54 protein-coding genes are annotated in these 55,758 nt (G+C 68.3%); 20 read left to right on the top strand and 34 right to left on the bottom strand.

Going from position 1 to position 55,758, the window contains the following annotated elements:
- Positions 1 to 82: 82 nt before the first annotated feature.
- Entirely contained in the window at positions 83 to 1,252 is a 1,170-nt protein-coding gene (locus FS845_RS24220) for an MFS transporter (RefSeq protein ID WP_186332406.1), read from the top strand.
- Here FS845_RS24220 and FS845_RS24215 read toward each other — a convergent pair.
- Genes FS845_RS24215 through FS845_RS24200 form a run of 4 tightly spaced genes read right to left on the bottom strand, consistent with a single transcriptional unit; the run spans position 1,221 to position 5,018 of the window.
- A complete protein-coding gene (locus tag FS845_RS24215; protein WP_186332405.1) occupies positions 1,221 to 2,069 on the bottom strand; it encodes a PhzF family phenazine biosynthesis protein in 849 nt (282 codons plus the stop codon). The two genes, FS845_RS24220 and FS845_RS24215, sit on opposite strands and share 32 nt — an antisense overlap.
- Positions 2,066 to 3,199 carry a lyase family protein gene (locus FS845_RS24210; protein WP_186332404.1) on the bottom strand — a complete coding sequence of 378 codons (1,134 nt, stop codon included), beginning with the start codon at positions 3,197 to 3,199 and terminating at the stop codon, positions 2,066 to 2,068. The genes FS845_RS24215 and FS845_RS24210 overlap by 4 nt, the downstream gene beginning before the upstream one ends.
- 4 nt (positions 3,200 to 3,203) lie before the next feature.
- Positions 3,204 to 4,178: a Bug family tripartite tricarboxylate transporter substrate binding protein gene (locus FS845_RS24205; RefSeq protein WP_144640405.1), complete on the bottom strand. Its 975-nt coding sequence runs from the start codon at positions 4,176 to 4,178 to the stop codon at positions 3,204 to 3,206.
- Between the two features lie 51 nt (positions 4,179 to 4,229).
- Positions 4,230 to 5,018 (bottom strand): helix-turn-helix domain-containing protein, encoded by a 789-nt coding sequence (locus FS845_RS24200; protein ID WP_186332403.1) that lies wholly within the window; start codon positions 5,016 to 5,018, stop codon positions 4,230 to 4,232.
- A gap of 343 nt (positions 5,019 to 5,361) precedes the next feature.
- On the opposite strand from FS845_RS24200, the gene FS845_RS24195 reads away from it, so the two are divergent.
- Positions 5,362 to 7,014 (top strand): PAS domain-containing methyl-accepting chemotaxis protein, encoded by a 1,653-nt coding sequence (locus FS845_RS24195; RefSeq protein WP_144640399.1) that lies wholly within the window; start codon positions 5,362 to 5,364, stop codon positions 7,012 to 7,014.
- Between the two features lie 104 nt (positions 7,015 to 7,118).
- Here FS845_RS24195 and FS845_RS24190 read toward each other — a convergent pair whose 3' ends face one another.
- The 8 genes from FS845_RS24190 to FS845_RS24155 form a co-directional block, all read right to left on the bottom strand.
- The gene (locus FS845_RS24190; protein WP_144640396.1) at positions 7,119 to 8,276 is read right to left on the bottom strand and encodes a thiolase; all 1,158 of its coding nucleotides are present in this window, start codon (positions 8,274 to 8,276) and stop codon (positions 7,119 to 7,121) included.
- Positions 8,273 to 8,689 carry a Zn-ribbon domain-containing OB-fold protein gene (locus tag FS845_RS24185; RefSeq protein ID WP_260986432.1) on the bottom strand — a complete coding sequence of 139 codons (417 nt, stop codon included), beginning with the start codon at positions 8,687 to 8,689 and terminating at the stop codon, positions 8,273 to 8,275. Before FS845_RS24185 ends, FS845_RS24190 begins: the two co-directional genes overlap by 4 nt.
- The gene (locus tag FS845_RS24180) at positions 8,686 to 9,150 is read right to left on the bottom strand and encodes a MaoC family dehydratase (RefSeq protein WP_144640393.1); all 465 of its coding nucleotides are present in this window, start codon (positions 9,148 to 9,150) and stop codon (positions 8,686 to 8,688) included. Before FS845_RS24180 ends, FS845_RS24185 begins: the two co-directional genes overlap by 4 nt.
- A gap of 44 nt (positions 9,151 to 9,194) precedes the next feature.
- Positions 9,195 to 10,160 carry an NAD(P)H-dependent flavin oxidoreductase gene (locus FS845_RS24175; protein WP_144640391.1) on the bottom strand — a complete coding sequence of 322 codons (966 nt, stop codon included), beginning with the start codon at positions 10,158 to 10,160 and terminating at the stop codon, positions 9,195 to 9,197.
- Positions 10,161 to 10,170: 10 nt separating this feature from the next.
- A complete protein-coding gene (locus tag FS845_RS24170; RefSeq protein ID WP_144640388.1) occupies positions 10,171 to 10,842 on the bottom strand; it encodes a 3-oxoacid CoA-transferase subunit B in 672 nt (223 codons plus the stop codon).
- A complete protein-coding gene (locus FS845_RS24165; protein ID WP_144640385.1) occupies positions 10,826 to 11,506 on the bottom strand; it encodes a 3-oxoacid CoA-transferase subunit A in 681 nt (226 codons plus the stop codon). Before FS845_RS24165 ends, FS845_RS24170 begins: the two co-directional genes overlap by 17 nt.
- Before the next feature lie 12 nt (positions 11,507 to 11,518).
- On the bottom strand, positions 11,519 to 12,418 hold the full coding sequence (locus FS845_RS24160; RefSeq protein ID WP_144640382.1) for an SDR family oxidoreductase: 900 nt from the start codon (positions 12,416 to 12,418) through the stop codon (positions 11,519 to 11,521).
- Between the two features lie 72 nt (positions 12,419 to 12,490).
- Complete coding sequence (locus tag FS845_RS24155; RefSeq protein ID WP_144640379.1) at positions 12,491 to 13,354, bottom strand: enoyl-CoA hydratase-related protein; 864 nt, start codon at positions 13,352 to 13,354, stop codon at positions 12,491 to 12,493.
- A gap of 219 nt (positions 13,355 to 13,573) precedes the next feature.
- Between FS845_RS24155 and FS845_RS24150 the strand changes: the two genes are divergently transcribed.
- Positions 13,574 to 14,413: an IclR family transcriptional regulator gene (locus FS845_RS24150; RefSeq protein WP_260986431.1), complete on the top strand. Its 840-nt coding sequence runs from the start codon at positions 13,574 to 13,576 to the stop codon at positions 14,411 to 14,413.
- A gap of 218 nt (positions 14,414 to 14,631) precedes the next feature.
- Complete coding sequence (locus tag FS845_RS24145; protein ID WP_144640373.1) at positions 14,632 to 15,627, top strand: Bug family tripartite tricarboxylate transporter substrate binding protein; 996 nt, start codon at positions 14,632 to 14,634, stop codon at positions 15,625 to 15,627.
- A gap of 6 nt (positions 15,628 to 15,633) precedes the next feature.
- On the opposite strand, the gene FS845_RS24140 is transcribed toward FS845_RS24145, so the two are convergent.
- The 8 genes from FS845_RS24140 to FS845_RS24105 form a co-directional block, all read right to left on the bottom strand.
- Entirely contained in the window at positions 15,634 to 17,163 is a 1,530-nt protein-coding gene (locus tag FS845_RS24140) for a SpoVR family protein (protein ID WP_144640370.1), read from the bottom strand.
- A gap of 70 nt (positions 17,164 to 17,233) precedes the next feature.
- Positions 17,234 to 18,496 (bottom strand): YeaH/YhbH family protein, encoded by a 1,263-nt coding sequence (locus FS845_RS24135; RefSeq protein WP_144640368.1) that lies wholly within the window; start codon positions 18,494 to 18,496, stop codon positions 17,234 to 17,236.
- 12 nt (positions 18,497 to 18,508) lie between these two features.
- On the bottom strand, positions 18,509 to 20,425 hold the full coding sequence (locus FS845_RS24130) for a PrkA family serine protein kinase (protein WP_409929338.1): 1,917 nt from the start codon (positions 20,423 to 20,425) through the stop codon (positions 18,509 to 18,511).
- Positions 20,426 to 20,836: 411 nt separating this feature from the next.
- Positions 20,837 to 21,532, bottom strand: coding sequence for a molybdate ABC transporter substrate-binding protein (locus tag FS845_RS24125; protein ID WP_144640362.1), 696 nt, complete (start codon positions 21,530 to 21,532; stop codon positions 20,837 to 20,839).
- A 103-nt stretch (positions 21,533 to 21,635) separates the two neighbouring features.
- On the bottom strand, positions 21,636 to 23,780 hold the full coding sequence (locus FS845_RS24120) for a xanthine dehydrogenase family protein molybdopterin-binding subunit (RefSeq protein WP_144640359.1): 2,145 nt from the start codon (positions 23,778 to 23,780) through the stop codon (positions 21,636 to 21,638).
- A gap of 4 nt (positions 23,781 to 23,784) precedes the next feature.
- A complete protein-coding gene (locus FS845_RS24115) occupies positions 23,785 to 24,270 on the bottom strand; it encodes a (2Fe-2S)-binding protein (protein ID WP_144640356.1) in 486 nt (161 codons plus the stop codon).
- A gap of 19 nt (positions 24,271 to 24,289) precedes the next feature.
- The gene (locus tag FS845_RS24110) at positions 24,290 to 25,261 is read right to left on the bottom strand and encodes a tripartite tricarboxylate transporter substrate binding protein (protein ID WP_144640351.1); all 972 of its coding nucleotides are present in this window, start codon (positions 25,259 to 25,261) and stop codon (positions 24,290 to 24,292) included.
- Between the two features lie 82 nt (positions 25,262 to 25,343).
- A complete protein-coding gene (locus FS845_RS24105; protein WP_144640348.1) occupies positions 25,344 to 26,222 on the bottom strand; it encodes a fumarylacetoacetate hydrolase family protein in 879 nt (292 codons plus the stop codon).
- Between the two features lie 223 nt (positions 26,223 to 26,445).
- Between FS845_RS24105 and FS845_RS24100 the strand changes: the two genes are divergently transcribed.
- Positions 26,446 to 27,078, top strand: coding sequence for a FadR/GntR family transcriptional regulator (locus FS845_RS24100; protein ID WP_409929337.1), 633 nt, complete (start codon positions 26,446 to 26,448; stop codon positions 27,076 to 27,078).
- A gap of 57 nt (positions 27,079 to 27,135) precedes the next feature.
- Here FS845_RS24100 and FS845_RS24095 read toward each other — a convergent pair whose 3' ends face one another.
- Both FS845_RS24095 and ribD read right to left on the bottom strand, forming a co-directional pair.
- A complete protein-coding gene (locus tag FS845_RS24095; protein ID WP_144640342.1) occupies positions 27,136 to 27,768 on the bottom strand; it encodes a riboflavin synthase in 633 nt (210 codons plus the stop codon).
- Positions 27,769 to 27,799: 31 nt separating this feature from the next.
- Positions 27,800 to 28,951 (bottom strand): bifunctional diaminohydroxyphosphoribosylaminopyrimidine deaminase/5-amino-6-(5-phosphoribosylamino)uracil reductase RibD, encoded by a 1,152-nt coding sequence (gene ribD, locus FS845_RS24090; RefSeq protein ID WP_409929333.1) that lies wholly within the window; start codon positions 28,949 to 28,951, stop codon positions 27,800 to 27,802.
- Between the two features lie 174 nt (positions 28,952 to 29,125).
- On the opposite strand from ribD, the gene FS845_RS24085 reads away from it, so the two are divergent.
- Entirely contained in the window at positions 29,126 to 29,686 is a 561-nt protein-coding gene (locus tag FS845_RS24085; protein WP_144640339.1) for a cysteine hydrolase family protein, read from the top strand.
- A gap of 7 nt (positions 29,687 to 29,693) precedes the next feature.
- The gene (locus tag FS845_RS24080; RefSeq protein ID WP_144640336.1) at positions 29,694 to 30,653 is read left to right on the top strand and encodes a GlxA family transcriptional regulator; all 960 of its coding nucleotides are present in this window, start codon (positions 29,694 to 29,696) and stop codon (positions 30,651 to 30,653) included.
- A 65-nt stretch (positions 30,654 to 30,718) separates the two neighbouring features.
- Here FS845_RS24080 and FS845_RS24075 read toward each other — a convergent pair whose 3' ends face one another.
- Complete coding sequence (locus FS845_RS24075; RefSeq protein ID WP_260986439.1) at positions 30,719 to 31,825, bottom strand: D-alanyl-D-alanine carboxypeptidase family protein; 1,107 nt, start codon at positions 31,823 to 31,825, stop codon at positions 30,719 to 30,721.
- Positions 31,826 to 31,991: 166 nt separating this feature from the next.
- Entirely contained in the window at positions 31,992 to 33,773 is a 1,782-nt protein-coding gene (locus FS845_RS24070) for a chloride channel protein (RefSeq protein WP_144640330.1), read from the bottom strand.
- A gap of 82 nt (positions 33,774 to 33,855) precedes the next feature.
- Here FS845_RS24070 and FS845_RS24065 point away from each other — a divergent pair, with 82 nt between their 5' ends.
- Positions 33,856 to 34,314: a MarR family winged helix-turn-helix transcriptional regulator gene (locus FS845_RS24065; RefSeq protein ID WP_260986429.1), complete on the top strand. Its 459-nt coding sequence runs from the start codon at positions 33,856 to 33,858 to the stop codon at positions 34,312 to 34,314.
- Between the two features lie 31 nt (positions 34,315 to 34,345).
- On the opposite strand, the gene nrdR is transcribed toward FS845_RS24065, so the two are convergent.
- Together nrdR and glyA are read right to left on the bottom strand one after the other, a co-directional pair.
- Positions 34,346 to 34,825, bottom strand: a complete 480-nt coding sequence (gene nrdR, locus FS845_RS24060) for a transcriptional regulator NrdR (protein WP_144640327.1) — start codon at positions 34,823 to 34,825, stop codon at positions 34,346 to 34,348.
- Positions 34,826 to 34,977: 152 nt separating this feature from the next.
- Positions 34,978 to 36,225 carry a serine hydroxymethyltransferase gene (gene glyA, locus FS845_RS24055; RefSeq protein ID WP_144640324.1) on the bottom strand — a complete coding sequence of 416 codons (1,248 nt, stop codon included), beginning with the start codon at positions 36,223 to 36,225 and terminating at the stop codon, positions 34,978 to 34,980.
- Positions 36,226 to 36,625: 400 nt separating this feature from the next.
- Here glyA and FS845_RS24050 point away from each other — a divergent pair, with 400 nt between their 5' ends.
- From FS845_RS24050 to FS845_RS24015, 8 genes are all read left to right on the top strand, one after another.
- Positions 36,626 to 37,216 (top strand): cysteine dioxygenase family protein, encoded by a 591-nt coding sequence (locus FS845_RS24050; protein ID WP_313960327.1) that lies wholly within the window; start codon positions 36,626 to 36,628, stop codon positions 37,214 to 37,216.
- An 8-nt stretch (positions 37,217 to 37,224) separates the two neighbouring features.
- Entirely contained in the window at positions 37,225 to 38,409 is a 1,185-nt protein-coding gene (locus FS845_RS24045; RefSeq protein WP_144640767.1) for a trans-sulfuration enzyme family protein, read from the top strand.
- 48 nt (positions 38,410 to 38,457) lie between these two features.
- Entirely contained in the window at positions 38,458 to 40,029 is a 1,572-nt protein-coding gene (locus FS845_RS24040) for a rhodanese-like domain-containing protein (protein WP_144640321.1), read from the top strand.
- 60 nt (positions 40,030 to 40,089) lie between these two features.
- Positions 40,090 to 40,908: a transporter substrate-binding domain-containing protein gene (locus FS845_RS24035; RefSeq protein ID WP_144640318.1), complete on the top strand. Its 819-nt coding sequence runs from the start codon at positions 40,090 to 40,092 to the stop codon at positions 40,906 to 40,908.
- A gap of 39 nt (positions 40,909 to 40,947) precedes the next feature.
- Positions 40,948 to 41,643, top strand: a complete 696-nt coding sequence (locus FS845_RS24030) for an amino acid ABC transporter permease (RefSeq protein WP_144640315.1) — start codon at positions 40,948 to 40,950, stop codon at positions 41,641 to 41,643.
- A 3-nt stretch (positions 41,644 to 41,646) separates the two neighbouring features.
- Positions 41,647 to 42,339: an amino acid ABC transporter permease gene (locus FS845_RS24025; protein WP_144640313.1), complete on the top strand. Its 693-nt coding sequence runs from the start codon at positions 41,647 to 41,649 to the stop codon at positions 42,337 to 42,339.
- Between the two features lie 13 nt (positions 42,340 to 42,352).
- Positions 42,353 to 43,081, top strand: coding sequence for an amino acid ABC transporter ATP-binding protein (locus FS845_RS24020; RefSeq protein WP_144640310.1), 729 nt, complete (start codon positions 42,353 to 42,355; stop codon positions 43,079 to 43,081).
- A 145-nt stretch (positions 43,082 to 43,226) separates the two neighbouring features.
- Positions 43,227 to 44,096: a LysR substrate-binding domain-containing protein gene (locus FS845_RS24015; RefSeq protein ID WP_144640307.1), complete on the top strand. Its 870-nt coding sequence runs from the start codon at positions 43,227 to 43,229 to the stop codon at positions 44,094 to 44,096.
- Positions 44,097 to 44,154: 58 nt separating this feature from the next.
- On the opposite strand, the gene FS845_RS24010 is transcribed toward FS845_RS24015, so the two are convergent.
- Both FS845_RS24010 and tyrS read right to left on the bottom strand, forming a co-directional pair.
- The gene (locus tag FS845_RS24010; protein ID WP_144640303.1) at positions 44,155 to 44,811 is read right to left on the bottom strand and encodes a YbhB/YbcL family Raf kinase inhibitor-like protein; all 657 of its coding nucleotides are present in this window, start codon (positions 44,809 to 44,811) and stop codon (positions 44,155 to 44,157) included.
- 33 nt (positions 44,812 to 44,844) lie between these two features.
- The gene (gene tyrS / locus FS845_RS24005) at positions 44,845 to 46,074 is read right to left on the bottom strand and encodes a tyrosine--tRNA ligase (RefSeq protein WP_144640300.1); all 1,230 of its coding nucleotides are present in this window, start codon (positions 46,072 to 46,074) and stop codon (positions 44,845 to 44,847) included.
- A 253-nt stretch (positions 46,075 to 46,327) separates the two neighbouring features.
- Here tyrS and FS845_RS24000 point away from each other — a divergent pair, with 253 nt between their 5' ends.
- Positions 46,328 to 47,743 (top strand): M23 family metallopeptidase, encoded by a 1,416-nt coding sequence (locus tag FS845_RS24000; RefSeq protein WP_144640297.1) that lies wholly within the window; start codon positions 46,328 to 46,330, stop codon positions 47,741 to 47,743.
- A 14-nt stretch (positions 47,744 to 47,757) separates the two neighbouring features.
- A complete protein-coding gene (locus FS845_RS23995; protein ID WP_260986428.1) occupies positions 47,758 to 49,026 on the top strand; it encodes an anhydro-N-acetylmuramic acid kinase in 1,269 nt (422 codons plus the stop codon).
- Between the two features lie 208 nt (positions 49,027 to 49,234).
- On the opposite strand, the gene erpA is transcribed toward FS845_RS23995, so the two are convergent.
- From erpA to pmbA, 6 genes are all read right to left on the bottom strand, one after another.
- Positions 49,235 to 49,606: an iron-sulfur cluster insertion protein ErpA gene (gene erpA / locus FS845_RS23990; protein WP_144640294.1), complete on the bottom strand. Its 372-nt coding sequence runs from the start codon at positions 49,604 to 49,606 to the stop codon at positions 49,235 to 49,237.
- Between the two features lie 64 nt (positions 49,607 to 49,670).
- The gene (locus FS845_RS23985) at positions 49,671 to 50,543 is read right to left on the bottom strand and encodes a DUF6776 family protein (RefSeq protein WP_409929332.1); all 873 of its coding nucleotides are present in this window, start codon (positions 50,541 to 50,543) and stop codon (positions 49,671 to 49,673) included.
- Between the two features lie 38 nt (positions 50,544 to 50,581).
- Positions 50,582 to 51,646 (bottom strand): N-acetyl-gamma-glutamyl-phosphate reductase, encoded by a 1,065-nt coding sequence (gene argC, locus FS845_RS23980; RefSeq protein WP_144640289.1) that lies wholly within the window; start codon positions 51,644 to 51,646, stop codon positions 50,582 to 50,584.
- 182 nt (positions 51,647 to 51,828) lie between these two features.
- Positions 51,829 to 52,221: a 30S ribosomal protein S9 gene (rpsI, locus tag FS845_RS23975; RefSeq protein ID WP_066131685.1), complete on the bottom strand. Its 393-nt coding sequence runs from the start codon at positions 52,219 to 52,221 to the stop codon at positions 51,829 to 51,831.
- Between the two features lie 9 nt (positions 52,222 to 52,230).
- Positions 52,231 to 52,659, bottom strand: coding sequence for a 50S ribosomal protein L13 (gene rplM / locus FS845_RS23970; RefSeq protein ID WP_144640286.1), 429 nt, complete (start codon positions 52,657 to 52,659; stop codon positions 52,231 to 52,233).
- Between the two features lie 258 nt (positions 52,660 to 52,917).
- Positions 52,918 to 54,285, bottom strand: coding sequence for a metalloprotease PmbA (gene pmbA / locus FS845_RS23965; RefSeq protein WP_144640283.1), 1,368 nt, complete (start codon positions 54,283 to 54,285; stop codon positions 52,918 to 52,920).
- 61 nt (positions 54,286 to 54,346) lie between these two features.
- Here pmbA and yjgA point away from each other — a divergent pair, with 61 nt between their 5' ends.
- Positions 54,347 to 54,898, top strand: a complete 552-nt coding sequence (gene yjgA, locus FS845_RS23960; protein WP_144640280.1) for a ribosome biogenesis factor YjgA — start codon at positions 54,347 to 54,349, stop codon at positions 54,896 to 54,898.
- Between the two features lie 16 nt (positions 54,899 to 54,914).
- The gene (locus FS845_RS23955) at positions 54,915 to 55,592 is read left to right on the top strand and encodes an alpha/beta hydrolase (protein WP_144640277.1); all 678 of its coding nucleotides are present in this window, start codon (positions 54,915 to 54,917) and stop codon (positions 55,590 to 55,592) included.
- The last annotated feature ends 166 nt before the right edge of the window (positions 55,593 to 55,758 follow it).

Raw genomic sequence — 55,758 nt, 5'->3', positions numbered from 1 at the left:
CACGGTGTCGCCACGCCCCACGCCGGCCCCCGCGCGGGCCGGCGTGGCGGGAAAAGCCGGTTTCCGCTGGTGGATCCTGGGCATGACGACCACGACGCAGCTGGCCGCGGCCCTGGCCAGCCAGGGCATCGGCGTCTGGGGCCCCCACGCCCGGCACGTGCTGCAGCTATCGCATCGCGAACTGGGCCTGCTGGCCTCGCTGCTGAACGGCGTGCCGGTGGTGGCGCTGCTGTTCATCGGTCCGCTGCTGGACCGGTGCGGCGAGCGGCTGCCGGTGTTCATTGGCATGGCGATCATGAGCGCGGGACTGCTGCTCATGGGCAGCGCGGGGCATTACGGCATCCTCGCCGTCGCCATGCTGCTCATCGGCCTGGGCTATAGCCCGATCCAGCCCGCCGGCGGCAAGGCGATCTATCAATGGTTCCCGCCCCGGCAGCGCGGCCTGGCCATGGGCCTCCGGCAGGCCGCCTTGCCCATGGGCGGCGCCTGCGCGGCGGCGTTCTTCCCCTTCATGATCGGGCATGCGGGATGGCCCGCCACCATGATGGCCGCCTCGGCGATCCTGGCGGCGGTGGGCCTATGCCACCTGGCCTTGTTTCGCAATGCACGGCGCACGCCGCCAGCCGCTCGACAGTCGCGCCTGGCGTTGGCCGACCTGTTCCGCCAGGTCCCGTTTCGCCGCGTGGCGATCGTCGGCATGGCAATGGTCGGCGTGCAGACGGCCATCGCCGTGTTCTGGGCCGTGCTGGTGCATCAGCGGTTCGGCCTGAGCGTACAGTCGGCCGCCTGGCACCTCTTCGCGGTGCAGGCCGGCGGGGCACTGGGACGGATCGCGATGTCCACCCTCAGCGACCACGTGCCCGATGGGAAGCGGCGCATGGTGCTGTTGTGCGCGCTGCTGACTTTCTGCGCCCTGCTGGCGACACTGGCGCTGCCGCGGCAAGGCCATGGCTCCGCCGTTCTTGCCTGTTCGCTGGTGGCAGGCGTGTTCGGCTTCGGCTGGTATGGGCCCTGGGTGGTCTGGCTCTCCGATTGCGCCGCTCCCGACCAGATCGGCCGCGTGCTGGCCATCGCGCTGGCCGCGAACCAGGCCGCCATCGCGGCCGTGCCATTGGCCTTCGGCACGTTGCTGGACGTACTGCCGAGCGCGACGGGCTGGCTGGCCCTGGGCGGCCTGCTCGTCCTTGCCCTGCACGTGGGCAGGACGCCCAAGGCAATCGCTACACCGCCTGCTCCGTCACGTCTCCGCTGAGCCAGTACACAGGCATTCCCTCCGGCTCCGGCTCCTGCATCACGCACATGCGGGACAGCCGTCCCATCGTCCGCCCTTGCAGCACATTGACGGTCTCGCCCACCGGCACGTCGATGCCGTAGTGCCCCAGCGCCCCGAACAAGGCCGTCGCGGCGATGCCCGTGGCGGCGTCTTCGGGATAGCCCGAGGCCTGGGGAAACTGCCGTGCCTCCAGCGTGAACGGCTCTTCGTCGGACAAGGCGAAGGGGTAGATGCCCGTCGAGCCCAGCCGGTCACACAGCGCCTTCATCTGCTCGAAGCGCGGCGCCATCCGGTCGAGCACCTCGCACGATGCGATCTGGACCAGCGTCTTCGGCCGGCTCGTGGCGGCGTTGCAGATCAAGGGCGTGGCGAGGTCCGACGACCGGATGTCCAGCACGCGCAACACCTCGTCGACAAGGCCGGCATCGACCGGTTGCACGGTGGCGGCCGGCTGTGCGATGCGGATACGCTCGCCACGCATGTCCACGACGACCTCGCCCGCCAGCGTCTGGAACGCCATGCACGACGGCTGCGCCAGGCGGCGCTCGCGCAGCAGCCAGGCCGTTCCCAGCGTGGCGTGTCCGCACATGTCCATCTCGCGCGCTGGCACGAAGTAGCGCAGCCGGTACCCTGCCTTGGGCAGCAGGAAGGCCGACTCCAGGCCATGGCGTTGCGCCAGGGCCTGCATGTCGGCCGACGCCATGGAACTGGCGTCCAGCACGATGGGGCAAGGGTTGCCGCCCTGCCCTTGTTCGGTGAAGACGTTCACCACGACAACGTTCGGTTCGGCGTTCATGCCGGTACTCCTCGTGACAAGCCAGCCGCTGTCGCCATCTTCAGCGGGTACAAGTGCGGTACGAATCCGGTGGCAAAGCTGCGTACCTGCTGCGCCAGCACGTGCACCGCGTCGAGCAGCGCATAGGCAAGCAGCGGAAATCCCGTGAACAGGGCCAGCTGGCCTCGCGCCGCCAGGTCCAGCGCCAGGCTGCATTGGGATCGGGCATGGGTGCATGCCATCTGCAGGGTGGTCGCCTGCTTCGGGTTGCTCTTGCCCTGCAGCGTCGTGGAATCCTGCGTGCCCTGGCGAAAGCCCAGGTCCGCGAAGCCATGGTCGGGGCCGGAGCACAGCAGCAGCACGTCGGCGGCCATTTTCTCGAAGCCCGCGGCCAGCGCGCCCAATGCCGACGCGAAGGCCGCCACGCTGCGAATCCCGGCCATCTCGCGGTGGGGCGACGTGCCGGGACGGCACGCGATGCCTTCCGCCGCGCTGAAGCGCTCGGCGTAGGCCGCGGCAAAGCGCGGGTCGGCGCCGTCCCCGTTGCCCAGGGAGTAGCCGCCCACGGGCACCGTGGCCAGCGCGCAGACGGCCATCGCCAGCCAGTCGTGGTGGGCCTGGACGAGGTCGGCCCAACCCTCCACGACCTCGGCCAGCCGCATCCATTTCGCGTCGCGCAGGAAGGTCCGCCCCATGATGCGGCTGTCCTCCATGCGCAGCGCGCCGTCGCGCAGGCTGACCTGCAGAAGCTCGCAGGCGGGATCGAGTTGCGCGCGGCAGGCGCGCAGCAGCGACAGCTGAAGCACCGTCGGAAAGGTGTCGTTGGTGGACTGGTTGCAGTTGACCTGCTCGGTCGTCACCGCGATGCGCGACCGCTGCGTGCAGGCCAGGGCGATGCAGGCATTGGCCCAGCGGTTGAACTCCAGCCCGCAACCCGATTGCCAGATGGAAGGCCCGGCGTCGGCCGCATCGCCTGCCCGCAAGGCTTGCGCCTGGACGACGATGGCCTGCGCGACCGCATCGGGCAGCGCATCCAGCGACCGGTTCGCCTGGGCAGCCGCGGCCTTGTGGGCCAGCAGCGTGTCCAGGAAGACGCGGGGCAGGAACTTGTCGGGCGCATAGCCGGACGTCTCGCCATCCCTGTGGTCCATGGCGCTAGTCTTCCATCTGCAGGTGTTGCGCACGCGACACTTCGCTCCAGCGGGCATAGTCCGCCTGCACCTGCGCGGCGAAGGCCTGCGCCGTGCCGCCCTTGGCGGTGGCGCCCTGGCCCTGCAGTTGCGCTTTGACATCCGGATCCGTGAGGATGGCGTTGGCCTCGCGGTTCAGGCGGTCGACGATGGCGGGCGGCGTGCCGGCGGGCACGGCCAGGCCGTACCAGATCGTCGGGGCGTAATCGGCAACGCCCTGTTCCTCGAAAGTGGGCACGCCGGGCAGGCTGTCCTGCCGGCTGGTGACGGCGATGGGCACAAGCTTGCCCGCCTGGATCTGCGCCAGCGTCGTCGGCACCTGGTCGAACAGCACCTTGATCTGCCCGCCCATCGCGTCGTTCAGCGCGGGGCCCGCGCCCTTGTACGGGATGTGCAGGAACTGCGCCTTCTCCTTCGCGCCCAGCAGTTCTATGGCCAGGTGCGCGAAAGAGCCGGCACCCGGGGTGCCGTAGTCCAGGTCGCCCGGATGCTTCCTGGCGTAGTCCAGCAGTTGCGGCAGGGTCTTGATCTTCAGGCCGGGATGGGCCATCAGCACGTTGGCCACTTCGGCCACGTTGATCACCGGCATCGCGTCCTGTTCGACCTTGTACGGGGTCTTGGGATGCGTGGCGGGATAGGTGGAGAACGTCGTGGTGGTCACCACCAGGATCGTGTTGCCGTCGGGCGGCGACTGCAGGGCATGCCGCGTGCCGATGGCGCCGGACGCGCCGGCGCGGTTCTCGACGACGAAGGGCTGGCCCAGGCGCTGCGAGAGCTTCTGTGCCATCAGCCGCCCGATCACGTCCGTGGTACCGCCCGGCGGGAAGGGAATGACCACGGATACCGGCCGCGTGGGCCAGTCGGCCGCGCGCGCGGCCGGAGAAGTGCCTGCGAATGCCACGCAGGCCAGGAGCAAACCGGAGTAGAAAATGTGTCGCATGTCGGTCCTCGGTGAAGTCCGATGACGATACGGCCGCCCCCGCCTGGGCCGTTATGACATGCCGGCCAGCATTATCGATTTATCACTTTCGTGATTTTTCAGGCGCAACGCGGACGGCGGCGCGCCAAAGCGCTTGCGGACCGCGAAGGAAAAATGGGCGGGCGAGGCGAACCCGACCGCCTCCTGGATGTCGGCGACCGGCAAGGCCGAGGTGCGCAGCAGCCGTGCGGCTTCCTGCAGCCGCGCCTCCAGCACGTACTGGCCGACGGAGGCCCGCTCCCGCGCGCCGAACCACCGGGCAAGCGTGCGCTCTTTCAGGCGGAAGCGGTCGGCCAGGGCCGCGCAGCTCAGGTCCTCGTCCAGGTGCCGGGCGATGTACGCCTTCACCGCAGACAGCATGGCGCCGGCTTCATCGGTTGCCAGATCGGCCGGCCTGCTCGCGACGACCCGGCCGACTTCCGCGATGATCATCCGGTCCAGGGCCTCGCGGCTCAGTTCCAGGGGATTCGTCCGGCCCGGCAGGAAATGGCGGCGCAGCCGCATCAGGTCGTGCAGCAGCGTGCTCATGCTCCAGCAGCGCGGCTCGCAAAAGCCCTGGCGATCCAGGCTGGCCATGTCCGCGTAGTAGCACAGGTGCCGCTGCCGGCCGCTGGCCTGGACGTGATGCGGGCTGCGCCCCGGCACGTACCACATGGCGCCGTCGGCGATGACGGCCGACCGGCCGCCCGCCGCGACCGAGAAGAGGCCGTCCAGCGGCACGAACAGCATGTCGTCGGCGTGGACGTGCGGGCCGTTGCCGTAATGCGGCCGGTCGTTGCATATGACGTCGAAGTCGATCATGGGGGCTCCTTGGACCAGGGCCGGACCGCGTGGCCCAGCCATCGCATCGAACCACGACGCCATCGGCCGCGGGCGGCCGCCGTCGCCGAATCAGACCGAAACCGGCCGGCGCGCGACTTGCCGGCACACTGACAGCAAGCTGTCAAACGCCCAAAGAGGGGGTACTAACCCTTGGTACTCCGCCCGTCCAAGTCATCGAAAACTGATCAATATCAAACTTTGCCGGTCCCCCATTCCTACAATCGTCGCAAAACGAGAACCCGACCTCGCATTCCGCGGACGCGCCGCCTCCCGGCGCCGGCCACGGAACGCATTGCGAGCCACACAAGGTCAACGGAAGACAATGCGCCTGAACCTGCCCGCCACCCAACGGGAATACCCCTTCCCCAAGGGCCACACCCTGGTTTCCACGACCGACACCAAGGGCCGTATCCTGTACTGCAACCCCGCATTCGTGGAAGTCAGCGGCTTCTCGAAGGACGAGCTGCTGGGCCAGCCGCACAACGTGATCCGCCATCCGGACATGCCGGAAGAGGCGTTCCGCGACATGTGGGCCACGATCTCGTCGGGGCGCCCGTGGTCGGCCCCGGTGAAGAACCGCCGCAAGAACGGCGACTACTACTGGGTCATGGCCAACGCCACTGCGCTGGTGGAAGATGGCGAGCCGGTCGGCTACATGTCGGTGCGCACCGAGGCCACGCGCGAAGAGATCGAGGCCGCCGAGGCGCTGTACGCCACGATGCGCGAAGAGCGCGAAGCCGGCCGCCGCCGGCACACCCTGTCGCGTGGCCAGGTGGTCAAGCGCACCCTGTTCGGCCGGCTCGCGCACATGACGCGCATGGGGCTGGCGGGCAAGTTCATGACGGGGCTGGTCGCGCTGGTGCTGGCCTTCACCGCCGTCGACCGATTCGTGCCCACCGACACCACGGCGATGATCGCCGCCGCCTGGGCGCTGCGCCTGGCGCTGCTGGCGCTGGCCTGGCGCCTGCTGGCCACCGGCTTGCGGCAGCCGCTGGAAGACGTCGTGGAGACGGCCAACCGCCTGGCCGCCGGCGACCTCACGCACACGCTGGAACGCACCCGCGACGACGAACTGGGCGAGCTGCAGACCGCGCTGGCGCAGCTCAGCGTGAACGTGCACTCGATCGTGCGCGATGCCCGCGACCAGAGCCAGGACATCGCGGCCGGCACGGCCGAGATCGCCCGCGGCAACCTGGACCTGTCCGGCCGCACCGAGGCGCAGGCCAGCAACGTGCAGCAGACGGCCGCGTCGATGGAGCAGATCACGGGCACGGTCGGCCAGGCGGCCGAGTCGGCCCAGAAGGCCGGCCAGCTTTCCGCGCAGACCAGCCAGGTGGCGCAACGCGGCGCCGAGGCCGTCGAGCAGGTCAGCCTGACGATGCAGGACATCCTGAAGTCGTCGCGCAGCATCAGCGAGATCACGCAGCTGATCGACAGCATCGCCTTCCAGACCAACATCCTGGCGCTGAACGCCGCGGTGGAGGCCGCGCGCGCGGGCGAACAGGGCCGCGGCTTCGCGGTGGTGGCCGCCGAGGTGCGCGCGCTGGCGCAACGCAGCGCGCATGCCGCCAAGGAGATCCGCAACCTGATCGACGAATCCGCCGACAAGGTGGCGCAGGGCAATGAGCGCACGGAGCTGGCCCGCAAGACCATGGGCGACGTACTGGACAGCGTGCAGTCGGTCAACGACCTGATCGCGGAGATCAGCAATGCCACGCGCGAACAGCTGGCGGGCATCTCGCAGGTGAACGCGGCGGTGGCGCAGCTGGACGGCATCACGCAGCAGAACGCCACGCTGGTGGAACAGGTAGCCTCGTCGGCGATGTCGCTGGAACAGCTGGCGCAGAACACCTCGCAGGCCATGCAGGTGTTCCGCCTGGACAGCCTGACCACTATCGTGCGGCCCGAGGCCGTGGCGCTGCGCGTAGCGCATGCGCCGCGCCAGGCCTTGCCCAAGGCGCTGCCGGCGGCCTGATGCCGCCGGGCGTCAGGGTACCCCGCCCGGCATCCGGACCATAAGCCGCGGGGCCGCCTTGCCAGGCGGCCCTTTTTCATGGAAGGCGCACGCCCTCGGCCGCCCTACAGCGTGGCCGCGCCGCCCAGGATCACGGTGTACTGCGACGACAGCACGCCGCCGTTGCCGTGCGCCAACGCTACTTCCGCCCCAGGCACCTGGCGGTCACCGCATTCGCCGCGCAACTGGCGGATGGCCTCGATCAACAGGAAGATGCCATACATGCCCGGATGGCAGTACGACAGCCCGCCGCCGTTGGTGTTCACCGGCAGCTCGCCTCCCGGTGCGATGCGGCCACCGCCGACGAACGCCCCGCCCTCGCCCTTGCCGCAGAAGCCCAGGTCTTCCAGGAACAGGATGGTGTTGATGGTGAAGGCGTCATACAGGCCCACCACGTCCACGTCCGACGGCCGCAGGCCGGCCTGGGCATAGGCCTTGGCGCCCGACACTCGCGCGCCGGTCTCCACCAGGTCCGGCATGCTCGAGATGGTCTGGTGCGTGGTGCAATGCCCCGCCCCCAGCAGGTACACGGGCAGCCTGGCCAGTTGGGCGGCACGCTCGGGCGTGGTCAACACGATGGCCCCGCCGCCGTCAGACACCAGGCAGCAGTCGCGTAGGGTCAGGGGATAACTGACCATGCGCGAGGCCAGCACCTCCTGCACCGTCAGCGGCGTCTTCTCCCACGCGGCGGGATTGCGCAGCGCCCATTGCCGTGCCGCCACAGCCACCTCGGCCAGTTGTTCGCGCGTGGTGCCGAACTGATGCATGTGCCGCGCGGCGGCCAGCGCATAGGCCGTGGGCGGCAGGAAGGGCTTGAACGGCGATTCGTAGGGATTCCATTCCGGCCGGCTGGTCTGCTTGCGACCCAGCGAGCGCTGGGTGCTGCCATAAGCCACCACGGCCACCTGGCACAGCCCCGCGGCGATGGCGGCCTCGGCGCGCACCAGGTGTCCCATGAACGACGACCCGCCGGTGGAGGTCGAATCGATGTAGGCCTCGGGCAGGTTCAGGTACTCGGCCAGCGCCAATCCCGCCAGGCGGCTTTGCGACGTGGCGCAGAACAGGCCGTCCACGTCGCCGACAGCCAGCCCGCAATCGTCCAGCGCGCGGTACACGCCCTGGGCCATCAGGTCGATGGGAGACCACGCCGGGCCCACGGCGCCCAGGTCGGACTCGGCCGCGCCCACGATGGCGGCCCGCCCCGCTTGGAAAGTGCTGCTCATGCCGCTGCCTCCGCTGCAGTGAACTCGGGAACGGGATCCTCGCCCTCGGCATCCTGCGCGGCGCGGAAGGCCACTCTCTGGCCGATCCGCACGGCATGCGGATCGATCCCGACCACGCGGCTCATCAGGCGGAATCCCTCGTCCAGGTCGATCAATGCCACGTTGTAGGGATCGCCGTTGCGCGGATAGACCACGGAGGTGCTGTACACGGTGCCCTGCCCGCCGCTGACGCGCCACTGCAGGCAGTCGCGCCCCGACCACGGACAGCGCACGCGCGGAAAGAACACCGCCCGCTTCGCGACGGTGCTGTACTGGTAGGCCAGCTGCCCGGCCTTCAGGTAGGCCACATAGCGGGCATAGGGCGCTTCGCCCTCGTGCGCCGCATCGCGGCCCTGCGTCGGGTCCGCCATCATTTCCCCTTTTCGTACATCATCGAAAGCGTCTCGGCCACCATCACGGGCTGCTCGTGCCCCTCGCGCTCGATCACGTTGCGATAGGTCAGGCGCACGCCTCCGTCGACGCGGTCCACGGCCAGCAGCGAGCGCTCCAGGCGAATGCGGCAACCTTCCGGCACGGGCGCGGTGAACCGCACCTTGTTCGAGCCGTAGTTGATGCCGCGGCCGCGTTGCCTCACCTTCAGCAGCTCGCCGCCCAGTGCCGTCAGCAGCGAGAACGTCAGCATGCCGTGGGCGATGGTCTTGCCGTCGGGCAGCTCGCGCCGCGCGCGCTCGACGTCGACGTGGATCCAGTTGTCGTCGCCGGATATCCGCGCGAAGTCGTCGATCATCTCCTGCGTGATCTGCTTCCACTCGCTGCGGCCCAGCACCTGGCCCACGTGGGCTTCCAGGTCGTAAGGCGTTTCCAGGGTCAACATGTGTACTCCTCCAGTAGTTCTTTCCCGCCCGTGGCGGCGGCACGTCACAGCAGCGCGGGCAGGCGCCGGCCGACCAGTTCCTGGGCGTCGCGCATGATCCGTTCGACCAGGGTCCGGCATTCCGGAACGTCATCGATGAGGCCTTGCACCATGCCCACGGTCCAGATGCCGCCCTCGACGTCGCCGTTCTCGTAGACGCCGCGTCCCTTCGCGCCGGCCACCAAGGGGCCGATCTCGGCGATGGTGGCGCCTTCCTTCTCCAGTTCGGCGACCTGGCGCGACAGGCCGTTCTTCCACACGCGGCTGGTGTTGCGCAGGCTGCGCAGGATCAATTGCGTATCCGTCTCGGCGCTGCGCACGATGGTCTGCTTGATGGCGTCGTGGATGGGCGATTCCCGCGTGCACATGAAGCGCGTGCCCATGTTGATGCCGGACGCGCCCAGCGCAAGCGCCGCCACCAGGCCCTGCCCGCTGCCGAAGCCGCCCGAGGCGATCACGGGAATGCGCACCTTGGCCACCGTGGCCGGAATCAGGATGAGCGCGGGGATGTCGTGCTCGCCCACGTGGCCAGCGCACTCGAAGCCGTCGATGCTGACGATGTCCACGCCGATCTCCTGTGCCTTCACCGCGTGGCGCGGCGTGGTGCACTTGTGGATGACGGTGATGCCGGCCCGCTTCAGCGCGGGCATGTGCTCGACGGGATTGTTGCCGGCGGTCTCGACGACCTTCACGCCCGACTCGATCACGGCGTCGCGGTACTCCGCATACGGCACGGGCTTGAGCGTGGGCAGGAACGTCAGGTTCACGCCGAAGGGCTTGTCGGTCAGGTCGCGCACGCGGCTGATCTCCTGGCGCAGGGCCTCGGGCGTGGGCTGCGTCAGCGCGGTCAGTACGCCCAGCGCGCCGGCCTCGGAGACGGCCGCGGCCAGTCCGGCGCGGGATACCCATTGCATCCCCCCTTGCACGATAGGGTGCTCGATGCCAAGCAAACGCGTTACAGCAGTCTTCACGTCGTGATCCTCATGGGGCGATTTGATAGGGACGGCAATCGGACGCCAGGCTCAGCGGCGCGTGCGTCAGCGCCTGCAGGCCGGCAAAGTCGAGGCCGGGAGCCAGGCGCACGACCACCAGCCCGCGCGGCGTCACGTCGATCACGGCCAGGTCGGTGTAGATGCGGTTCACGCAGGCCATCGCGGTCAACGGATAGGTGCAGCGCTCGAGGATGCGGGGCTCGCCCTCGCGGGTGGTGTGCTCCATCAGCACCCACACCTGCCGGGCGCCCGCGGCCAGGTCCATGGCGCCGCCCACGCCGGGAATCTGCCCCGGCGCGTCCACGGTCCAGTTGGCCAGGTCGCCGTTGGCGGCCACCTGGAAGGCACCCAGGCAGGCGATGTCGACGTGGCCGCCGCGGATCATGGCGAACGAATCGCTGTGGCTGAACACCGACGCGCCGGGCAGCAGCGTCACGGGGAACTTGCCGGCGTTGATGACGTCGTAGTCCTCCTGGCCGGGCGTGGGCGCCGGGCCCAGCCCCAGCAATCCCTGTTCGCTTTGCAGCATGATTTCGCGGCCGACCGGCACGAAGTCGGCGATCCGGGTGGGCAGGCCGATGCCCAGGTTCACGCATGCCCCTTCCGGAATGTCGTGCGCCGCCACGGCAGCGATGGCGTCGCGCTCAAGCCTTGCGCTCATTGGGCACCTCGACCAGGCGGTCCACGTAGACCCCCGGAGTAATGACGTGTTCGGGATCCAGCTCGCCCAGCGGCACGATCTGGCGCACCTGCGCGATCACCAGGCGGGCTGCGCCCGCCATCACGGGATTGTTGATGCGCGCGCCACGGTGGTAGACCAGGTTGCCCCACCGGTCGCCGCGCAGCCCCTTTATCAGAGCGGCATCGCCCTTGATGGGCTTCTCGAAGACATAGGTCTGCCCATCGATCTCGCGGGTCTCCTTGCCCTCGGCAAGCCGGGTGCCGGCGCCGGTGCGCGTGAAGAAGCCGCCGATGCCGGCCGCGCCCGCCCGGATCCGTTCGGCCAGCGTGCCCTGGGGCACCAGCTCCAGTTCGATCCTGCCGCTGGCATACAGCTCGTCGAAGACCGTCCTGCCCTTCAGGCCGCGCGGGAACGAGCACACCACCTTGCGGATGCGTCCCGCGTGCATCAGGTCGGACATGACGTCGTCGCCCACGGTGGCATTGTTGGCCACGATGGTCAGGTCCTTCACGCCCAGCTCCAGCACGGCCGCCATCAGGTCGGCGGGCCGGCCCGAAGACCCGAAGCCGCCGACCAGCAGCACGTCGCCGTCCTTGAGGCCGCTGACGGCATCCATCGGCGATTTCACGCGTTTGTCTATCAAGCAAGCCTCCGTTCAGTCGAGATCGCGGCCTTTCATGTCGGCATTGCGCCGCGCCTGCTGCGCCAGCCGCAGCATCACCGGGCCGATGGCGTTTGCATCGTCGACCGGTTCGGCCTCGGGACCGCGGTGCCAGCCCTCCATGGCTGACAGGAAGCCGCCTCCGACCTCGAACACGCGGCCCGTCACGTCACCGCTGTCCGCGCTGGCCAGCCACACGACGGCCGGCGCGATCCAGCGTGGATGGCGGGCGGCGATTTCTTCTTCGGTGCGCTCGCGCAGGTTCTCGGTCATGCGCGTCTGCGCATGCGGGTTGATGGCGTTGACGGTGACGCCGTAGCGCTTCAACTCGCGGGCCGCGATGATGGTCAGCGCCGCGATGCCCGCCTTGGCGGCGCCGTAATTGGCCTGGCCGATATTGCCGTACAGGCCCGAACTGGACGAGGTATTGATGATGCGTCCGTCCACGGGCTGTCCCAGCTGCTTGCTGAGGTCGCGCCAATAGGCGGCCGCGTGACGGGCCGGCGCGAAAGTGCCCTTCAGGTGCACCTGGATCACCGCGTCCCACTCTTCTTCGCTCATGTTGGCCAGGGTGCGGTCGCGCAGGATGCCCGCGTTGTTCACCACCGCGTGCAGGCCGCCGAAGGTATCGACCGCCTGGTCGATCATGCGCTTGGCGCCCGCGAAGTCCGCCACGTTCTCGTGATTGGCGACGGCCTTGCCCCCGGCCTCGATGATCTCCCGCGCCACGCTCTGGGCCGCGCTCTCGTCGCCGCCCTCGCCGGAACGCGACACGCCCAGGTCGTTGACGACCACGCTGGCGCCATGGCTGGCCAATTGCAGGGCGTACTCGCGGCCGATGCCGCGCCCCGCGCCCGTCACGATGACGACGCGCCCCTCGCACAACTTTCTCATGATGTCTCCTGAAATGATGGGATGGTGGCGGCGGGCGCGGCTTGCCCGCGCATATCCGCGCTAGCCGCCGCGCTAGCCGCCTCGGCGCTCTCGGGCCGTCTTGCGCCGCTCGGCGTAGGCGCGGACGGCCGCCTTGTGGTCCGCGCTGTCCACGCAGCGCACGTGGCGTTCGGCCTCGGCCTGCAGCACCTGCTGCAGGCCGGCGTGCTCGGCCAGATTCAGATTGGCTTTCATCAGCGCGGTCGCGGGCGCGGCCCCCCGGGCCAGCTTCCCGGCGATCTCGCTTACCCGCTGCTCCAGTTCGGCCGCGGGATACACGGCATGCAGCAGCCCCAGCGACTCGGCGCGTGCCGCATCCAGCATCGGCGAGCACAGGTACAGCTCACGGGCCCGCGCCGGACCGACGATGCGGGGCAGGAAGTAATGGCCGCCAAAATCCCCCGACACGCCCACGTCGATGAAGCCGGTACGCAGCCGCGCGCTGCCGTCGCCGTAGCGCAGGTCGCAGGCCAGGGCCAGCGACAGTCCGGCCCCCACGGCGGGCCCGCGGATCATCGCCACCGTGAGCTTGTCGCCCTCATGCAGCAATTCGACGATGCGCGTGCGATTCCGCAGTGCCGCGGCGCGCGACTGGGGGGACTCGGCCGGCACGGGTGCGCCCGCCGCGGGTCCGCCCGCCGCGGGATCGCCCGCCGCGGGATCGCCCGCCGCGGCATTCATCCGCGCCACGTCGCCGCCCGCGCAGAATGCCTCGCCCGCACCGCTCAATACGATGGCGCCGATGCCGTCATCCGACTGCGCGGCCTGCAGCGAGTCCAGCAACGCGGCATACAGCTCTCGGCTCAAGGCATTGCGCCGCTGCGGACGATTCAGCGTCAGCCACAGCACGCCGTCCTGGCGCGTGCTCAGCAATACGTGTTCGGTGTCTTCTGCCAAGTCGAAAACCTTGCTCGAGATGGAATGGAAGACATACTAGGGCGGACTCGCGGCCCCTGCTCGCGGGTTCGCGCGGTCGGACCCAATAACTGTCCACATTATGAAACCGGTGCGCCATCCCCTCCCGGCTGCGCCATAATTCTCCAGCAACGACGTCCAACATGCAGAACGAACCCCCACCGGCTGCCTTTCGGGGCCGGCAGAACGACAAGGACAACCTTGGCCACAGTTCTCTCATCCGAAGCCGGCGTGCCGGGTACGCAATCGCTGCACCGGGCCGTCGCGCTGCTGCGCATCGTCGCGGCCAATAACCGCCAGGGTTGCCGGCTGGTGGAGCTATGCCGGCGCACGAACCTCGAACGTCCCACCGTGCACCGCCTGCTGCAAGGCATGGTCTCCGAGAAACTGGTGCGGCAGGCCGCCGAGAACAAGCGCTATTTCCTGGGCAGCCTCGCCTACGAACTGGGCCTGGCCGCGGCGCCGAAGGTCGCGCTGCGCGACATCTGCCTGCCCTACCTGGAAGCCATGGCCGAACACACCGGGGACACCGTCTTCATGACGATCCGCTCGGGCTTCGACGGCGTCTGCGTGGCGCGCGCCGACGGCTCCTTTCCCATCAAGATGTTCGTGCACGACGTGGGCCGCCACCGTCCGCTGAACGTAGGCGCCAGCGGCCTGGCCTTGATGAGCGCCCTGGCCGACGATGACATCGACCGCATCTGCCGCGTCAACGTCGAACGCACGCGGCGCAAGAACCCCCGTTATACCGAGGCGCAGTTGCGCGCGGGCATCGAAAGCACGCGTCGCAGGGGCTACTCCACGACCAAGGTGATGGACGAGCCGCCGGTGCTGTCCGTCGGCATCGCGATCCGCCTGCCCGACGGCTCTCCCGCCGCGGGCATCAGCGTCTCGACGCTATCCTCGCGCCTGGCGGACTCGCGCCTGGAAATGGTGGTGCGATGCCTGGGAGACACGGCGCAGGCCATCGAGATGGAGCTGCGTACCTATGTCGACCGCGAGCAGATGCCGAGCGCCATGCCCGCGCTGGGCACGCGTTGATCGTCTCCCTGCGCGAAGTCCATCGGATGGACTTCGCCCACCAGCGCACCTTCGCGACAGGCCGCCATCCGGGCGCCCCATTTATTCCATAACGTGGACCGCTTTTTTCCGCTTCGCGGCGCGGACCGGGCCCAGGCCCGCATGGCGTGGATAGACTTTTCCTGGCTGCCGACACAGGCCGGCTTCCACATAACGACTACATGTTCCAGGAGACATCCATGCCGAAGACGCTTTCCCTGCGCAGGACCCTGCTGGCCGCCGCCGCGGGGCTTGCAGTGGCCTGCGGCGCGCTGCTGCCCCCGGGCGCGGCGCGCGCCGCCTATCCCGACAAGCCCATCCAGTTCGTCTCGCCCTATGCCGCGGGCGGCGCCAACGACTTCCTGACGCGCCTGATGGCGCGTTACATGGGAGAGGCCTTGAAGGCCACCATCGTGGTCGAGAACCGCAGCGGCGCCAACGGCATGATCGGCGCAGGCGCGGTGGCCAAGATGCCGGCCGACGGATACGGGCTGCTGATGGGCAACAGCGCCACGCACGGCACCAATCCCACGCTCTATGCGCAGCAGTTGCAATACGACGCCGACAAGGACTTCACCCCGGTCGCCATGGTCGGCTCGGTTCCGATCGTCGTGGTGGTCAGCAGCGCGCTGGGCGTGAATTCCATTGAAGAGCTGGTGAAGTATGGCAAGACGCACCGCCTGTCATTCGGCAGCAGCGGCACCGGGGGCACTGGCCACCTGGCCGGCGAGGCATTCAAGGCTGCGACGAACCTGAACATGGTTCACGTTCCATACAAGGGCGACAGCCCCGCCGTCACGGACGCCATGGGCGGCCAGGTCGACCTGGCCTTCGTGGGCACGGCATCGGCCACGAGCCAACAAGCGTCCGGCAAGATCAAGATCCTGGCCGTGGCCAACGGCACGCGGTCGCGCTCGCTGCCGGATGTGCCGACGCTGCAGGAGTTCGGCTACAAGGACATGGAGTTCGCGCAGTGGTATGCCCTGTTCGCCCCCGCCGGCACGCCGGCCGACGTGGTGCAGAAACTGAATCAGGCGAACAAGCAGGCGCTGGGCATGCCTGAAGTGCAGAAAAGCCTGATCGCGCAGAGCGCCGAGAGCGAGTACCGCACCCCCGACGAACTGCGCACTTTCTACCGTTCGGAAATCGAGCGGTTCGGCGGCATCATCAAGCGGTTGGGCATCAAACTGCAGTGACGCCCCTCACGGCTCGATCTGCCGGTACGACAGCACCGTTCCATCCGGCGCCGTCTCCTCCAGCCGCACTCGGAAGCCCCACAAGCGCCCCAGGTGTTTCATCACCTGGTCGGCATCCTCCGCCGCCAGCGGCCGGCCGCGCGTCTGCTGGTGCCGCAGCACCAGCGAGCGGTCGGATTCACGCTTGTAGCGCACCACCTGGATGTCCGGCACCTGGTTGTCGCGGTTGTGCTGCGCGGCCAGCAGACGGCGGATGTCGCGGTAGCCCTCGTCGTCGTGGATGGCCGCCACGGCCAGCTTGGGATTCTCCTGGTGGTCCGCGATGGCGAAGAAGCGGAACTCACGGATCAGCTTCGGCGACAGGTACTGCGAGATGAAGGATTCGTCCTTGAAGTTGCGCATGGCGAAGTCCAGGGTCTTCAGCCAGTCGCTGCCGGCGATGTCAGGAAACCACTTGCGGTCTTCGGGCGTCGGCGCCTCGCAGATGCGGCGGATGTCCGTCATCATCGAGTAGCCCAGCGCATACGGGTTGATGCCCCCGTAGCCGCGCTGGTCGAAACCGCGCTGGCTGACCACGCCGGTGTGGCTCTGCAGCACCTCCATCATGAAGCCGTCGTTGACCAGCCCCTTGTGATGCAGGCGGTTCAGCAGGGTGTAGTGCCAGAAGGTGGCCCAGCCCTCGTTCATCACCTTGGTCTGGCTTTGCGGGTAGAAATACTGGGCGACCTTGCGCACGATGCGCACCAATTCCTTCTGCCAGGGCTCCAGCCTGGGCGAGTGCTTCTCGATGAAGTACAGCAGGTTCTCTTCGGGCTCGGGCGGGAAGGTGCCCTCGCGGCGCGCCTCGGCCTGCGTGGCTTCCGCCTTGGGCACGGTGCGCCACAGATCGTTGTACTGCAGGCGCGCGTGCTCTTCGCGCTCGGCCTGGCGCAGGGCCTCTTCGCGGAACGACGGCGGCGTGGGCCGCTTGTAGCGGTCCACCCCGTGCATGCTCAGTGCATGGCACGAATCCAACAGGGCCTCGACGGCCTCGATGCCGTAGCGCTCCTCGCAGTCCATCACGAACTTGCGCGCGAACACCAGGTAGTCCAGCACGCCGTCAGCGTCGGTCCACTGGCGGAACAGGTAGTTGTTCTTGAAGAAGGAATTGTGCCCATAGCAGGCATGCGCGATCACCAGCGCCTGCATGGCCATGGAATTCTCTTCCATCAGGTATGAGATGCAGGGATTGGAGTTGATGACGATCTCGTACGCCAGCCCCTGCATGCCCGTGCGGTAGTACTGCTCGTTGCGGATGAACTCCTTGCCGTACGACCAGTGCGGATAGCCCAGCGGCAGGCCGGCGGACGCGTAGGCATCCAGCATCTGCTCGGAGGTGATGATCTCGATCTGGTTGGGATACGTGTCCAGGCCGTACTCCGCGGCCGTTTCGGAGATGACCTCGTCATAGCGCTGGATCAGGTCGAAGGTCCATTCGGAACCTTCTGAGATCGGTCGGGAGATTCGCTCGCCTGTAGGTCCCGTGAGTGCGTTCATGATGTACCCTCCTGTCGCTTCGCGACCCCCTCCCCGAGGGAGGATTCGCACTTGAGGCGGCTCGGCGTGCTCATGCGGCCTCCTTCTTGAACAGATCATGGAATACCGGATAGATCTCGCTGCGGTCGCAGATGCGGCGCATCGCGAAGTGCGGCGAGGTCTCCTGCTCGTATTCGGCCCACAGGCTGCTCTTGCGGGCCTCGGCCGAGTCGGGCACTTCGATGTAGGCGAAGTACCGCGCGCCCGGCAGCAGGTGTTCGGACAGGAAGCGTGCGCTCTTGCCCGCGTCGGCGCCGAACGAGTCCCCGTCACTGGCCTGGGCCGCGTACACGTTCCAGGCCGACGGTGGATAACGCTCGGTCATGATGTCGCGCATCAGCTCCAGGGCCGACAGCACGATGGTGCCGCCGCTCTTGGGATCGTAGAAGAAGGTCTGCTCGTCGACCTCCTCGGCGTTGTCAGTGTGGCGGATGAAGACCACGTCGACATGCTCGTACTTGCGCGACAGGAACAGGTACAGCAGCGTGTAGAAGCGCTTGGCCAGGTCTTTCTTGCCCTCGTCCATCGAGCCGGACACGTCCATCAGGCAGAACATGACCGCGCGCGCCACGGGCGTGGACACCGCCACGCGATGTCGGTAGCGCAGGTCCATGTCGTCCAGGAACGGCACGCGGGCCACGCGCGCCGTCCACTCGGCCACCTCGGCGCGCAGCAGTTCCAGTTCGTCTTCCGGCGCGCCGCGCGCCTCGGCGTCCAGCAGCTTCTGGTCGGCTTCGTCCAGCCCGCTGCGCGCATTGACGCTCAGCGCCATGCGGCGCGACAGCGATGCACGCAGCGTGCGGTTGATGCTGAGCTGGCTGGGCGAGCCGCTGGTGGTGTAGCCCGCGCGCTGCCACTTCTTCTGCGACACGTCTCCCAACTGCGTGCGCACCAGGTGCGGCAGCTCCAGGTCGTCGAAGAACAGGCTCAGGAACTCGGCGCGCGAGAGGCTGAAGGTGAACTGGTCCACCGACTCGCCTTCGCCGGGCTCGCCTGCGCCCCCGCCGCCGCCGCCCCCGTTGGGCCGATCGAAGGTATCGCCCTTGGTGAACTCACGGTTGCCGGGATGCACGATCTCGCGATCGCCCCCGTTGCCGTGGCGGAAGCTGGGTTCGGAGATGTCCCGCGTGGGCAGGTTGATCTCGCCCCCGCGGTCCATGTCCTCGATGGACCGCTCCTTGACCATATCGCCGACAGCCTTGCGAATCTGGTCCTTGTAGCGGCGCAGGAACCGTTCCCGGTTCACCGCACTCTTGTTGCGGCCATTCAAACGCCTGTCGATGAGCGAATTCATGATTCACTCTCCTCAGGAAGACTTCCTCACACGAAGGTACCACTCGCACAGCAGTCGCACCTGCTTCTCGGTGTAACCCTTCTCGACCATTCTATCGACGAAGCTCTGGTGCTTGTTGCGGTCTTCGGCCGACGCCTTGGCGTTGAACGAGATGACCGGCAGCAAGTCTTCCGTGTTCGAGAACATCTTCTTCTCGATCACTTCACGCAGCTTCTCGTAGCTGGTCCAGTTGGGGTTGCGGCCCGAGTTGTTGGCGCGCGCCCGCAGCACGAAGTTGACGATCTCGTTGCGGAAGTCCTTGGGATTGGCGATACCCGCGGGTTTCTCGATCTTCTCCAGCTCGTCGTTCAACGCGCTGCGGTCGAAGCTCTCGCCGGTCTCGGGATCGCGGAATTCCTCGTCCTGGATCCAGCAGTCGGCGAACGTGACGTAGCGATCGAAGATGTTCTGGCCGTACTCGGAATACGACTCGAGATACGCGGTCTGGATTTCCTTGCCGATGAACTCGGCATAGCGCGGCGCCAGCCAGCCCTTGATGAATTCGAGGTAGCGGCGCCGCGTTTCCTCGGGGAAGTCCTCGCGGGCGATGCGCTGCTCGAGCACGTACATCAGGTGCACGGGGTTGGCAGCCACCTCGGTCTGGTCATGGTTGAAGACGCTGGACAGGATCTTGTACGCGAAGCGCGTGGACACGCCCGTCATGCCCTCGTCGGTGCCGGCGTAGTCCTTGTACTCCTGCAGCGCCTTGGCCTTGGGATCAACGTCCTTCAGCGTTTCGCCGTCGTACACCCGCATCTTGGAATAGATGCTGGAGTTTTCCGGTTCCTTCAGCCGCGTGAGCACCGAGAACTGGGCCATCATCTCCAGCGTTCCAGGGGCGCACGGCGCGGTGGACAGCGAGCTGTGGCGCAGCAGCTTGTCGTAGATGCGCACCTCTTCCGACACCTGCAGGCAGTAAGGCACCTTGACGATGTAGATACGGTCGAGGAACGCCTCGTTGTGCTTGTTGTTGCGGAAGGTCTGCCACTCGGATTCGTTCGAGTGCGCCAGGATGCTGCCGTTGAACGGAATGGCCGAGAAACCCTCGGTGCCCTTGAAGTTGCCTTCCTGCGTCGCGGTCAGCAACGGGTGCAGCATCTTGATCGGCGCCTTGAACATCTCCACGAACTCGAGCAGGCCCTGATTGGCCAGGCACAGGCCGCCGGAATAGCTGTACGCGTCCGGGTCGTCCTGCGAATAACGGTCAAGTTTGCGAATATCGACCTTGCCGACCAGCGACGAGATGTCCTGGTTGTTCTCGTCGCCCGGCTCGGTCTTGGCGATGGCGACCTGACGCAGCACCGACGGGTTCAGGCGCACCACGCGGAACTGCGAGATGTCGCCGTCGTACTCGCGCAGGCGCTTCACGGCCCAGGGCGACATGATGCCGCTGAGATAGCGCCGAGGAATGCCGTACTCGGCCTCCAGGCTGTCGCCGAAGCGTTCGGGATGGAACAGGCCCAGCGGGGACTCGTTGACGGGCGAGCCCTTCAGCGCATAGATGGGATAGGCCTCCATCAGCACCTTGAGCCGCTCGGCGATGGAGGACTTGCCGCCGCCCACCGGTCCCAGCAAGTAGAGGATCTGCTTGCGTTCTTCGAGCCCTTGCGCGGCGTGCTTGAAGAACGCCACGATCTGGTCGATCACGTCTTCCATGCCGTAGAACTCGCGGAACGCGGGATAGCGGCGGATGACGCGGTTGGAGAAGAGGCGCGAGAGCCGCGGGTCGTTACGCGTGTCCACCAGCTCGGGTTCGCCGATGGCCGACAACATGCGTTCGGCGGGACTGGCATACGCCATCGGATCACGTTTTGCCAGGGCGAGATATTCTTCGAGAGAAAGCTCGGTTTCCTGGTCGCGGGCGTACTGCGATTTGAAGCCTTCGAGGATGCTTTGCACGGCCAACCCCTCCTACGGTATCAATCACTGACTTCAGAAGCACTGCAAAAAATCAGGTCGGTTGCCTTCATTGTGTTCCTCAAGCAAGAGCGGTGCCAGTCCTTATTGCCATTGGACACACCACAGGATGTTGACGTGGCTGTTTCACCACACACAATAGAAGGGATAGGAAGACCCTTATTCGCTTAGGCCCCGTTCTTCGTTAACAAGTTCCTGCAGTGCGTAAATTCAGGGCCTGTTTGTATAAACGGATACCTTGTTGGCACACGCGTTCGACGAGTGCCAACCGGTGCATGCATGCACGATTCGATGCATGCATGCACGCAATAAGCTCATGAGAGCAACGCGACGCGCACCGCGCGGGCGCGGTGGCAATGGGCCGCGGAACGCGGCCCGGAAGGATCAGAGACGGAAGCCGCTGCGCGTGCGCAATTCCCGCGATGCGGGCGAGGTCAATGCGCGTACGAATGCGGCCGCCAGTTCGGGCTGTTGCGCACGCGTGGCGACCGCGGCGGTGTAGACGGTGGCCAGGTCGTAGCCGGCCGGCAGATCGCCGACGTAAGACACTCCCGGCGTGTAGAGAATTTCCGTGGCCTGCGTGCAGCCCAGCACGCCCGGCACGTCGGCCGAGACCATCTCGCGCATGGCGGTGGCGCCGTTCGGGTATTCACGGACACGGTCGGCCATGTCGTCGGCGATGCCCAGCTTGCGCAGCACGTTGGCCACGTGGATGCCCGCGCTGGATTGCGTCAGGTTGGGTACGTACAGGCCCCGCGCGGCCAGCAGCGTGGCGCGCAAGGCGTCGCCGGTGGACACGTCGACGGCAGGATCGCCCTGGCGTATCGCCACGCCCGTGGCCACGCTGCCCAGCGGCTGCGCGCTGCCCGTCACGACGTGGCCTTGCCGCTCCAGCTCGCGGATCAACGCTTCCGACAGGATGAGCATGTCGCACGGTTCGCCGGCCAGCAGCCTGTCGCGCATCGTGCCCACCGCGCCGAACGCGGCATCGAAGACGCAGCCGTGTTCGGACTCGAAGGCGGGCTGCAGTCCGGTCGCCACCGCCTGCGCGGCGCCGCCGCTGAAGAATGCGAGTTTCATCGTCGTGATTCCTGGATCGGTAATGGAAATCCCGGCCTGGGGGTTGGGACGTCGCGGCGGCCAGGATGCGGCGCGGCGGCCATGAAGCGGAATCGTCTGGGGCTCATCCTTCCATCGCCTGCACGATGCGGTCGAAGCTCAGCGGCAGGTCGCGCACGCGCACGCCCAATGCGTCGAACACGGCGTTGCCCAGCGCGGCGGCGGTGGGGCCCAGCGAGGCTTCTCCGGCGCCCAACGAAGGATATTCGTCCGCCGGCAGCACCGCCACGTCGATCTCCGGGACATCGGAGAAACGCAGTATCGGATACTGGTCCCAGTTGTCGTCCAGCATGCGCGTACGGTCGAAATGCGCGGCCTCCATCAGCGCCCAGCTGACGGCCTGGATGGCGCCGCCCTCGATCTGCTGGCGCACGCCATCGGGACTGATCGCCAGGCCCACGTCCACCGCGATGTCCAGCCGGCGCACCCGCACCTTCTCCTGGACCTCGACCTCGGCCACGACGGCGCAATAGGCGCTGGTGTTCTTGTAGCGCGCGAAGCCGATGCCGCGCCCGTGTCCCTGCCCCGCCGGCTCGACGCGCGCTTGCCAACCGGCCTGCGCGGCGGCGGCCTGCAGCACCGCGATCGCACGCGAGTCGCGCAGGTGCTTCAGGCGGTACGCCAGCGGGTCCTGCCCGGCGGCCAGCGCCAGCTCATCCATGAAGGATTCGATGGCATAGACGTTGGCGTACGCGCCCAGCGCGCGCAGCGACGAGGTGCGCATGGGCACGTCCACCACGCGATGGCATTGCACGTGCATGCGGGGAAACGCATACAGGGGGTCGGCATTGCGATCCCCGCCCCCGCCGGCCGCCCGGGGCACGTCCGACGCGGCCACGCGCTCGAACGGCGGGTCGACGTACCAGGAGCCCAGCAGCGTGGGGGTGGCGCCGCGGCCTGGCCGCAGGCCATGCCCGGGGCTCCACGACTCATGGCGCCAGGCCAGCACGCCGCCCGCCTCGTCCACGTCCGCTTCCAGCTCCACCGCCATGGCCGGCCCCACGGGCGACCAGCACAGCTCGTCATGGCGCGACCATTGCACGCGCACCGTGCGGCCCTTGCAATGGCGCGCCAGCCAGGCGGCGTCGAAGGCCACGTCGTCCGCGCCGTTGTGACCGTAGCAGCCCGCGCCCTGCACGTGCTGAACCACGATGTCCGTCTCGGGCATGCGCAGGGCCAGGCCCAGGTCCTTGCGCAGGTTGTAGATGCTCTGGGTGTGGCTCCAGACCTGCACGGCCTCGTCCCGCCACAGCGCCAGCGCGCAGGACGGGCCGATGGAGCCATGCCGGATGAAGGGCCGCGAATAGGCGGCGCGCAGCGTGCGCGCGCCGGCCTGCGGCGGTGCGGGCTCGCCCAGTTCCATCGTGGTGCGCGGCAAGGTCTTCAACCAGGCCGGCAGGTCGTCCTGGTCGGGCAGCGCCCGCGGCTCCGTCCAGCGCGCCTGCTTCGCCAGCTGCGCGGCGGCCCGTTCGGCAAGCGCCTCGGTATCGGCCACGACGCCTGCCCAGGATCCGTCGCGCACCACGCACAGCACGCCGGGCCAGGCGGACACGTCGTCCGGCTGCCATCCGGCCAGCACCGCCCATGGCGAGGGCGGACGCACGATGCGCCCGTGCACCAGGCCCTCGGGCGCCAGGTCGTGGATGAACGGGAACTCGCCATGCACCTTGTCGGCGATGTCCGGACGCGGCGGCGAGCGGCCTATCACGCGGTAGTCCGCGCGCGGCTTGGGTGTCGCGCCGGGCTGCGCATCGCAGTCCAGCAGCGCGTCGTCGGCCAGCTCCCAGTACGAGGTCAATGCGGTATCGCCGTGGAGCACCACGCCTTCGCGCACCCGCAGTTGCCCTACCGGCACGCCATGCGACGCGGCCGCCTTGGACAGATAGAGGGCCCGCGCCAGCGCGCATACGTGGCGCAGCGCCGCGCCGGAATGCTGCACCGACAGGCTGCCCGAGGTGACGGCCTCGTCGGGGCTGACGCCCGTGCGCGCGGGCGCCATGCGCACCTGGGCCAGGTCCAGGTCCAGCTCTTCCGCCACGATCTGCGCCAGCGCATTCAGGATGCCCTGGCCCAGTTCGACCTTGCCCGAATACGCCTCGGCGTATCCGGCCGGCCGGATGCGCAGCCAAGCGCCCAGCCGGGGGTTGTTGCGCAGGCTGGGCGGCAGCTCCTGCGCGACGGCAGCGGTAGTGGGATGGCCCGGCGGCATGACGCTATTCCTGCTCTCGGGCCGCGCGCCGGATGGCGCGGATGACCCGGGGATGCGTGCCGCAGCGGCACAGGTTGCGCTGCATGCCGTCGCGGATGTCGTCCATGGCGGGACTCGGACAGCGCGCCAGCAGCGCGGCGGCCGAAACCAGCATGCCCGAGGTGCAGTACCCGCACTGGGCTGCCTGCTCGGCGATGAAGGCGCTCTGCACGGGATGCGGCGCCTGCCGCGAGCCCAGCCCTTCCGAGGTCACCACCTGCTTGCCCGCGACGGACCACATGGGCGTGTCGCAGGCCGGCACGGCATGGCCGTCCAACAGCACCATGCAGGCGCCGCATTCGCCCACGCCGCAGCCGTAATGGGTGGCCCGCAGGCACAGGTCGTTGCGCAGCACGTCCAGCAGCGTGCGGTCCGGATCGACGTGGATGCGACGCGCCACGCCGTTGACCTCGAAGGCGATGGCGCCGTGGTCCGTTGCGGTGTTGCTCATCAGGGCCTCCTGGCCGCGCCTATTCGGCCGTGATGCGCGCCGACTGCACGATCCCGCGCCACTTGGCGATGTCGTCGTTCAGATAGCGCGTGAACTCGGCGGGCGACATCCGCAAGGGCGACACGCCGCTCTTGGCCCATACGTCGCGCACCTCCTGCTCCTGCACGATGCGACCGATCTCGCGGTTCAGCAGGCTCACGACGTCGGGCGGCGTGCCCTTGGGCGCCAGCACGCCCAGCCAAATCGTGGCGGTGTAGTCGGGCAGGCCCTGTTCGGCCACGGTGGGCACGTCGGGCAGCACGTTGGACCGCGCATGGCCCGTGGTGGCCACCGCGCGCACCTTGCCCGTGGAGATCAGCTCGGTCATGGTGCTGACGGCATCGAACATCATGTCCACCTGCCCGCCCAGCACGTCGGTGCGCGCGCCGCCGCTGCTCTTGTACGGGATGTGCATGATGTCCACGCCGGCCATGCTCTTGAACAGCTCTCCGGCCATGTGGTACGGCGTGCCGGTCCCGGACGAGGCGTAGTTCAGCTTGCCCGGCGAGGCCTTGGCCTGCTTCACCACCTCCTGCACCGACTTGTAGGGCAGGCCGTTGCGCACCACCAGCACCAGCGGCGCCTCGTTCACCGGCGCCACGGCCACGAAGTCGCGCATCAGGTCGTAGGGCTTGTCCTTGAGCAGCGATTCGTTGACGGTCTGGGTATTGGACATCATCAGCAGCGTATAGCCGTCCGGCTTGGCCTTGGCCACATACTGCGTGCCGATGACCGCGCCCGCGCCGGGCCGGTTCTCGACCACGAAGGACTGGCCGGTGGACTGGCCCAGCCGCTGCGCCAGCACGCGCGCATAGACGTCGGCCGAGCCGCCCGCGCCGAAGGGCACGACGATGGTGACGGGATGGTCGGGATAGGCGGCCTGGGCCGCCGGGGCCAGCGCGGCGAGCGCCGGCAGGCACAGCGCCGCGCAAGCGGCGATGAAGGTACGCATGGTTGTCTCCTTGGGGGGCCGCTTCTGTGTGTTGTGATCCGCCGCGCCTCGCGGCCGTGGCGCGGCGTGGGTCGGGCTGGCGTCAGCCCACGGGGTTTTCCAGCGCGCCCAGGCCCTGGATCTCGATGCGCACGCGGTCGCCCTGCTTAAGGAAGCGCGGCGGCGCGAAGCCGATGCCCACGCCGGCCGGCGTGCCGGTGGCGATCACGTCGCCCGGCTGCAACGTGATGCCGGCGGAAATGGTCTCGATCAGCGTGGGAATGTCGAAGATCAGCTGGGCGGTGTTGGCGTTCTGGCGCAGCTCGCCGTTCACCCAGCACTTCACGTCCAGGTTCGCCGCGTCGACCTCGTCGGCGGTGACCACGTACGGACCCATGGGGCAATAGCCGTCCAGCGACTTGCCCAGGAACCACTGGCGATGCAGCTTCTGCAGGTCGCGCGCGGTGACGTCGTTGACGATGGTGTAGCCGAACACGTGCTTGAAGGCATCGGCCTTGCGGATGCCCCGGCCCGGCTTGCCGATGATGATGGCCAGTTCGGCCTCGTAGTCGATCTGGTGGGTGACGCCGGCATGCAGCGGGATGGTGTCGCCCGGGCCGGTGATGGTGGTGTACGGCTTGGTGAACACCACCGGCGCCTCGGGCGCGTGCTCGCCCTCTTTCGCGCTGCTGTCGAAGCCGGACTTGCTGAACTCGGCGGCGTGCTCGTGGTAGTTCTTGCCCACGCAGAAAACGTTGCGGCGCGGATACGTGATCGGCGCCAGGACCGGCACGCCGGCCAGGGGCCGGCCCTTGCCCGACGGCTTCAGGCGGCCGGCCAGGGCCTCGAAGTCGGCGGCCAGGTCGGCCAGGTCGCCGGCGAAGCCGGGCGCCAGTTCGGCCACGGGCCAGTATTGCCCCGCATCGGGGTCGACCACGGCAACGGTATGCTTGCCATCCAGGGAAAGATTAGCCAGTTTCATGAGCGATTCAAGTCCAATTGGGTTTTCTGTGGTTCCACTTTATCCGTCAATTGGACTTACAACAACCAATTTTTCGCCCATTAAAATCCAATTGGTACTACATTAAGCCGGTCGCATCATGCAGGAGAGCCCCATCGTGGATGAAGAAGTCGTCGAGCCGTCGGTCGGCCGAGCCGCGCGCGCCGAGGGCGCCAAGGCGCTGTCGCGTTACCTGTACGACGAGATGGTCAACGGGCGGCTGCGGGCGGGCGTGAAGCTGCCGCCGGAGCGCGAGCTGAGCCTGCGCTTCGGCGCCTCGCGAGGGGCGGTGCGGCGGGTGCTGTCGGAGTTCCGCGAACGCGGCCTGATCACGCAGGCGGTGGGCAGCGGCACCTTCGTGTCGGACGAGGTGGAGGCGCTGAGCCGCACGCCGTCGCGCGCGGCCGTGCTCGAGGCGGCGATCAGTCCGGCGGAACTGATGGAGGCGCGCCGGCTGATCGAGCCGCTGATGCCGGCGATGATCGCGCGCAATGCCACGGCGGCCGACTTCGCGGCGATGGACCGTTGCAACGACCAGGCCGAGGCGGCGCAAAGCATCGAGGAATTCGAGCACTGGGACGGCGCGCTGCATCGCGCGTTCGCGGTGGCCACCCACAATGCCTTCTTCCTGCAGATACTGGAGCTGACGAACCGTGCGCGCGAACAGGGCGAATGGGGCCGCCTGAAGCGCAACTCGCTGACGCCGCAGCGCCGCTCGGAATACGAGCGCCAGCATCGCGCGATCGTGGCGGCGCTGCGCGACCGCGATACCGCGAAGGCGTCGGGGCTGCTGATCGAGCACCTGGAACAGATCCGGCGCAACCTGTTCGGGGAATGACGCCGGCCCGATGGGCCGGACCCGCCGCGCCACGGGAGCCGCTGGAGCTCCGCGGACTCAACGGCCTTGCGCGCCGTCCTTCAGGCTCAGCATGCGCTCGACGTACCGCGCGATGGTGTCGATCTCCAGGTTGACCTGGTCGCCCGCGTGCACGTTGCGCAGCGTGGTCACCTCTTGCGTATGCGGGATGATGTTGATGCTGATCTCGCAGCCGTCGGCATCGTCGTCCACGCGGTTCACGGTCAGGCTGATGCCGTTGACGGTGACCGATCCCTTGTACGCCAGGTAGCGGGCCAGGTCGCGCGGCACGCGGATCACCAGCTCGCGCGATTCGCCCACCGGCGCGAAGCGCACCACCGTGCCCAGGCCGTCGACGTGGCCCGACACCAGGTGGCCGCCGATCTGGTCGCCCACGCACAGCGATTTCTCGAGGTTGACCTCGCCCGGCGCATGCAGGCCCACGGTGCGCGACAGGCTTTCCTGCGACACGTCCACATGGAAGCGGCCCGGCGCCGGCAGCGCGATGACGGTCATGCAGGCGCCCTGCACCGCGATGGAGTCGCCGATGCCCACGTCCCCAAGATCGAGGTCCGCGGCGTCGATGTCCAGCCGCACGCCGGCCTGCGCGCCGCCGGGCAGGGGTTCGACATTGACGATGCGGCCTACCGCCGCGACCAGACCGGTGAACATGATGGGATTCCTTCGAGGGTGTATGGGGGGATCAGGCCGCGCCGTCCTCGCCGGCCAGGCCGGTCTTGAGGGCCTGCCAGCGCGCCGCGACGCGGGCGCGCAGGCGCGCGTCGGCGCCCACGCGGGTGATGTCCGTGAATTCGAAACGGCGCGCGGCGTCCAGGTGGTCGATCATGGGCATGCGCACCATGCCCGCCGCGTCGCCCAGCAGCATGGGCGCCAGGTAGGCCACGATCTCGTCGATGCAATCGGCCGACAGCAGCGCGCCCGACAGGCCCGCGCCGGCCTCGACGTGCACCTCGTTGATGTCGTGCTCGCCCAGCCATTGCATCATGCCGGGCAGGTCGACGCGCTGCGGCGCGTCGGCCGGCATCAGGATGGTGCGCACGTTGCGGCGCGCCAGCCGCTCTGCCTTGGCCGGATCGGACCGGGCGGTGAAGACCAGCACCTCGGCGCCGTCGATCAGCCGCGCGTTCTCGGGCAGCGCGAAGCGCGCATCCACCACGGCCTTGCGCGGCGCACGCGAGGTGGCCACCTCGCGCACGCTCAGTTGCGGATCGTCGGCCAGCACGGTGCCCATGCCGGTCAGCACCACGCAGCTGCGCGCGCGCCAATGGTGGCCGTCGGCGCGCGCGGCCGGCCCGGTGATCCATTGCGACATGCCGTTGTGCAGCGCGCTGCGGCCGTCCAGCGACGCGGCCAGCTTGAGCCACGTCCACGGCGTGCCTCGCCGCATGCGCGCCACGAAACCGGGATTGAGCTCGAGCGCCTCGTCCAGGCACAGGCCCACCTGCACCGCGATGCCGGCCTCGCGCAGCCGTGCGAAGCTGCGGCCGTTGACCTGCGGATTGGGGTCGCCCATGGCCACCACGACCCGTGCCGGCCGCGCGGCCAGCACGGCGTCCACGCAGGGCGGCGTGCGGCCGTAGTGGCTGCAGGGTTCGAGCGTGACGTACAGCGTGGCGCCGGCCACCGCATGGCCGCGCATGGCGGCGTCGCGCAAGGCAACGACCTCGGCATGCGGGCCGCCCGGCGGTTGCGTGGCGCCCTCGCCAAGCACCTGCCCGTCGCGCACGATGACGCAACCCACCCGCGGATTGGGGGTGGTGGTGTAGAGCACGCCGCGGGCCAGCTCCAGCGCGCGCCGCATCCAGGCCGGGTCTTGGGGATCGGTGTGGGTCATGAGGCCTACGATTGTATGCCCGCCCCGTGCGCCGGGCGGCCACGCCCATCCCCGGCGCAGGGGAATGTCCGGATCGGTCCGGCGGCGGTCCGCGCACGACCTCGCGCGGGTATGCTGCCAAGGCGGACAATGGCCTTTCTCGCTCTTTCCGCCACCATTTCCACCGGACCCCACATGAAACAAGCCTTGATCGTGATCGACGCGCAGGAATCCTTCCGCCTGCGTCCTTTTTGGGACGATGCCGAATATCCGGCCTACGTCGCGGCGCAGCAGGCGCTGATCGACGCGGCCGCCGCGCGCGGCATCGCCGTGCTGCAGGTGTTCCACCAGGCCAGGAGCGACGATCCGGCCAACCCGTTCTCGCCCGCCTCCGGCCACGTCGTCACCCTGAGCGAACTGCGCATCGCGCCCACCGCGGTGTTCCACAAGACGGTGCATTCCTCGCTTTACGCGCTGGACGATGCCGGCGCCACGCTGCACGACTGGCTGAAAGCGCACGGCATCGAGGCCGTCACCATCAGCGGCCTGCGCACCGAGCAATGCTGCGAGACCACCGCCCGCCACGCGTCCGACGAGGGCTACAAGGTGCGCTACGCGCTGGACGCCACGCTGACCTTCACCATGCAGGACGCCTCGGGCCGCAGCTACTCGCCGCAGGAGATCCGCGACCACACCGCGCTGGTGCTGCAGGGCCGCTTCGCCGACGTGGTGCCGGCCGACCGCGCGCTGGCCTGACGCGTCCATGGTGCCGGTCTATTTCGTGGTGGTGCCGCGCATCGTGCTGCTGGACGTGGCGGGGCCGGCCGAGGCCTTTCGCGCGGCCAACAAGTTCGCGCCCGGCAGCTTCGACGTGCACTACTGCGGGCCGGAACCCGACGTGGAAAGCGGCTTGGCGGGCCTGCGCCTGAGCGGCCTGGAGCCCTTGCCGCGGCAGTTGCCTGCCCATGCGCTGGTCGTGCTTTCCGGCGTGGTCGGCGCCAGTCCCGACTGGCCCTCGCCCGCCATCCAGGACGTCGTGCGATGGCTGGCCGAGCGCCAGCCGGCCGATGGCTTCACGCTGATGTCGGTGTGCGCCGGCGCGCTGGTGGCGGCCTCGGCCGGGCTGCTGCACGGCCGCGAATGCACCAGCCACCATGCCTGCCTGGAGGCCCTGGCGCGCCTGGCGCCCACCGCGCGCGTGCACGACAACCGCATCTTCGTGGAAGACGGCCCGATGCTGACCAGCGCCGGCATCACCGCCGGCATCGACCTGGCGCTGCACCTGGTGGCGCGCGAATGCGGGCCGCAGGCGGCCGCGGCCACCGCGCGCGACATGGTGGTGTACCTGCGCCGCGCCGGCAACGATCCGGCGCTGTCGCCCTGGCTGGACGGGCGCAACCACCTGCATCCCGGCGTGCACCGCGTGCAGGACGCCGTGCTGCGCACGCCGGCGGCGGACTGGTCCGCCGGCACGCTGGCCGACCAGGCGCACACCAGTCCCCGGCACCTGAACCGCCTGTTCGCCGAGCACGCGGGCTGCACGCCCATGGAATACGTCTATCGCATCCGCCTGGCGCTGGCCAGCGAACTGATACGCGAGACGCGGCTGGACCTGGAACGGGTGGCCGAGCGCACGGGCTTCGGCTCGGCGCACCATCTGCGGCGCGTGTGGCGCCGGCACGCGCCGGGCTCGCCCAGCACGTTGCGGGCGGGCGCGGCGTAACGCATCGGGCGAAGCGGACCCCTCGGGGCCACGGCGGGCCCCACGGGGGGCTTACATCGGCCGCATCAACGCAGCCACAATCTCACCGTATCCCAGGCCCGTCCGGCGATGCCGGCCTGCGCCACGGGTTCCAGCGCCACCACCGGCACCTGCACCGTGGGCTTGCCGTCCACGCTGACCTGCACCACGCCCACGCGCTGGCCCTGGTCCAGCGGCGCGATCAGCGTGTCGGCGGGCTGCTCCAGCCGATCGATGCGCGAACCGGCCGGCACCGTCAGGAACACGTCGTTGGCGAAACCGGTCTTGACCGCCTCGCTGGCGCCCTTCCATACCTGGGCGTTGCCGGCCGACTGGCCTTTGGCATACAGGCGCACGGTGTCGAACGCGCGATAGCCCCATTCGAGCAGCGCACGGCTTTCCTGCGTGCGCACCTTGTCGGACGCCGTGCCGATCACCACCGAGATCAGGCGGCGCTGCAGCCCGCTGGCCGGCCGCTGGGCCGAGACCACGATGCAATAGCCCGCCGAGCTGGTATGGCCCGTCTTCAGGCCGTCGACGGTGGGATCCAGCCACAACAGGCGATTGCGGTTCGATTGCGTGATCTTGTTGTACGTGAACTGCTTCGTGGTGTCGTACTTGCGCGATTGCGGGAAGTCGCGCTGCAGGCGCGCGGCCAGCAGGCCGATCTCGCGCGCCGTGGTGTACGTCTGCGGGCTGGGCAGGCCATGCGGACTGGCGAAATGCGTGTCGTGCAGTCCCAGGGCCTCGGCCTGCTGGTTCATGCGCGTGACGAAGGCCTCGACCGAACCCGCGACAGCCTCGGCCAGGGCGATGGCGGCATCGTTGCCCGACTGGATCAGCAGGCCGGAGATCAGGTCGTCGACGGACACGCGGGTGTTCGGCTCGATGAACATTTTCGAGCTGTCCGCCGCCACCTTCCATGCGCGTTCGGACACCAGCACCTGCTGGTCCAGCGTGATCTGCTTGTTCTGCAGCGCCTGGAACACCAGATAGGCCGTCATGATCTTGGTCAGCGAGGCGGGCTCGATGCGCACGTCGGCATTCTGCGCGCCCAGCACCTGGCCGCTGGTGGCGTCCAGCAGCAGCCATGCCTTGGCCGTGAGCGCGGGCGGCTGTTGCGCAAGCGCCTGCAGGCCGCCGCCGGCAGGCATGGGTGCAGGCGCCGGCGCCGTCACCGCCGCGGAAGGCGGCGTGACGGCCTGCGCGGGCGCGCCGCACAGCGCGGCCAGGAGGGCAATGGCGCCGGTCGACGCCACGGTTCTTTTTCTGAAGGACATATCGTTGTAGGTGCTGCGTTTCTTCGGGGTGCCTGGCGCGTCAACCGTTCGCGCGCCAGCGCAGGTAGGCCACGCGTTCGTGCTCGTCGGCCAGGCGCAGCGCGCGCAGCCGCAGCAGGTCCTTGCGGCCCACCAGGCCCAGCAGCCGTCCGTCCTCGCGCGCCACGATGGGCACGCGACCGACGCCCGACAAGGCCATGCGGTCCGCAAGCTGGCTGGCTAGTTCGTCCGGATGGCCCGTGAAAAGTTCACGGCCGGCCAGCGCATCGGCCAGGCCGAGGTTGCCGTCCACGCCCTCGACGGTCCACGCCAGGCTGTCCGCGCGGGTCACCTCGCCCACCACCACGCCCCGCGCGTCGACCACCGGATAGCTGGTGTGGCGGCGTTCGAGCGTGGTGAAATGGTCGATGGCCTGCGCCACGGTCATGGTGTCCGGCAGGGTATGGACGTCGGTGGTCATGAGACTGCCGACACGGGTCAGGTCGAACGGGTCGACATGATACTCCCGCGATACGTGGTGGCCGCGGCGCGCGATCTTCTCGGTCAGGATGGAGCGCTTGAGCAGCAGCACGGTGACGCCATAAGCGCACATGCAGGTGGCCAGCACCGGCAGCATCACGCCGAAGTTGCCCGTGAGCTCGACCGCGAACAACGTGGCCGTCAGCGGCGCGCGCATCGTGCCGCCCATCATCGCGGCCATGCCCAGCAGGGCCCAGAAGCCCGGATCGGCGGCCGGCAGCAACGGCGTGGCCAATGCGCCCAGCGCGCCGCCGAAGATCAGCAAGGGCGCCAGCACGCCGCCCGACGTACCCGAGCCCAGCGACACCGACCAGATGGCGGCCTTGACCACCAGCAGCAACAGCACGGCGGTCAGCACCATGTCGCCGGCCAGCAGGTGGCGGATGTTGTCGTAGCCCACGCCCAGCGCGGCGGGCTCGACCAGCCCGCCCAGGCCGATGGCCAGGCCGCCCAGCGGGGGCCACCACATCCAGTGGATGGGCAGGCGCGCGAACGCGTCCTCGGCCGCGTAGACCATCGCGGTCAGCACGCCCGAGCCCAGGCCGGCCAACACGCCCAGCGCCACGCAGCCCAGCACGTGCGCGGCGCCCAGCGCCATCATGCCCTGGTACGCGAAGATGGGCGCACCATCCAGCAGCAGCGGCCGGCAGGCCGCCGCGGTGACCGCGGCCACGGCCACGGGCAGGAAGCTGCGCGGCTTCCATTCGAACAGCAGCAGCTCGACGGCCAGCAGTGTGGCGGCGACCGGCGTGGCGAACACGGCCGTCATGCCGGCGGCGGCGCCAGCCACCAGCAAGGCCTTGCGCTCGCCGGCGCTGACGTGGATCAGCTGGGCCAGCAGCGAACCGATGGCCCCGCCCGTCATGATGATGGGCCCCTCGGCGCCGAACGGGCCGCCGGTGCCGATGGACACGGCCGAGGACAGCGGCTTGAGCACCGCGACCTTGGGCTGGATGCGGCTGCGGCCGATGAGGATGGCCTCCATGGCCTCGGGGATGCCGTGGCCGCGGATCTTCTCGGATCCATAGCGCGCCATCAGGCCGATGATCAGGCAGCCGGCCACCGGCACCAGCACGGTCCACAGGCCGCACGGGCTGCCGTCGATGGGCAGCTCTTCCAGCGAGAAGCGGCCGTAATAGGCCAGGTTGGTGCACAGGGTGATCAGGCGCAGCAGGATCCAGGCGGCGCCCACGCCGGCCAGGCCGACGGGAATCGCCAGGCCCATGAGCAGCAGCACGCGGCGGTCGGCCGTGAAATCGCCCAGCCGTGCATGCGGCTTCAGGGCGGAAGCAGAGGATTTCATAGGGAGGGAAACGATGCCCGGCCGCCGGAATGGCGATCCGGAAAGATATATATCGTATCACGATATATATTAGAATCGACAGGTGCCCTCTTCCCCCCATTCTTCTCCGCGCCTGTCGCCCTCCGATTACGAACTGCTGGCGCAGTTCCGGCGCGGCCTGCGCGAGTTCATCTCGTTCAGCGAAAGCGCGGCCGCCGAGATGGGCCTGGCGCCGCAGCAGCACCAGGCCTTGCTGGCCATCAAGGGCACGCCAGGACGCGACGGGCTGTACATCGGGGAAATCGCCGAACGGCTGATGATCAAGCCGCACACGGCGGCCGAACTGGTGACGCGGCTGGTCCGCATGGACCTGGCGCAGCGCTTGCCCGATCCGGCCGACGGCCGGCGGGTGCAGGTGGTGCTGACGGCGCATGCCGAAGGCCTGCTGGAAGACCTGTCGGTGGCGCACCTGGAAGAACTGCGCGGCATCCGGCCGCTGCTGGCGCGCCTGCTGGACCGCTTCGACGACTCCCCGCGACAGGGCACGGGCCGCGCGGAATGACCCGCGCGCCGCCGGCCAGGCCCGCTGCGCCCTAGCCCTTGCGCAGCTTGTTCGGCAGCTTCGGGCCCTGCATCTCGCGGATGGCCTCGACGAATTCGCCGATGTCCTCGAAGCTCTTGTAGACGGACGCGAAACGCACGTAGGCGACCTTGTCCAGCTTCTTCAGTTCGGCCATGACCAGCTCGCCGATGCGCTCGCTGGGCACTTCGCGCATGCCGCTGGCCAGCAGGATGTCTTCGATGCGCGCCACGGCGCCGTCGACCTCGGCGGTGCTGACGGGACGCTTGCGCAGCGCCAGCGACAGGCTGCTGCGCAGCTTGGCGGCGTCGTAGTCGGTACGGCTGCCGTTGCGCTTGACCACCGACGGCATGGCCAGCTCGACGCGCTCGTACGTGGTGAAGCGTTTGTCACAGGACAGGCAGCGACGACGGCGGCGGATGGTGTCGCCTTCTTCCGAGACCCGGCTGTCGACCACCTGAGTATCGGCGTTGCCGCAGAAAGGGCATCTCATGCGGACTCCCGTGGGCAGTGATGCCGATATTGTAATGGGGACGGGAGCCCGGCGGCATACAAAACGCCGCCGGTCCCGCCCGGCCCGCACGGGGCCTGGCCGAACCGGCGGCGGCGCATCGGCAGGCGGCCATGGCGGCCGCCGCCGCTGGCTCAGCTGCCGTAGACGGGCAGGCGCTTGGTCAGCTCGTTGACGCGGGCGCGCACGGCGGCGATGTTCGCTTCGTCGCGAGGGTTGTCCAGCACGTCGGCGATCAGGTTGCCGGTGAGTTCGGCCTCGGCTTCCTTGAAGCCGCGGGTGGTCATGGCCGGCGTGCCGACGCGGATGCCGCTGGTGACGAAGGGCTTCTCGGGGTCGTTCGGGATGGCGTTCTTGTTGACCGTGATGTGGGCCTGGCCCAGCACCGCCTCGGCTTCCTTGCCGGTGATGCCCTTGGGACGCAGGTCGACCAGCATGACGTGGCTCTCGGTACGGCCGGACACGATGCGCAGGCCGCGCTTGATCAGCGTGTCGGCCAGCACCTGGGCGTTCTTGACCACCTGCTGGGCGTAGCCCTTGAACTCGGGCGACAGCGCTTCCTTGAAGGCCACGGCCTTGGCCGCGATGACGTGCATCAGCGGACCGCCCTGGATGCCCGGGAAGATGGCCGAATTGACGGCCTTCTCGTACTCGGCCTTCATCATGATGACGCCGCCGCGCGGGCCGCGCAGCGACTTGTGCGTGGTGGACGTGACGAAGTCGGCGTGCGGCACCGGATTGGGGTAGTGGCCGCCGGCCACCAGGCCCGCGTAGTGGGCGATGTCGACCATGAACAGCGCGCCGTTCTCGCGGGCGATGCGGCCCATGCGCTCGAAATCGATGTGCAGGGCGTAGGCGGACGCACCGGCCACGATCAGCTTGGGCTTGTGCTCGCGGGCCAGCTGCTCGACCTGCGCGTAGTCCAGCACCTCGTTCTCGTCCAGGCCGTAGGGCAGGAAGTTGTACAGCTTGCCCGACTGGTTGACCGACGCGCCGTGCGTCAGGTGGCCGCCTTCGGCCAGGCTCATGCCCAGCACTGTGTCGCCCGGCTTGAGGATGGCGTTGTACACGCCCTGGTTGGCCTGCGAACCCGAGTTGGGCTGCACGTTGGCGGCCTCGGCGCCGAACAGTTCCTTCAGGCGGTCGATGGCCAGCTGTTCGACCACGTCCACGTACTCGCAGCCGCCGTAGTAGCGCTTGCCCGGATAGCCTTCGGCGTACTTGTTGGTCAGCTGCGTGCCCTGGGCCTGCATGACGGCCGGGCTGGCGTAGTTCTCGGAGGCGATCAGCTCGATGTGCTGTTCCTGGCGGACGTCTTCCTTCTGGATGGCGGCCCAGACGTCGGGATCTACCTGGGAGAGGCTGAGGTTGCGGTCGAACATGGAGGGTTCCTGGATGGGTAAAAGAATGCCGGTGACGCTCGGATGACGGTTAGTTTAACGCGCCCCCGGACGGGATCTGCTCGAAAACCCTGCCCCCGCACCCGCTTTGCCCGGGATCGTTGCGCGATTGGCACCATTGCGCGAGGCGGGTTCATATCCGGCTTGAATCGGGTTCATACAACCGCGAATCGGGCCCGGATCCGCGTCCCGACGGCCTGGGATTTTCCCTGAGACGGGCCGCCGCGACGGGCCCGGCGAACCCGCGGGCCTCCTATGAAAGCCGCCAATTCATTAGCAGCGCTTATACATCACCATGCAACATTAATTGGAACTCGCCCGCTTCGCTCTTTACTGTGAAGCCCTGTCGAGCCATTCCCTCATCCCGCAAGGAGCTTTCCAGATGTCGCAGCAAGCCAACCCCGGTTCCGCGCAGATCCGCGCCACCCTCTCCGAAATCAAGGCGCTGTTCGACAGCGAAGGCGAGAACCGCGCCACGCTGGCCAAGACCCTGGACAAGCTGGTGGGCCTGGCCTCGCACAAGGATTGGTGGAACGCCGAGCGCTATCCCGCGCCCGAGCAGGGCGAGCTGCAGGCCCGCTACCTGATCCAGGAAGACGACGACAAGTCGTATGCGCTATACCTGAACGTGATGCGGCCCGGCAAGAAGATCGTGCCGCACGACCACACCACCTGGGCCTGCATCGCCGCCGTCGAAGGCGTGGAACTGAACTACACGTACGACCGCAAGGACGACGGCAGCGTGCCCGGCCAGGCCCGCATCGAGAAGAGCGGCACCGTGGTGGTCGAGCCCGGCACCGGCATCGCACTGATGCCCGACGACATCCACGCCGTGCACATCGAAGGCCAGGACGTGATCCGCCACCTGCACATGTACGGCCGCGCGCTGGAGACGCTGGATCGCCGCACGTCCTTCGACATGGACAAGGGCACCTGTCAGGTGATGGGCATCGGCGTGCAGACCCGCAAGTGAGCCGCGCGATGCCCAAGGACATGCACGCGCCCGACAGCGCCTTCCCGACCGCCCTGCTGCACGCGGGACGACCGCGCCAGGGATGGGTGAACACGCCCGTCACGCGCGCCAGCACCTATGTGTTCGACAGCGTGGCGCAATGGCGCGAGACGCGCCAGCGCCGTGTCCAGGAACGCGTGGCCTCGTACGGCGCGCGCGGCACCGACAGCACGTACGCCCTGGAAGACGCGCTGGTGCTGCTGGAAGGCGGCTACCGCGCCAAGGTGTTTCCGACGGGGCTGGCCGCCATCGCGATGGTGTTCCTGGCCTACCTGAAGTCGGGCGATCACGTGCTGATCACCGACGGGGTCTACGAACCGGCGCGCGCGCTGTGCGCGCAGAGCCTGTCGCGCCTGGGCATCACGCACAGTTTCTACAAGCCGGACGGTTCGGACCTCGCCCGGAAGATTCAGCCGAATACGGCCATGATCTACGCCGAGAACCCCAGCTCGCTGATCTACGAGCTGATGGACCTGCGCGCGGCGTCGGCGCTGGCGCGCAAGCACGGCTGCCTGCTGGCGGTGGACAACACCTGGGGCTCGGGCATCCTGCACCGGCCGCTGGCGCTGGGCGCGGACATCTCCATCATGGCCGCCACCAAGTATCTCAGCGGCCACGCCGACGTGATGATGGGCACCGTGGTCACCACGCAGGATGCGTGGCAGCCCATGGAGACCGCCCAGGTCAACTACGGCCAGACGGTCGGCGCGGACGACGCCTTCCTGATGCTGCGCGGCATGCGCACGCTGCATGTGCGGCTGCGCGCACACCAGGAGCACATGCGCGCCGTGGCGCAATGGCTGGCGCAGGATCCGCGCATCGCCCGCGTGTTCAGCGCGGAACGGGCCGAGGGCGCGCAGCGCGAGATCTACGCGCGCGACTTCGCCGGCAGCAACGGCCTGGTGTCGGTGGAGTTCGCCCCGTCGATCACGCCCGCGCGGATGGAATCCATGATCGACGCGCTGCGGTACTTCGGCATCGGGGCATCGTGGGGTGGCTACGAAAGCCTGGTCGTGCCCATGAACATGCCCTCGGCGCGCAGCCTGTCGTCGTGGGAAGGACGCGGGCCCATGTGCCGTTTCCACATCGGCCTGGAAGACCCGGCCGACCTGATCGCGGACCTGCGGCAGGCCTTCGACGCCCACCTTTCCTAGTCCCGCGCGCCGGGGATCCGGCGCGCCCACTTCGGTACCACCCAAGCAATGACTCAGACCATTCGCGCCCGCGAAGGCGCAGACACGCGCCCAGACACGCTCAAGTCCTGGCTGCACGACGGCCGGGAGATCGCCCTGCTGGACGTGCGCGAGCACGGCCAGTACGGCGAATCGCACCTGTTCTATGCCGTCAACGCGCCATACAGCCAGCTGGAATTCGAGGCCGCGCGCCTGGTGCCGCGCAGGACGACGCGCGTCGTCGTGTACGACGATGGCGACGGCGTGGCCGGCAAGGCCGCCAGCGCGCTGCGCGCGCAGGGCTATGACGACGTCAGCGTGCTGGACGGCGGCGTGCCCGCCTGGCGCGCCGCGGGCTACCAGCTGTTCGCGGGCGTGAACCTGCCCAGCAAGACCTTCGGCGAACTGGCCGAGCATGAACTGCACACGCCCGCCATGACCGCGGACGAACTGAACCGCCGCATCCAGGCGGGCGAGAACCTGATCGTGCTGGACGGCCGGCCGTACACCGAATACCAGAAGATGAGCATCCCCACGGCCACCTGCTGCCCCAACGGCGAGCTGGCGCTGCGCGTGGACGACCTGGTGCCCGACGAATCGACCACCATCGTCATCAATTGCGCGGGCCGCACCCGCAGCATCATCGGCGCGCAGACGCTGATCAACCTGGGCGTGAAGAATCCCGTCTACGCGTTGGAGAACGGCACCCAGGGCTGGTACCTGAAGGACTACGCGCTGGACCATGGCCAGGCCCGCCGCCACGCGCTGCGGACGCAGCCGCAGTCGCTGCGCAAGGCCCGCGACCGCGCCCGGGCCCTGGCCGCGCGCTTCCGCATCGAGACGATCGCGGCGTCGCGGCTGCATGCCCTGCAGGCCGACGCGGCGCGCACCACCTACGTGTTCGACGTGCGTACGCCCGAGGAATACCGCGCCGGCACGCATGCGGGCGCGGCGCACGCCCCCGGCGGCCAGCTGATACAGGCCACGGACCAATACGTCGGCACGCGCGGCGCGCGGCTGGTGCTGGTGGATGGCGAGGGCGTGCGCGCCCCGACCGTGGCCACCTGGATGCGCCAGCTCGGCTGGGAGGTCTACGTGCTGGAAGACGCCGCGCTGGACGCCGCGCCCGCCCCCCTCGTCCCCGTGCCGGCCACGCTGGCGCGCATCGACAGCGATCGCGCGCGCGCGCTGCGCGACGACGGCGCGCTGTTCATCGACGTGCGGCCCAGCATGGCCTATCGCAGGGAGCACATCGCCGGCGCGCAATGGAGCATCCGCGGCAAGGCCGCCTCGCCCGCCGGCCGCGCCGTGGTGCTGGTGGCCGACGACGCCCGCGTGGCCGAGCTGTATGCCCGCGACCTGCCCGCGGGCAGCGCGCCGCTGCTGCTCGTCGACGGCCCCGCGCAGTGGGACGCGGCCGGCCTGCCGCGCGAGTCCACGCCCGACGTGCCGCCGGACGCGGACTGCATCGACTTCCTGTTCTTCGTGCACGACCGCCACAGCGGCAACAAGGCCGCGGCGATCAAGTACCTGGAGTGGGAGACCAACCTGGTCACCCAGATCGACGAGCGCGAACGCGCCTCGTACCGCTTCACCCCCTGACGGGCACGGCGGCGGGTGCCCCCGCCGCCTCGTGCCCTCCAACATTCCAAGGAGAAAACCATGAAGCCGTTCCTCGCAATCGCCGTGACGCTGCTCGCCTTGTCGTCGACTGCCCAGGCGCGCGACCTGAAGGAGGTCGAAGGCAGCAGGAAGCTGATCTGCGGCACGCAGAGCGCCAGCGAACCGTACGCCTTCCAGGACCCGGCCACACGCAAGTTCATCGGCTACGACGTGGACGTGTGCCAGGCGCTGGCCCGCGGCCTGGGCGTGGAGCTGGAACACAAGCCGCTGTCCACCGAGGCCCGCATCCCCGAACTGAAGATGGGCCGCGTGGACGTGGTGGCCGGCTCCATGGCCTATCTGCCGGAGCGCGCCACGCAGGTCGACTACAGCGTGCAGTACCTGCAGGGCAGCATCAAGGTGCTGGTGCGCCGCGACGACAGGATCGATTCGCTGTCCAGGCTGGAAGGCAAGCGGATCTGCGCCAGCAAGGGGTCATCCTCGGCCGCGCTGGCCACGCGCGTGCTGGCCAAGTCGCAGATCGTCACGTACCAGGACCTGGCCACGTGCTACCTGGGCCTGCAGAACGGCAAGGTGGACGGCATCTCGGCGGGCGAACTGACGCTCAAGCGCTTCGAGATCGAATCCGCCAAGTCGGGCTCGGCCGCCGTGCTGGTCGACGAGCCGCTGTTCACCGAACGGATCGGCGTGGTGGTCGCCAAGGGCAACACCGAGCTGCTGGCCGCCATCGACAAGGTCATCGCGAAGATGGACAAGGACGGCCAGCTGGATGCCATCTACGCCAAATGGCTGGGCAAGGACTCCATCTACAAGCTGACTCGCCAGTTCAAGGTCGAACCGGTGGCGCAGGCAAACTGAGGATGACGCGGCGGCGCGCGAGCGCCGCCGCGGCCGCTTATGGACTTGGATATCTCATTCCTGCTGCACGGGCAGTACGGCACGCTGTTGCTGGACGGCCTGCGCACCACCCTGCTGCTGTTCGTGCTGGCCTGGCTGCTGGGCATGGCGGTGGCGCTGGCCATCGTGCTGCTGCGCGCCATTCCCTTCAAGCCGCTGGACGCGGCGATGTCGCTGTTCGTCGAGTACCACCGCAACGTGCCGACCGTGGTGCAGATCATGGTGTGGTACTTCGGCATGCCCCAGGTGCTGCCGGCCGGGTTGAAGGCCTACGTGAACTCGGGCAACACCGAGATCCTGTTCGCCGTGGTCGCCCTGTCGCTGAACGTCAGCGCCTACCTGTCGGAGGACCTGCGCTCGGGCCTGAAGGCGATTCCCTCCGCGCAGGTCGAGGCGGGGCGCTCGATCGGCCTGGGCTTCCTGCAGGCCATGCGCTACGTGATCCTGCCGCAGGCGCTGCGGATCGCCGTGCCGCCGCTGGTCAACCGCTCGCTGATCCTGTTCAAGGACACCAGCCTGGCCATGGTGATCGGCGTGACGGAGCTGACCTACCAGGCCAAGAACATCGACAACCTGACCTTCCGCACCTTCGACGTCTTCGCCGTCACCACGCTGATCTACCTGCTGTGCTCGCTGGTGATCATGCTGGCCGGCAGCCGCATCGAACGGGCCTTTCCGTCGGCGTACAAGGGGTAAGCCATGCTGGAGATCCTGCAAAAGTACGGCGTCATGTTCCTGGTGGGCTCGTGGCCCCAGGGCCCGCTGGGCGGCTTCGCGGCCACCCTGCTGCTGGCCGCGCTGGGACTGGCGCTGGCGTTTCCGATCGCCGTGCTGCTGGGCTTCGCGCGGGCGGGCCAGTTCCGCTCACTGCGTATCCTGGCCATCTGCTGGGTGACGGCGTTTCGCGGCGTGCCGCTGATTATGATCATCTTCTGGGCGTACTTCGCCGTGCCGCTGGTCACGGGCATGTCGATCTCCGCCTTCAAGACGGCGCTGGTGGCGATCGTGCTGTACGAAAGCGCCTTCCTGGCCGAGATCGTGCGCGCCGGCCTGCAGGGCCTGCCGCGCGGCCAGACCGAGGCGGCGCGGTCGATGGGCCTGTCGTATTGGCAGAGCATGCGCTACGTGATCCTGCCGCAGGCGCTGGTGAACATGATCCCGTCGCTGGTCAGCCAGTTCGTGTCCACCATCAAGGCCACGTCCATCGTCTACATCATCGGCGTGGAGGAAGTGACCTTCGTGGGCCAGCAGGTCAACAGCATCGAGCTCACCTCGGCGCTGCGGACCTATCTCATCCTGGCGGGCTTCTATTTCGTGATCTGCGGGGCGCTGTCGCGCCTGGCGCGTCGCGTCGAGGTCCGCATCCAGAAACGCCGGCTCGGGCTGGCGTAAGGAGAATACCGCCATGATAGAAATGAACAACGTCAACAAGTGGTACGGCGACTACCACGCGCTGAACGACGTCAGCGGACGCATCGAGAAGGGCGAGGTGCTGGTGGTGTGCGGCCCGTCCGGCTCGGGCAAGAGCACCATGATCCGCACGCTGAACCGCCTGGAGACGATCCAGAAGGGCGACATCACCATCGACGGCGCCAGCATCTACGACCCCGGACGCGACCTGAACAGGCTGCGCGCGTCGATCGGCTTCGTGTTCCAGCAGTTCAACCTGTTCCCGCATTACTCGGTGCGCGAGAACGTGACGCTGTCCGCGCGCAAGGTGTTCGGCCTGTGCGCCGACGAGGCGAACCAGCTGGCCGAGCAGCTGCTGGCCAAGGTGGGCCTGGCGCACAAGATCGACGCCATGCCCATCAACCTGTCGGGCGGCCAGCAGCAGCGCGTGGCCATCGCCCGCGCGCTGGCGCAGCGTCCGCCGGTGATCCTGTTCGACGAGCCCACCAGCGCGCTGGACCCGGAGATGGTATCGGAGGTGCTGGCGGTGATGAAGCAGCTGGCCTCCGAGGGCATGACGATGATCGTGGTCACGCACGAGATGGATTTCGCGCGCGAGGTAGCCGACCGCATCTGGTTCATGGACGCGGGCAGCATCCTCGAGGACACCACGCCCGACGCCTTCTTCACCGCGCCGCGCCATCCCCGGGCGTGCAGGTTCCTGGAGGACGTGCGGCGGCATTGAAGGGGCTACGGCCCGGGGCAAGCGCCCCCCCCGCCTATGCAGGCCGCCCCGCTTGCGCTATGGTCCGGGGGGCTGCCCGCCTTGCATCGTCCCTCGCAACGGCGCCGGCAGGCCCCTGCCGCAAGACTGCCCGACGAGGATCGCCATGCGCAACCTGGACCTGGACCTGCTGCGCACGCTGGTCGCCATCGCCGAGCACGACTCGTTCTCGGCGGCGGCCGACAGCCTGCACAAGACGCAATCGGCCATCACCCAGCAGATGCAGCGGCTGGAAGGCCTGGTCGACCTGCCGCTGTTCGAGAAGCGCGGCCGCCACAAGCAGCTGTCCCGCCACGGCGAGAAGCTGGTCACGTACGCACGCCACATGCTGGCGATCAACGACGAGGCGTTGCGCTCGTTGCAGGACAGCCTGCTGGAAGGCGAGCTGCGCCTGGGCTCGCCGCACGACGTGGCCGACAGCATCCTGCCCAGCGTGCTGACGCACGTGGCCCGCACGTTCCCGCGCATCAAGCTGGAGATCCGCGTGGACCGCAGCCCGAACCTGATGACGGCGCTACGCAACGGCGACCTGGACCTGACCGTGTCCACCCGCTTCGACCAGGACTTCGAGGGCGTGGTGCTGCGCACCTCTCCCACCGTGTGGCTGTGCTCGGCCGACTACGTGCACGACAGCAACGCGCCCGTGCCGCTGGTGCTGGCCGACGAGCCCAGCATCTTCCGCCGCATCGCGCTGAGCACGCTGGAGCAGTATCAGGTGCCCTGGCAGACCAACTACGTGGCGCCCAACCTGGTGGGCATCAAGGCGGCGCTGCGCGCCCGCCTGGGCGTGACCGCGCGCAGCGTGGAGCTGCTGGGCTCGGACCTGCGCGTGCTGGGCGAGAAGGACGGCCTGCCGCCCCTGCCCGACGTGAATTATTTCCTGTGGATGAGGCGCGACCTGATCAACCCGCTGACGCGCCACGTGTACGACATGCTGAAGACCAACCTGCGCCTGTCGGCGAACGGCTCGCAATGAAAAACGCCCGGCACGTGTCCGGGCGTCGTCACGGCGTGGCCGCCAGGGCCGCGACGGATCAGGTGGCGGTGGTCGCGCCGATCTGCTTGGGCGCCAGCTCGGGATTCAGCGTGTAGGTGCCGGTGACCGATGCCTGGCCCAGCACGTGGCCCTGGATGGCCTTGAGCGCATCCTCGCCGGTGAAGCTGCCCGTCAGGCCCAGCGAGGCCTTGTCCAGGGCATACAGCGTGTACGTGTAGCGATGCACCAGCGCGTCGTTCCAGGGCGGGCAGGGACCGTCGTAGCCGAAGTACTCGCCTTCCATGTCGTGGTCGCCCGCGAACCATTGCGTGTAGCTGTTCAGGCCCTGGCGCGCGTTCATCGGCGCCAGCGGGCCGCCCTTGCCCCGCGGGGTGATGCCGTTGGAGAACGCGCCCTCGTCGATCTCGCGCAGGTCGGCCGGCAGGTCGACCAGCACCCAATGGAAGAAGTCGACGCGCGGCAGGTCGGCGGGGACGGTGCGGCCGTCCTGGTTGACGTCGTCGGGCTTGGACGGCACGTCCGGATCGTGGCAGATCAGGGCGAACGACTGGGTGCCCTCGGGCACGTCGTCCCACGAGAACTGCGGGTTCAGGTTGTCGGCCAGCGCCACGTGCGTCTGCGCATCGATCCGGCCGAAGGCGTAGCGCTCGGGGATGTACTCGCCGTCTTGGAAGGAAAGACTCGAAAGTTTCATGTCCAACTCCTGGAGAAATGCCGTAGGCGCTTCCTACCCGCCCAAGTTAACACGGGCGAACTTGCGCTTGCCGACCTGCAGCACGTAAGTGCCGGCCGTCAATTGCAACGACTTGTCGTCGACCCGACTGCCGTCGACGCGCACGCCGCCCTGTTCCAGGTTGCGCTGCGCCTCGGAGCTGGAGGCCACCAGGCCGGCCTCGCGCAGCAGGCGCAGGATGCCCATGGGCGCGCCGGCCACCGACACCTCGGGCATGTCCTCGGGCATGGCGCCGTCGCGGAAGCGCGCCTCGAAGGCCGCCAGGGCATCCTCGGCGGCCTGCTTCGAGTGGAAGCGCGTGATGACTTCCTGGGCCAGCATGACCTTGGCATCGCGCGGATTGCGGCCGTTCTCGGTCTCGGCGCGCAACGCCGCGATGTCGTCCAGCGAGCGGAACGACAGCAGTTCGAAGTAGCGCCACATCAGCGTGTCGGAGATCGACATCAGCTTGCCGAACATGGAGTCGGGCGCCTCGGAGATGCCGATATAGTTGCCCTTGGACTTGGACATCTTCTCGACGCCATCGGTGCCTTCCAGCAGCGGCATGGTCAGCACGCACTGCGGCGCCTGGCCGTATTCCTTCTGCAGTTCGCGGCCCACCAGCAGGTTGAACTTCTGGTCGGTGCCGCCCAGCTCCAGGTCGGCCTTGAGGGCCACCGAGTCGTAGCCCTGCAGCAGCGGGTACAGGAACTCGTGCACCGAGATCGGCACCCCGCCCTTGAAGCGCTTGGTGAAATCCTCGCGCTCCATCATGCGCGCCACGGTGTAGCGCGAGGCCAGCTGGATGATGCCGCGCGCGCCCAGTTGGTCGCACCATTCCGAGTTGTAGCGGATCTCGGTGCGGGCCGGATCCAGCACCATGCTGGCCTGGGCGTAATAGGTTTGCGCGTTGCTTTCGATCTGCTCGCGCGTGAGCGGCGGGCGGGTGGAATTGCGGCCGCTGGGGTCGCCGATGGTGGCAGTGAAGTCGCCGATGAGGAAGATGACGTTGTGCCCCAGGTCCTGCAGCTGGCGCATCTTGTTCAGCACCACCGTGTGGCCCAGGTGGATGTCGGGCGCGGTGGGATCCAGGCCCAGCTTGATGCGCAGCGGCACCCCGGTGTCGCGGCTCCTGGCGAGCTTGCGGGCGAATTCTTCCTCGACCAGAAGTTCGTCGCAGCCGCGGCGCGTGATGCGCAGGGCTTCTTCGACTTCGGGGGACAGGGTGGGGTCAGGCTGAGACATTGTAATTTTTACCGCGGCTCTGGGTGCAAAAAAGGTGTAAATCCGACAAAAAGCGGTCGAAAATTCTATCCGAATCCGCTAGCATACTGCCCTAATCATACGCAACTGTCATATGACAGTTGTTCTGCAGTTCTCCATGGCTGTTTCCACTGCGCCACACCCGAGGCGCGCCCCTAGTCCGGCACAGGCCGGGCCGGGCAGCGCCCAGGTCCGTCGCACCCAGAAATTCATGCTTCCAGGAGGGTCTTTCGCGATGATTCGTGGTTCGGCCGGCCTGGTGCGCAGCGTCATACACAAGGTGGCTCCCCTGATCGCCCCTCCCAAGCAAACCCTGTCCCGCGGTGGCGCCCTGCTACGGCGCACGCTGCTGGTCTCCGCCATTGCCCTGTTCGCCGGCGCCGCCGCGCTGGGCATGGTGCAACAGCCGGACCACACCGAACTGCCCCCGATGCGCATGGTGGACAGCCCCATGCCGCTGCAAGCCGAACAGATGCAGGTCAGCGCCGAAACCGACGCGCCCTTCATCAACGAGACCCGCATCCGCCGCGGCGACACGCTGGCCACGTTGCTGCAGCGCCTGGACATCGACAATCCCAAGCTGCAAAGCTTCCTCACGCACGATGCCAGCGCGCGCAGCATCTACAAGCTGTACCCGGGCCGCGCCGTGCAGGCCGCGGTCGACCAGGACGGCAACATGGTGTGGATGCGCTACATCCACACCCCGGGCACCGAGGACGACGGCCAGGTCTCCACGCGCATGCTGTTCGTGGAAACCGACGGCAAGGACGGCTACAAGGCCCGCGAAGTCAGCGAGGACACCCACCTGCAGACGCGCGTGGCGGTGGGCACCATCCGTTCGTCGCTGTTCGGCGCCACCGACGCCGCCGGCATCCCCGATGCCATCACGATGCAGATGGCCGAGATCCTGGGCTCCAAGATCGACTTCCTGCGCGATCTGCGCCAGGGCGACCAGTTCCGCGTGGTGTACGAGGCCCGCTCGCACGACGGCCGCTATGCCGGCGCCGGGCGCGTGCTGGCCGTGGAATTCGTCAACGGCACCAAGACGTACAACGCCGTGTGGTTCAACCCGGACGGCAAGTCGGGCGCCTACTATGACTTCGAAGGCACCAACCTGCGCGGCGCCTTCCTGCGCACCGCGCTGAAGTTCAGCCGCATCAGCTCCACGTTCGGCATGCGCATGCATCCGATCCACGGGCGCTGGATCGGCCACAAGGGCGTCGACTACGCGGCGCCCAGCGGCACCCCGATCCACACCACGGCCGACGGCACGGTGGAATTCGCCGGCTGGCAGAACGGCTACGGCAACGTGGTGATCATCAAGCACTACGGCAAGTACTCCACCTTGTACGGCCACCAGAGCGCGCTGGCCGAAGGCATCCGCAAGGGCGTGCACGTGTCGCAGGGCCAGCTGATCGGCTACGTCGGTTCCACCGGCTGGGCCACCGGCCCGCACCTGCACTACGAGTTCCGGGTCGACAACACCCCGGTCGATCCGCTGGCCGTCGACCTGCCCGTGGCCCGCACGCTGGAAACCGACGAACGCCGCGCGTTCACCCAGGCCGTGGCGCCCTACCGCGCGCAGATCGAGATGCTGACCGCGCTGCAGAAGACCGCGCCGGAAGGCAGCACCAGCCTGGCGTCGCGCTGATCCTGACGGCGATCGTGCCCACCCCCATCGACGGCCCGGACGGCAACGCCCCGGGCCGTCTTTTCATTGGCCTGATGTCGGGCACCAGCACCGACGGCGTGGACGGCGTGCTGGTGCGCCTGCACGCGGGCGCACGGCCCGTACTGCTGGCCAGCGCCAGCCTGGACATGCCTGACGCGCTGCGCGACGAACTGCTGGCGCTCAACCGCGCCGGCCCCGATGAACTGGCCCGCGCCGCGCTGGCCGCTAATGAGCTGGCGCGGCTGTATGCCGAGGCGGTGACCGTGCTGCTGGCGCAAGCGGGTCGGGGTGCGGGGTTTGGCTCGGACATCGGCGCGGCCGGCGGCGGCGCGGCCAGCGGCGGTGCGGCCGGCGGCGGCGCGGCTGGCAGCGGCGCCAGCAGCCTGGGCGCGGCCCACGGCGGCTCGGCTGGCCTGGGCGCGGCCGACGTCACCGCCATCGGCGCGCACGGCCAGACCGTGCGCCATCGGCCCGAACTGGGCTATACCCTGCAACTGAACGCGCCGGCGCTGCTGGCCGAACTGACCGGCATCGACGTGGTGGCCGATTTCCGCAGCCGCGACGTGGCGGCGGGCGGCCAGGGCGCGCCGCTGGTGCCGCCCTTTCATGCCGCCATGTTCGGCGGCACGCAGCCGCGCGCCGTGCTCAACCTGGGCGGCATCGCCAACCTGACGCTGCTGGACGAGGGCCAGCCGCCGCGCGGCTTCGACACCGGCCCGGCCAACATGCTGCTGGACTTCTGGTGCCATCAGCACACTGGCCGGCCCTACGACGACGAGGGCCGCTGGGCCGCCACGGGCCAGGCCAGCGACGCTCTGCTGGACCTGCTCATCGACGACGAGCCCTGGTTCGCGCTGCCCCCGCCCAAGTCCACGGGCCGCGACCTGTTCGACAGCGTATGGCTGGCGCAGCGCCTGAATGCCTACGCCGGCCCTGCCCTGTCGCCCGCCGACGTGCAGGCCACGCTGCAGCGCCTGACGGCGCGCACGGTGGCCGAAGCCTTGGAGCGCACGTTGCCGCATGCCCGCGACGTGCTGGTGTGCGGCGGCGGCGCCCGCAACACCGGGTTGATGCAGGACCTGGCCCATTACCTGCAGCGCCCGGTGCGCTCCACGGACACCGAAGGCGTGCCCGCGCAGTGGGTCGAGGCGTTGGCCTTTGCATGGCTGGCGCAGGCGCACGTGGACCGCATACCGGCCAGCGTGCCGGCGGTGACGGGCGCGAAGGCCGCGCGGGTACTGGGCGCGCTCTATCCGCGTTGAAGGAAGCGTGCGCGGACCGTGTCGATAGCGCGGGTGCGTAAGCGTTGCGGTTTGCCGCTACGCCGGGACCCTCATGGACCATGCACGTAGACCGGTGCCATGCGCACCATCCCTTCAATGCGAGCCGTGTGATCGGCAGCCACAAAAAAAACCCCGCGCATCTCGCGATGCGCGGGGGTTTTTCATTCGAGGCCGAAGCCCGGTGTGCTTACACCGAGAACGAGGAGCCGCAACCGCAGGTGGTGGTGGCGTTGGGATTGCGGATGACGAACTGCGCGCCTTCGATGTCTTCCTTGTAGTCGATCTCGGCGCCGACCAGGTACTGGAAGCTCATCGGATCGACCAGCAGTTGCACGCCGTTCTTGTCGAGCACGGTGTCGTCTTCGTTGACGACTTCATCGAACGTGAAGCCATACTGGAAGCCCGAGCAGCCGCCGCCCTGCACGAACACGCGCAGCTTGAGTTCGGGGTTGCCTTCTTCGGCCAGCAGATCCGCAACCTTGATGGCGGCCGAGTCGGTGAATACGAGGGGAACAGGCGGGGGGGCCTGCAGGTCTACGGTTTCGGTGACAGCGTTCATGATCAAACTCCTGGCCGCGAAGGCCAAATTCGGTGGGGCGGCGCGGGCCACCCGTATGTGTTCACTATAGCCCAGGCGACGTCGGACTCAAAATCAAAGTGACGGTGCGCGACGCCCGCACCATGGTGCCTTCCAGCACGCTGACGGTGACGGATTCGGGGACAAATCCCGCCGGCACCTCCAGCATGCCTTGGCTGCGCTGGTATTGCTCGAACTGCACGGCCAACGGGCCGGCCTTGTCGGCGGCGGGCGATCCCGCGGCGGGCGATCCCGCGGCGGGTGCGGCGGCAGATTTGGCGGGTGCGGCGCCCGGCTTCGCAGCAGCGCCGCCCGCACCGGGCTTTGCCGCGCCCGGCTTCGCGCCGGCCTCATCTTCCTTGAGGTGCATCGGCGCCAGGTCGAATTCGGCCCTCTTGCCCGCCAGCGTGCCCACCGCATGAAAACGCAGCGTGCCCGAGAACAGCGCATCGCCGGCGCGCCCCGATCGCATCAACAGCACCCGATAGGCCAGGCCCGGGCCGGAACGCTCGATCTCGGCACCCCGCACGTCCACCGTGCCTTCGGGCCCGGGAGGCAGCAGTTGCTCGAAGAAGGCCAGCTGGTCGCGCGCGCGGCCGGCCTCGGCCTGCGACAGCTTCAGTTGCTCTTCGAGTTCGACGCGCGCGGCACGCTCGATGGCCAGCTCGCCGCTGGCGGTGTCGAGCCGATCGCGCAGGCCCTGCACTTCGATCTCGCGCTGGCGCATGGTCATGCGCTGCGAGCGGGCCTGGTCCTCGGTCAGCACCACCATGCCCTTGTGCGGCTCTTGCGCGTAGCGCGTGCCGATGCCGATGCCCAGCGCGATGCCTGCGCCCAGTATGGTGACCAACCAGCCGATACGCGCCGCCCTGCGCGGCGAGCGCGGACGGGGGGACGATGAAGCGTGTGAATCCTGCATCTACGACGAGAGGACGCGCAAGCGCCCTCCCCGTGCCATCACGGCAGGATGGCGACCTGGTCGAGACCAGCAGCCTCGGGCAGTCCGAACATCAGGTTCATGTTCTGCACGGCCTGGCCGGCGGCGCCCTTGACCAGGTTGTCCTGGACCACCAGCACGATCAGCAGGTCGCCGTTGTTGGGGCGTTGCACCGAGATGCGCAGCGTGTTGGAGCCGCGCACCGAACGCGTCTCGGGCGCGCTGCCAGCGGGCATGACGTCGACGAACTGCTCGCCGGCGTAGCGCTGCTCGTACAGGGCCTGGAAGTCGGTGTCGCGCGCGCCGGGCTGGATGCGGGCATAGATGGTGGAGAACATGCCGCGGATCATCGGCACCAGATGGGGCACGAAGGTCAGCGACACCGGACCGCCGGAGATCTTCTCCAATTGCGCGGTGATTTCGGGGTGGTGGCGATGGCCGGGCAGGCCATAGGCCTTGAAGTTGTCCGAGGCCTCGGAGAACAGCGTGGCCACTTCGGCCTTGCGGCCGGCGCCGGACACGCCGGACTTGCAGTCGGCGATCAGGGTCTGGGCGTCGATCAGCTGCTTGCCGCCTTCCAGCAGCGGAGCCAGGCCCAGCAGCACCGTGGTGGGATAGCAGCCGGGGTTGCCGATGACACGCGCCTTGGAGACGGCCTCGCGGTTGAGCTCGACCAGGCCGTAGACGGACTCGGCCAGCACGTCGGGGCAGCTGTGCGGCATCTTGTACCACTTCTCGAACACGGCGGTGTCCTGCAGGCGGAAGTCGGCCGCCAGGTCGATCACGCGCGTATCGGCGGCCAGCAACTCTTCGGCCTGGGCCATGGCGACGCCGTGAGGCGTGGCGAAGAACACCACGTCGCAGTCGGCAAGATTGGCTTTCTCGGGAGCGCTGAAGGCCAGGCTGACGCGGCCGCGCAGGTTGGGATACATGTCGGCCACGGGCAGGCCATCTTCCTTGCGGGACGTGATGGCGGCCAGTTCGACGTGGGGATGCTGCGACAGCAGGCGCAGCAGCTCGACGCCGGTGTAGCCGGTGCCGCCGACGATGCCAACCTTGATGCGGGAGTTCGATGCTTGAGCCATGGTAGGGACCCCAAAAACGTAGACCGATAGTATCGCTCAGGATGCGGGCGTTGCGGCAGTGCCGCAAACGTCCCGTTTCCGACGGGTGGGACGGCGCGAGGTTCCGCGCCGGGTACCGCTGGCATCCGGAAAAAAGGACGCCAAAAACAAAAAGGCCGCTTTCGCGGCCTTTCTGGGGGACATTAGCGCTTGCTGAACTGCTTGCGCCGACGTGCCTTGCGGAAGCCGACCTTCTTGCGTTCGACTTCGCGCGCATCGCGGGTGACGAAGCCCGCTTGCGACAGGGCCGGTTTCAGCGCGGTGTCGTAGTCGATCAGGGCGCGCGTGATGCCGTGGCGGATCGCGCCGGCCTGGCCGGTTTCACCGCCGCCGTGCACATTGACCTTGATGTCGAACGATTCGCCCAGGCCCGTCAGGACCAGGGGTTGGCGAACGACCATGCGGCCGGTTTCACGAGCGAAGAACTCGTCGACGGGCTTGCCGTTGACGACGATCTTGCCGGTGCCCTTCTTGATGAAAACACGAGCCACCGAGGTCTTGCGACGGCCGGTTCCGTAATTCCAGTTACCGATCATGGCGTGTCCTTAGAATTCCAGCGGCTTGGGCTGCTGAGCGGTGTGCGGGTGCTCGGCACCGGCGTACACCTTGAGTTTCTTGATCATCGCGTAGCCCAGCGGACCCTTGGGCAGCATGCCCTTGACGGCCTTCTGGATGGCGCGGCCGGGAAAACGCTGCTGCATCTTCTCGAAGTTCGTTTCGCGGATACCGCCCGGGTAGGTGGTGTGGCGGAAGTACTTCTTGTCCTGCGACTTGTTACCCGTGACGACGATATCGGCAGCGTTGACGATGATGATGTAATCACCGGTGTCAACGTGCGGCGTGAATTCAGGTTTGTGCTTGCCACGCAGACGGTGTGCGACTTCGCTGGCCACACGACCGAGGACCTTGCCCTTGGCGTCGATCACAAACCAGTCACGTTGGACTTCATGCGGCTTGGCCACAAAGGTCTTCATGATGGTTCCTAGTTCATTCAGGTGAAAGCCCGCCGGAAATCGGCTGGGCCCTTCTCCCTCTTCAAAGGCATGTCTTGCCAGACTGCCGACGATCCTGCCAAAGCGTTATTAACCGCCCGTGCCAAAGTCGTGAATAGGGAAAGTCGATCATTCTAGCACGCCTGTTCAAAGCTTGCGCAAGGCGTGTGGCAAAAGCACAAAGGGCGCCCGATCAAACGGGGACGCCCTTACCGGAATCCGCGACGCGAGCCGTGGTGGTCAGATCCCCGCCACCGACATCTGCTCGATCAGGATCGAGCCGGTGCGCTTGGTGCCGCGCGCGATCGTGTCGGCGCCCACGGCCGCGAGGGCGCGGAACATGTCGGCCAGGTTGCCCGCGATGGTGATCTCCTGCACCGCGTGCTGGATCCTGCCGTTCTCGACCCAGTAGCCGAAGGCGCCGCGGGAGTAGTCGCCGGTGACGTAGTTGACGCCCTGCCCGATCAGCTCCGTGACCAGCAGGCCCGTGCCCAGCTTGCGCAGCATGGCTTCGAAGTCGTCGTCGGGACGCGTCAGGCGCGACGTGAGCGACAGGTTGTGCGAGCCGCCGGCGTTGCCGGTGGTGGGCATGCCCAGCTTGCGCGCGGTGTAGCTGGACAGGAAGTAGCCTTCGAGCACGCCGCCCGACACCACGCTGCGGGCCTGCGTGCGCACGCCCTCGTCGTCGAACGGCGAGCTGCCCATGCCGCCCACCACGTGGGGATCCTCGGCCACGTCGATGTGGTCGGCGAACACCGGCTTGCCCAGGGCGTCGAGCAGGAAGCTGGCCTTGCGGTACAGCGCGCCGCCGTTGGTGGCCTGGGTGAAGGCGCCCAGCAGGCCCAGGGCCAGCGGCGCCTCGAACAGCACCGGGAACTTGCCCGTGCGGATACGGCGGGCCGACAGGCGCGACAGCGTGCGCTCGGCGGCATAGCGGCCGATGGACTCGGGCGAGGCCAGCCTGGCTGGATCGCGCTCGGACGTGTACCAGTAGTCGCGCTGCATGTTGTTGCCGCGGCCGGCGATGGGCGCCACCGACAGGCTGTGGCGCGAATACGGATAGCCGCCCAGGAAGCCGCGGGTGTTGCCCATGACGAACTGGCCTTCGTAGGTGCCCACGCTGGCGCCGTCGGTGTTGGTGATGCGCGGATCGACATCGCGCGCGGCACGCTCGGCGCGCAGCGCCAGTTCGGCGGCGGCCTCGGTGCCCACGGGCCACGGGTAATGCAGGGCCAGGTCGGGATAGTCGCCGATGGCCAGGCGGTCGGCGTCGGGCAGGCCGGCGGCCGGGTCGGCCGCGGTGTGCCGGGCGATGTGCCAGGCGGCCTCGACGGTCTGGCGCAAGGCCTCGTCGGAGAAATCGGAGGTGGAGGCCGAGCCGCGGCTCTGGCCGGCGTACAGGGTCAGGTCGAGCGAGCGGTCGCGCGTCTGTTCGACGGTCTCGATGTCGTCCTTGCGCACGGAGACGGACAGGCCCAGGCTTTCGGAGACTTCGGCCACCGCGTCGCTGGCGCCGGCGCGCCGGGCGTAGTCCAGCACCTTCTCGACGAGTTCGCTGAAACGCGCGTGATTCGCGGCCACCGGCAGGGAAGAGGAAGAGTTGACCATTGCAGTCCAATTTGCAGAGACGGTTATCATAGCCAAGTCCGTCTACCACCTGCTTTTTTCCATGCATTCCGACCATCCGGATTCCGTCGACGACGACGGTTTCGACGAAAACGGCTACGACCGCCCCAGCAAATCGCAGGTCAAGCGCGAGCTGCACGCCCTGCTCGACCTGGGCAAGGAGCTGATCGCGCTGTCGCCCGACCGCCTGAAGCAGCTGCCCCTGGCCGAGCGCCTGTACGAGGCGATCCGCGAGGCGCAGCGCACCACCAGCCGCGAAGGCCTGCGCCGCCAGACCCACTTCGTGGGCAAGCTGATGCGCGACGCGCCGGCCGACGTCATCCGCGCCCAGCTCGACACGTGGCGCAACGGCTCGCGCGAAGACACCGCGGCCATGCACCGCCTGGAGAACCTGCGCGAGCGCCTGCTGGCCGACGACGACGTGCTGACGGAGCTGCTGCAGGAATATCCGAACACCGACATCCAGCACCTGCGCGCCGTCATCCGTGCCGCCCGCAAGGAAGCGCAGCAGAACGCCGCGCTGACGCAGGACCAGGAACCGCAGCGCAAGCAATACCGCGCCCTGTTCCAGGCCCTGAAGTCGCTGACCGCCTGATTCTTCATAGCTGCCCATGACCACCGACCTGCCCCTGCTGGACTGCATCGAGATCGAGACCGCCCCCAATCCCACGCACGCCGTGGTGTGGCTGCATGGCCTGGGCGCGGACGGCAACGATTTCGCGCCCATTGTGCCCGAACTGCAGGCGGTGCTGCCGCCGGCGGTGCGCTTCGTGTTCCCCAACGCGCCCGTGCAGCCGGTCACCATCAACGGCGGCATGGCGATGCGCTCGTGGTACGACATCCTGGGCCAGGACCTGGTGCGCCGCGAGGACGGCGACGGCATCCGCGCCAGCGAACTGGCGGTGCGCGCGCTGCTGCGCCGCGAGAACGAGCGCGGCATCCCGACCGAACGCATCGTGCTGGCGGGCTTCTCGCAAGGCTGCGCGATGACGCTGCACACGGGCCTGCGCCTGCCCGAGAAGCTGGCCGGCATGGTCGCGCTGTCGGGCTACCTGCCGCTGGCCGAGACGGCCACGTCGGAACGGCAATCGGCCAATCAGTCCACGCCCATCTACATGGCGCATGGCCTGTACGACCCGGTCGTGCCGCTGGCGCGGGCCGAGGCCTCGCGCCACATGCTGCAATCGCTGGGCTACGACGTGCGCTGGCACACCTATCCCATGCCGCACTCGGTGTGCGCGCCCCAGGTAGGCGACATTGCGCAGTTCCTGGCCAGCGTCATGCGCTAAGGCGCGGCCAGGGCATCCCGCGGCCCTGGTGCGCGAGGTGCGGCGAACAGGGCCGCACCAACCGCAGGCCGCTGACCCGGCGCGCTAGCTGTCGAGTTTCAATAGGTTGTTTACCCCGAGCCTGGAGGCAGGAGGGTTGTATCCGAGGGCAGAGTGAGGCCGTCGG

The organism is Bordetella genomosp. 13 (assembly GCF_007679965.1).
Lineage (GTDB): Bacteria > Pseudomonadota > Gammaproteobacteria > Burkholderiales > Burkholderiaceae_B > Bordetella.
The sequence above is the reverse complement of the archived record's forward strand: the minus strand, read 5'-3'. Positions and strand labels throughout refer to the sequence as shown.

Excerpts from the sequence above, each read along its gene's own strand:
- FS845_RS24220 (WP_186332406.1), top strand. The coding sequence starts at position 83 with ATGACGACCACGACGCAGCTGGCCGCGGCCCTGGCCAGCCAGGGCATC.
- FS845_RS24215 (WP_186332405.1), bottom strand. The coding sequence starts at position 2,069 with ATGAACGCCGAACCGAACGTTGTCGTGGTGAACGTCTTCACCGAACAA.
- FS845_RS24210 (WP_186332404.1), bottom strand. The coding sequence starts at position 3,199 with ATGGACCACAGGGATGGCGAGACGTCCGGCTATGCGCCCGACAAGTTC.
- FS845_RS24205 (WP_144640405.1), bottom strand. The coding sequence starts at position 4,178 with ATGCGACACATTTTCTACTCCGGTTTGCTCCTGGCCTGCGTGGCATTC.
- FS845_RS24200 (WP_186332403.1), bottom strand. The coding sequence starts at position 5,018 with ATGATCGACTTCGACGTCATATGCAACGACCGGCCGCATTACGGCAAC.
- FS845_RS24195 (WP_144640399.1), top strand. The coding sequence starts at position 5,362 with ATGCGCCTGAACCTGCCCGCCACCCAACGGGAATACCCCTTCCCCAAG.
- FS845_RS24190 (WP_144640396.1), bottom strand. The coding sequence starts at position 8,276 with ATGAGCAGCACTTTCCAAGCGGGGCGGGCCGCCATCGTGGGCGCGGCC.
- FS845_RS24185 (WP_260986432.1), bottom strand. The coding sequence starts at position 8,689 with ATGATGGCGGACCCGACGCAGGGCCGCGATGCGGCGCACGAGGGCGAA.
- FS845_RS24180 (WP_144640393.1), bottom strand. The coding sequence starts at position 9,150 with ATGTTGACCCTGGAAACGCCTTACGACCTGGAAGCCCACGTGGGCCAG.
- FS845_RS24170 (WP_144640388.1), bottom strand. The coding sequence starts at position 10,842 with ATGAGCGCAAGGCTTGAGCGCGACGCCATCGCTGCCGTGGCGGCGCAC.
- FS845_RS24160 (WP_144640382.1), bottom strand. The coding sequence starts at position 12,418 with ATGAGAAAGTTGTGCGAGGGGCGCGTCGTCATCGTGACGGGCGCGGGG.
- FS845_RS24145 (WP_144640373.1), top strand. The coding sequence starts at position 14,632 with ATGCCGAAGACGCTTTCCCTGCGCAGGACCCTGCTGGCCGCCGCCGCG.
- FS845_RS24140 (WP_144640370.1), bottom strand. The coding sequence starts at position 17,163 with ATGAACGCACTCACGGGACCTACAGGCGAGCGAATCTCCCGACCGATC.
- FS845_RS24135 (WP_144640368.1), bottom strand. The coding sequence starts at position 18,496 with ATGAATTCGCTCATCGACAGGCGTTTGAATGGCCGCAACAAGAGTGCG.
- FS845_RS24125 (WP_144640362.1), bottom strand. The coding sequence starts at position 21,532 with ATGAAACTCGCATTCTTCAGCGGCGGCGCCGCGCAGGCGGTGGCGACC.
- FS845_RS24120 (WP_144640359.1), bottom strand. The coding sequence starts at position 23,780 with ATGCCGCCGGGCCATCCCACTACCGCTGCCGTCGCGCAGGAGCTGCCG.
- FS845_RS24115 (WP_144640356.1), bottom strand. The coding sequence starts at position 24,270 with ATGAGCAACACCGCAACGGACCACGGCGCCATCGCCTTCGAGGTCAAC.
- FS845_RS24110 (WP_144640351.1), bottom strand. The coding sequence starts at position 25,261 with ATGCGTACCTTCATCGCCGCTTGCGCGGCGCTGTGCCTGCCGGCGCTC.
- FS845_RS24105 (WP_144640348.1), bottom strand. The coding sequence starts at position 26,222 with ATGAAACTGGCTAATCTTTCCCTGGATGGCAAGCATACCGTTGCCGTG.
- FS845_RS24100 (WP_409929337.1), top strand. The coding sequence starts at position 26,446 with ATGGTCAACGGGCGGCTGCGGGCGGGCGTGAAGCTGCCGCCGGAGCGC.
- FS845_RS24095 (WP_144640342.1), bottom strand. The coding sequence starts at position 27,768 with ATGTTCACCGGTCTGGTCGCGGCGGTAGGCCGCATCGTCAATGTCGAA.
- ribD (WP_409929333.1), bottom strand. The coding sequence starts at position 28,951 with ATGACCCACACCGATCCCCAAGACCCGGCCTGGATGCGGCGCGCGCTG.
- FS845_RS24085 (WP_144640339.1), top strand. The coding sequence starts at position 29,126 with ATGAAACAAGCCTTGATCGTGATCGACGCGCAGGAATCCTTCCGCCTG.
- FS845_RS24080 (WP_144640336.1), top strand. The coding sequence starts at position 29,694 with ATGGTGCCGGTCTATTTCGTGGTGGTGCCGCGCATCGTGCTGCTGGAC.
- FS845_RS24075 (WP_260986439.1), bottom strand. The coding sequence starts at position 31,825 with ATGCCTGCCGGCGGCGGCCTGCAGGCGCTTGCGCAACAGCCGCCCGCG.
- FS845_RS24070 (WP_144640330.1), bottom strand. The coding sequence starts at position 33,773 with ATGAAATCCTCTGCTTCCGCCCTGAAGCCGCATGCACGGCTGGGCGAT.
- nrdR (WP_144640327.1), bottom strand. The coding sequence starts at position 34,825 with ATGAGATGCCCTTTCTGCGGCAACGCCGATACTCAGGTGGTCGACAGC.
- glyA (WP_144640324.1), bottom strand. The coding sequence starts at position 36,225 with ATGTTCGACCGCAACCTCAGCCTCTCCCAGGTAGATCCCGACGTCTGG.
- FS845_RS24050 (WP_313960327.1), top strand. The coding sequence starts at position 36,626 with ATGTCGCAGCAAGCCAACCCCGGTTCCGCGCAGATCCGCGCCACCCTC.
- FS845_RS24045 (WP_144640767.1), top strand. The coding sequence starts at position 37,225 with ATGCCCAAGGACATGCACGCGCCCGACAGCGCCTTCCCGACCGCCCTG.
- FS845_RS24040 (WP_144640321.1), top strand. The coding sequence starts at position 38,458 with ATGACTCAGACCATTCGCGCCCGCGAAGGCGCAGACACGCGCCCAGAC.
- FS845_RS24035 (WP_144640318.1), top strand. The coding sequence starts at position 40,090 with ATGAAGCCGTTCCTCGCAATCGCCGTGACGCTGCTCGCCTTGTCGTCG.
- FS845_RS24030 (WP_144640315.1), top strand. The coding sequence starts at position 40,948 with ATGGACTTGGATATCTCATTCCTGCTGCACGGGCAGTACGGCACGCTG.
- FS845_RS24025 (WP_144640313.1), top strand. The coding sequence starts at position 41,647 with ATGCTGGAGATCCTGCAAAAGTACGGCGTCATGTTCCTGGTGGGCTCG.
- FS845_RS24020 (WP_144640310.1), top strand. The coding sequence starts at position 42,353 with ATGATAGAAATGAACAACGTCAACAAGTGGTACGGCGACTACCACGCG.
- FS845_RS24015 (WP_144640307.1), top strand. The coding sequence starts at position 43,227 with ATGCGCAACCTGGACCTGGACCTGCTGCGCACGCTGGTCGCCATCGCC.
- FS845_RS24010 (WP_144640303.1), bottom strand. The coding sequence starts at position 44,811 with ATGAAACTTTCGAGTCTTTCCTTCCAAGACGGCGAGTACATCCCCGAG.
- tyrS (WP_144640300.1), bottom strand. The coding sequence starts at position 46,074 with ATGTCTCAGCCTGACCCCACCCTGTCCCCCGAAGTCGAAGAAGCCCTG.
- FS845_RS24000 (WP_144640297.1), top strand. The coding sequence starts at position 46,328 with ATGATTCGTGGTTCGGCCGGCCTGGTGCGCAGCGTCATACACAAGGTG.
- erpA (WP_144640294.1), bottom strand. The coding sequence starts at position 49,606 with ATGAACGCTGTCACCGAAACCGTAGACCTGCAGGCCCCCCCGCCTGTT.
- FS845_RS23985 (WP_409929332.1), bottom strand. The coding sequence starts at position 50,543 with ATGCAGGATTCACACGCTTCATCGTCCCCCCGTCCGCGCTCGCCGCGC.
- argC (WP_144640289.1), bottom strand. The coding sequence starts at position 51,646 with ATGGCTCAAGCATCGAACTCCCGCATCAAGGTTGGCATCGTCGGCGGC.
- rpsI (WP_066131685.1), bottom strand. The coding sequence starts at position 52,221 with ATGATCGGTAACTGGAATTACGGAACCGGCCGTCGCAAGACCTCGGTG.
- rplM (WP_144640286.1), bottom strand. The coding sequence starts at position 52,659 with ATGAAGACCTTTGTGGCCAAGCCGCATGAAGTCCAACGTGACTGGTTT.
- pmbA (WP_144640283.1), bottom strand. The coding sequence starts at position 54,285 with ATGGTCAACTCTTCCTCTTCCCTGCCGGTGGCCGCGAATCACGCGCGT.
- yjgA (WP_144640280.1), top strand. The coding sequence starts at position 54,347 with ATGCATTCCGACCATCCGGATTCCGTCGACGACGACGGTTTCGACGAA.
- FS845_RS23955 (WP_144640277.1), top strand. The coding sequence starts at position 54,915 with ATGACCACCGACCTGCCCCTGCTGGACTGCATCGAGATCGAGACCGCC.